The sequence below is a fragment of the Arthrobacter sp. SD76 genome, assembly GCF_049726125.1.
In the GTDB taxonomy this organism is placed as follows: Bacteria; Actinomycetota; Actinomycetes; order Actinomycetales; family Micrococcaceae; genus Arthrobacter; species Arthrobacter nitrophenolicus.
Genome location: NZ_JBNBLR010000001.1, coordinates 2,694,229 through 2,751,899, shown reverse-complemented (window position 1 = coordinate 2,751,899; position 57,671 = coordinate 2,694,229). Strand labels below are relative to the sequence as shown.

Sequence of the window (57,671 nt, the reverse complement as noted above, 5' to 3'; positions counted from 1 at the left end):
CCCGAGAACGAACAGATGGAGTTGGCGTGTTCGGGGCCCCTCTCGGACTGCCCCGCGGCAGTGGCAGGAGCGGCAACTGATCCGACGAGGGCCAGCGTGCAGACGGCAGCCCCAAGCAAGGATTTCTTGTGCATTGCTTACCTCATTCTGTAGGAGTTCCGCGAAACCGGGACGGGCCCGTGCGGGGACTCTATCCAGCGGCGACAGCCGGTGGAATGAGATCAGCAAATCCGTGTGGAAACCCGCAGCCTGGCACCGCGGCGGTGTACCTTACTCAGGCGGCTGAGACCGCCTGAAAATGTTTTTCGATCAGCCCCTTGATGTCCTCGTGGCAGCCGCCGCAGCCGGTTCCGGCGCGGGTTGCCTTGGAGACTTCAGCCACGGTGGAGCAGCCCTCCGTGACGGCGTCCTGGATGGCAGTGCCGCTGACACCCGCGCACCGGCAGACGGTGCCTGCAGGATCGGCCGTTCCGGCTCCGGGCAACTGGTCCGGGCCGTCCAGGCGCAGCAGCAGCGACCGGTCCGCCGGCAGTTCGGCCGAACGCTCAAACAGTCCCACGAGTTCGGCGGCGGTCCGGGGCATGCCCACCGCCACCAGCCCTTCCAGGACACCGCCCCGGGTGGTCATCTTCACGTAGCGGCCGTGTTCCGGATCCGCCCACTGGGCCACCTGGAGCCGGGGACGCCCGTTCACGGCGCCAGCGTTCAAGGCTTCGTCATCCCAGGGATCGGCGCTGTTGTCGCCGGCCACGGCCATGTTCAGGCCGCGGGCCTTCAAAACAATCACGCCGGCCTGTTCCGCCGGCAGTTCCGGGAGGACCTCTGCGTCGTCGAGGGCGCCGGAGGCGAGCAGGGTCAGGTACTCCGCCAGCCATTCGGCCTGGCGCCAGCCGGGACCCACCAGGCCGGACGGACCCTTGGCGTTGCGGCAGGCCGAGCAGTCCGGGTCCGGGCAGCGCACCTCCGCGCAGTCGCCGATGGCGAAGATGTGCGGCTCATGGTGGGCGCGGAGCCGGTGGTCCACGAGGATGCCTGCAGCGGTGGACAGCCCGCAGCCTTCGGCCAGTTCGGTGCGGGGACGGACGCCGCATGAGATGACCAGGAGGTCGCCGTCGATCGCCGAACCGTCATCGAGCAGCAACGCCGAGAAACCGCCGTCGGGCGCGTTGTGTTCAACACCGGTGGATCGCGCGTTTCCGGCCATCCGGACGCCGCAGCGGCGCAGCCCTGCAGCCAGCACGGCGCCGCCGCCGCGGTCGATGTTGCGTCCCAGCGGGTGCGGGCCGTTGTGGACCACCGTCACTGTGGCGCCTTCCTCGGCCGCGGCGAGGGCTGTTTCCAGGCCCAGGACACCGCCGCCCAGGACCACCACGCGCTTGCCGCCGTCCACCGCCCGCCGGAGCACGTCGGCGTCGCGAAGGTCGCGCAGGGCCGTCACGCCTGCCGGCAGGACCGGGGAGGTGGGGTCCGGGTTGACGCCCGTCAGGTTGGGGATGACCGGACGCGAACCGGTGGCGAACACCAGCCGGTCATAGTGGACGGAGTCGCCACCGGACAGGAGGACCTGCTGCCGGGCGCGGTCCACGCGCCGGACCCGGACGCCCAGGCGGACGTCAACGCCCTCGGCCACCAGGGCGGCGGCGTCGGAGAGGGCGAGGGCGTCGGCCGTGGTGCGGCCAACTCCGAGGTCCGCCACCAGGACGCGGTTGTAGGCGGCTTCAGCTTCCTCGCCCACCACGGTCAGTCCCGCGTGTCCGGCACGTACGGCGGGGAGGAGTTCGTCAACCAGCCGGGCAGCCACCGGGCCGAATCCAACAATGACAACCTGCTCGCTCATGAGGCCTCCGTCGTTTGAAGCATTTTGCTGGACAGGGGTGCAGCCACGGCCCGCACCCAAACCTTGTTGAATTTGAACTCAGGCATTCCGGATGTCGGGTCCGTGGCGGCCTCTGTCAGCCGGTTTGCGCTGCCCAGGCCGGGGAAGTGGAACGGCAGGAAGACAGTGTCCGGCCGGATGTCGGTGCTGAGCTCGGCCTTGCACACCACCTCGCCGCGCTCGTTCGCCACGGACACCAAAGAGCCGGCCATGATGCCCATGGCCTCGGCGGCCGCGGGGTGGACCTGGACCATCGCCTCGGGCTGGGATGCCAGCAGTTCGGTGACACGGCGTGTCTGCGCACCCGACTGGTAGTGCTCCAGGAGCCGGCCGGTGATGAGGGTCATGGTTTTCGCTGCCGGGTCAGGGCTGGCGGCAGGCGTACGACGGCGGCGGGGGACCACGGCGGTCATCACGGCTTTGCCGTCCGGGTGGGCGAAGCGGTCCCGGAACAGCCGGGGCGTGCCCGTGCTGCCGGCAGGGTAGGGCCAGTAGGCGGCTTCCCCGCGGTCCAGCATCGCGTAATCGATGCCTGAGTAGTCGGCCAGGCCACCGGCGGAGGCGAGGCGCAGTTCCTCGAAGACGGTTTCGGGGTCCTCGCTGTATGTGGACGGGGCGTCCAGCCGCTCCGCGAGCCGCGCCATGATCCACAGTTCGCTGCGGGCACCGGCGGGCGGGGCCAGGGCCCGGCGGCGGCGAAGGACCCGTCCTTCGAGGTTCGTGAGGGTGCCTTCCTCCTCGGCCCACTGGAGCACCGGGAGGATGAGATCGGCCTCTGCGGCGGTCTCCGACATGAAGAAATCGCAGACCACCAGGAAGTCCAGGCTCCGCAGGCCGGCGGTCACAGCGTTCGCGTCAGGGGAGGCCACCACCACGTTGGAGGCATGGATGAACAGGCACCGGACGCCGTCGGGCTGTCCCAGCGACTTCAGCAGCTGGACCGCGGGCAGGCCGGGACCGGGAATGGTTTCCTCCGGAACACCCCAGACGCGGGCCATGTGGGCGCGGGCGGCGGGGTCGGTGATCTTGCGGTAGCCGGGCAGCTGGTCGGCCTTCTGGCCGTGCTCGCGGCCGCCCTGGCCGTTCCCCTGGCCGGTGAGCGTGCCATAGCCGCTGCGTGCGGACCCGGGCAGGCCCAGCAGGAGGCTGAGGTTGATGGCCGCGGTGGCGGTGTCGGTACCGTCCGTGTGCTGTTCCACGCCGCGGCCGGTGAGGATGTAGCTGCCGCCCTGGCGGGCGCCGGCGGCAAGCCTGCGGGCGGTTTCCCGGATGAGGTCGGCGGGGACGCCGGTGAGGGACTGGACGCGTTCGGGCCAGAAGGAGTTGACGCTGCGGACCACGGCGCTGTAGCCCGCAGTGCGTTCCTCGACGAAGGCCGTGTCCACCAGGCCTTCGTGGATGACCACGTGGGAGATGCCCAGCAGGAGGGTGAGGTCGGTGCCCGGCAGGGGCTGGAGGTGGAGGCCCCCGCCGTCGGCCGTGAAGGCGGCCGTGGCGGAGCGGCGCGGATCCACCACAATCAGCCCGCCGGCGTCGCGCGCTCCCTTGAGGTGCTGGACGAAGGGCGGCATGGTTTCGGCCACGTTGGAACCGAGCATGAGGATGGTGCTGGCGGTGTCCAGGGCCTCCAGCGGGAAGGGCAGCCCGCGGTCCACGCCGAAGGCGCGCATTCCGGCGGCCGCCGCGGAGGACATGCAGAAGCGGCCGTTGTAGTCGATGCGCGAGGTGCGCAGGGCCAGCCGGGCAAATTTGCCCAGCATGTAGGCCTTTTCGTTGGTGAGCCCGCCGCCGCCGAACACGCCGACGGCGTCGGCACCGTAGCGTGCGCGCGCGTCCCGGACGGCGGAGGCGGCCAGGTCCAGGGCGTGGTCCCAGCTGATGGGCCGGTGCACGCCGTCGGGACCTTTGAGGAGGGGCTCGGTGATCCGGCCCGGGTGGTTCAGGAGGGTTGCGGAGGTCCAGCCCTTGCGGCACAGGCCTCCCCGGTTGGTGGGGAAATCGCGTCCGCTGACCTCAAGGGCGGCAGGTGCCGCGGCTGCCGGGGCGGAGGAGTGCAGGGTGGGCAGGAGCGGCACGGGGACTGGCCCCGGCTGGGGAGCCGGGGCCAGTTCCGCTGGAGACGTGAGCGTCATGGCGCACTGCAGGGCGCAGTAAGGGCAGTGCGTGTCGGCGCTGTTGGTCATGTTAGACGTGTCCCATCGCATTTCGGTTGGCGTTGCGGATGTAGCAGAACCAGCAGACGGCGAGCATCAGGGCGTAGGCCGCGACGAAGCCGTAGAAGGCCGGGGTGTAGGAGCCGCTGGCCGAGTTCGATGCGTTCAGCACCTGCGGGATGACGAAACCGCCGTAGGCGCCGATGGCGGAAATCAGGCCCAGTGCCGAGGAGGCCAGGCGCTGGGTGGCCACCGAGCTTGCCCCGGATTTCGCTGCCCGGCTGGAAGTGGCGAAGATGACCGGGATCATGCGGTAGGTGGCGCCGTTTCCGAAGCCGCTGGCGGTGAAGAGCATCAGGAAGAGGACCAGGAAGAGCCAGAAGTTCTTCAGCGGCAGGGTCCAGATCATGGTCAGGGTGATGACGCCCATGGCGGCGAAGGCGGTCACGGTCATCCGGGCTCCACCCATGCGGTCTGCCATGCGTCCGCCGTAGGGGCGGGCCAGGGAGCCCACCAGGGGCCGAGGAACGCGAGCGAGAGGGCGACGGTACCGACGGCGATCGAGGAGAACTCCGGGAAGTAGTCCTTGATGAGCTTGGGGAACACGCCGGCGAAGCCGATGAAGGAGCCGAAGGTGCCGATGTACAGCAGCGCCATGATCCACAGGTGCGGTTCCTTGAGCGCCGCGACGGAGCCGGCCACGTCACCCTTGGCACTGGTGAGGTTGTCCATGTACTTCCAGGCGCCGAAGGCGGCGAGCAGGATCAGCGGGACCCACATCCAGCCCGCAATGGGCAGGTTGACGGTGCCCGCGGCCAGGAGGGTGATGGCGATCGGAACGGCGAGCTGCGCGACGGCGGCACCGACGTTTCCGCCCGCGGCGTTCAGTCCCAGCGCCCAGCCCTTTTCGCGGGCCGGGTAGAAGAAGGTGATGTTCGCCATGGAGCTGGCGAAGTTGCCGCCGCCGAAACCGGCCAGGGCGGCGATCAGCAGCATGACACCGAACGGCGTTTCCGGATTGGAGACACACAGGGCCAGGCCGATGGAGGGGATCAGGAGCAGCAGGGCCGAGACGATGGTCCAGTTGCGGCCGCCGAAGCGGGGGACCATGAAGGTGTAGGGGATGCGGAGCGTGGCGCCAACCAGGCTGGGCATCGAGATGAGCCAGAAGATTTCCGACGTGGAGAAGGTGAATCCGGCGGCGGGGAGCTGGACCACCACGATGGACCACAGCTGCCAGACGACAAAACCGAGGAATTCGGCGAAGATGGACCAGTTCAGGTTGCGGCGGGCGATGGAGCGGCCTGCGGTTTCCCACTGCTCCTTGTTTTCGGCATCCCAGTTGGCAATCCAGCGGCCGGGACGGAATTCAAGGGCGGGGGCGTCAGTGGTGCGGGTAGTGCCGGGCTGTGCGCTGGCGGATGCGGCTGCTGGCCCTTGTGCATCGTCAAGGTCCAGGGAATTGCCGGTGCCGGCATCTGCGGTGCGGTCGACAGTCACGGGTTACCTCCTTCGGGGGGATGTTGTCCTTCCAAGGTAGGGACGGCGCGTTTCACAGACCGACGCCGGATGTTAACGCGTTGTGACATTTGCCTATCGGGCCGTTGCGGCCACCGTTAGGACTTCCCGGAGATCCACCCAATGAGACGGACGACACGGGTCCGTATCGTGGACCTTTCGTCCATTGACTGGACCGCGGGAACTAAGATTGAACTCTAACTATTTCGAGCCGGGGGCTGTCTGCGTCCGGCGGGTTCTCACGAAAGCGTTTACCTTTTATGTCTTCCACCGATACGTCCACGCTGCCGGGCGCACCCCAGCCGGTGAACTCCCGCGGCCGCGTGATCGTCGCCAGCCTGATCGGCACCACGGTTGAGTTCTATGACTTCTATGTCTACGCCACCGCCGCGGTCCTCGTGTTCCCGCAGCTGTTCTTCCCCAGCCAGAACGAGACCACCCAGCTCCTGAGCTCCTTCGCCGTCTTCGGCGTCGCATTCATCGCCCGGCCGCTGGGCTCGATTGTCTTCGGCCACTTCGGCGACAAGTTCGGCCGCAAGGGCACCCTGGTTGCCTCGCTGCTCACCATGGGCATCGCCACCTTCCTGATCGGCTGCCTGCCCACGGCGCTGGTGCCCGGCTGGGCATTCTGGGCTCCCGCCCTGCTGGTGGTCATGCGGTTTGCGCAGGGCCTGGCCCTGGGCGGCGAATGGAGCGGCGCGGCCCTCCTGGCCACCGAGAACGCACCGGCGAACAAGCGTGCAATCTACGGAACCTTCCCCCAGCTGGGGGCGCCCATCGGCTTCATCATCGCGAACGTGATCTTCCTGGTGTTCAGCTACGCATTGTCCCCGGCTGACTTCATGGCCTGGGGCTGGCGGGTGCCGTTCCTGCTCAGCGCCATCATGGTGATCATCGGGCTGTACGTCCGCCTGAAGCTGATCGAAACCCCCGCCTTCACCAAGGTGATCGAATCCAACGAGGTGGCAAAGCTTCCCCTGGGCCGCGTGTTCAAGTCCAGCTGGCGCCAGCTGATCCTGGGAACGTTCATCATGCTCGCCACCTACGTGCTCTTCTACCTGATGACCACGTTCACCCTGACCTACGGCACCCGTCCGGCCAGCCTGGAGGCTGCCCGCGCCGCCGCGGAGAAGGCCGGCAAGCCGATGACCGAAGCCGCGGCCGCCGCCTTTGTCCCCGGCCTGGGCTACACCCGCAACGACTTCCTCTGGATGCTGATCGCCGGCGTCGTGTTCTTCGGCATCTTCACGCTCGTCTCCGGACCGCTGGCTGAGAAGTACGGCCGCCGCAAGATGCTGCTGGCGGTTACGGGCGGGATCTTCGTGTTCGGCCTTCTGTTCGTCCCGCTCTTCAGCGGCGGGTTCGTCGGCACCATGGCGCTGCTGGTCATCGGGTTCTCCCTGATGGGCCTCACGTTCGGTCCCATGGGTGCGCTGCTGCCCGAATTGTTCCCCACCAACGTCCGGTACACCGGGTCCGCGGTCAGCTACAACTTCTCCAGCATCCTCGGCGCAGCGGTGGCCCCCTTCATCGCCGTCGCGCTGTGGGAAGCCGCGGACGGCAGCCCCGTCCTGGTGGGCGTCTACCTGACCGCCATGGCCGTGCTCACGCTCGTCGCCCTGTTCGTGAGCAAGGAAACCCGCGACGTGGACTACGAGAACAACGTGGCCTAACAGCCGCAGGTTGCGAAAATGCCCGGCGTGGTCCTCGGACCCGCCGGGCATTTTCGTGTTTAGGCCGCGTAGCGGGCCACGAAGTTCCGCAGGATCTTCATGGGTTCCGTAACGGTGTACTGCCGGGCCTTGTCCATCAGCTCCTCTGCCGATTCCGGCGGGAAGTAGCCGGCATGCCGGTAGATGTCGATCCGGGTGATGAGCCCCTCCACGTCCAGCTCCGGATGGAACTGGGTGGCGTACAGGTTCTTGCGGATGCGGAACATGTGGACCGGGCACGCGGCGGAACGCGCGAGCAGCACGGCGTGCGGCGGCAGGACGGTGCAGGCTTCCTTGTGCCCCGTGAACGCCGGAAAGCTCTGCGGCATGCCCTCGAGCAGCGGGTCCGCCAGCCCGGCTTCGGTCAGTTCAATCTCTACCCCGCCCAGCGGTTCGCCATAGGTCCTGTCGATGACCGCGCCCTGGTGCCTGCCCAGGGTCCCGACGCCGTAGCACGCACCCAGGAAGGGGAAGTCCCGCGCCACCAGCTCATCCAGCAGCCCGGAAAGCTCACGTTCCACCCGGTGCTGCACGGCAGTCTTCTCCGCCGGCGGGTCACTGGACGTGAACGGGCTGCCGCCCACGATCACGCCGGAGTAGCGGGAGAGGTCAAGGCTGGGCATGGGCGCAGCCTCCAGCCGGATCCGGTGGAGTTCCTGCGGTTCCAGGCCGCCGTACCGGAGGTAGGCGGCGTACTCGTCCTCCGCCGCGGCATCTTCGGACCTGGACGCGAGCAGCAGGAATGGCAGCATCTGCTAAGTGTGCCTTGCTGCGCGCCCGCTGTCAGCCGCTGGCCGGCTGGCTCAGGGAGCGGCGCGACTGCGGCCTGGCAGCCGGGTCGGCGTGCCGGTGCACCAGCTTCCAGTAGCCTTCCTCGCGGCGGAAAACGCTGGTCACCCGGAGCGCGAACTCCTCGGTCGCGCCGGCGCCGTCCAGGCGGGCACGGAAGTGTTCGGTTTCCACCAGGAATGCCGTGTTGCTGGCCTTGTAGGACGTGATGGTGTCGAAACCGAGCATTTCGCCGTCCTGGAACTGCCGTGCGGCCTGGTCGAGCCGTGCCTCCACCTGCGCCCAGCCCCTGGCGATGCCGCCAAAGGGATTGGCCAGGGTGACGTCGTCGAGCCGCGAGTACAGCTCCTTGATGGGTTCCGGGTTGCCCCGGGTGATCTCGGGAACCGCGGCGTGGTAGCGGTCCACTTCTTCCTGAAAGCTGGGTGCGAGCATGGTTGCCTCCGGCGGCTAGTCTTCGATGATGGCGATGACGGCCCCGGCACTGACCGTTTCGCCGGCTGCTGCCGTGAGGCCCGTGATGGTGCCGGAGCGGTGCGCGGTCAGCGGCTGTTCCATCTTCATGGCCTCCAGGACCACCACCAGGTCGCCCTCCACCACGATGTCGCCGTCGGTCACCGCCACCTTCACGATGGTGCCCTGCATGGGGGAGGCGAGGGCGTTGCCGGTCGCGGCGGCCGGGCCGCCGGAGCGGGACCGCTTCTTGGACTTGGCGGGCTTGGATGCCACCGCCGCTCCTGCGCCTGCCGACGCCAGCGACGCGGGCAGCACAACTTCGAGGCGCTTGCCGCCCACCTCGACCACCACCCGCTGGCGGTCCTCCGCGGCTTCGCCCTCGGCGGTGCCGTCAGGGGTCCAGGCCGGGAGGTTGTTGGTGAATTCCGTCTCGATCCAGCGGGTGTGGACCTTGAACGGTCCCTCTGCCGGGGCGAATGCGGGATCGGAAACCACTGCCAGGTCGAACGGGATGACGGTGGGGATGCCCTCCACCACCATCTCCTCCAGGGCCCGGCGGGCGCGCTGCAGGGCCTGCGGCCGGCTGGCGCCGGTGACAATCAGCTTGGACAGCATGGAGTCGAAGTTGCCGCTGATCACGTCACCCTGTTCGATGCCGGAATCGATGCGGACGCCGGGGCCGGTAGGGTTCTTCAAAACGCGCACGGTGCCCGGGGCGGGCATGAAGTTGCGGCCCGGGTCTTCGCCGGTGATGCGGAACTCGAACGAGTGGCCGCGGACCTCGGGGTCGCCGTAGCCGAGCTCCTCGCCGCGGGCCAGCCGGAACTGCTCGCGGACCAGGTCGATGCCGGTGACCTCTTCGGAGACGCAGTGCTCCACCTGGAGCCGGGTGTTCACTTCGAGGAAGGAGATGGTGCCGTCCTGGCCGACCAGGAACTCACAGGTTCCGGCGCCAAGGTAGCCGGCTTCCTTGAGGATCGCCTTGGAGGATTCGTAGAGCCGGCGGTTCTGGTCCTCCGTCAGGAACGGGGCAGGCGCTTCCTCCACGAGTTTCTGGTTGCGGCGCTGCAGCGAGCAGTCGCGGGTGGAAACCACCACCACGTTGCCGTGGGCGTCGGCAAGGCACTGGGTCTCAACGTGGCGGGGCGCGTCGAGGAAGCGCTCAATGAAGCACTCGCCACGGCCGAAGGCGGCAGTGGCTTCGCGGACCGCTGACTCGTAGAGTTCGGGGATCTCCTCGCGGGTACGAGCCACCTTGATGCCGCGGCCGCCGCCGCCGAAGGCCGCCTTGATGGCCACGGGAAGTCCGTGCCGGTCCACGAAGGCCAGGATCTCTTCGGCGGATTCCACGGGATCGGCGGTGCCGGGAACCAGGGGAGCGCCAACCTTTTCGGCGATGTGCCGGGCCTGGACCTTGTCGCCGAGGGCGGAGATGGCCTCCGGGGACGGCCCGATCCAGGTGATGCCCGCTTCGATCACGCGCGCGGCGAACTGGGCGTTTTCGGCCAGGAAACCGTAGCCGGGGTGGATGGCGTCCGCGCCGGACTGCCGGGCGGCGTCAATGATCTTGTCCATCACCAGGTAGGACTCGGCCGCGGTGTTGCCGCCCAGGGCATAGGCCTCGTCAGCGAGGCGGACGTGCAGGGCATCGCGGTCCGGGTCGGCATACACGGCCACGGAGGCGATGCCTTCATCGCGGGCGGCGCGGATGATGCGGACGGCGATTTCTCCGCGGTTTGCGATCAGCACCTTTGTGAGGGTCGACTGCGTGGTTCCTGCGGACTGCTCCAAATTTGCTGACAAGGCGTCTCCTTCTTTCCTTCAGGAACCCTAGCGCGCTTTTGGAGGTTTCGCCGATATTACTTGCGGAATCCGCGTGTAAACCGGGACGGCTTTGTAGGGAAGCTACAAGATGCTTCGAATTGGTGCTGGTTTATGGCGCGGGCCAGAGATCGGTGATGCGGACGTTCGCGGAGGCGAGCAGGCCCCGGAGCGTGGATACGGACAGCCCGACGACGGCGTGCGGGTCCCCGTCCACCTTGCGGATGAACGCCCCGCCCAGGCCGTCAATGGTGAACGAACCCGCGCAGTGCAGGGGCTCGCCGGTGGCGATGTATGCCTCGATCTCCTCAGGATCCATCTCCATGAAGGCGACTGCCGCGGAGGCAACCGCCCCCAGCGTGGCACCCGAGCCGGGCTCCCCGCCGTCGTCGTCCCCGTCCGTGTCCCGGCAGTCCACCAGCCAGTGCCCGGTATGCAGGACCCCCGCGTTGCCGCTCATCCGGAGCATCCGCTCGCGCGCGATGTCCGCCGTGTATGGCTTGCCGTGTGCCTCGCCGTCAAACTCGAAGACCGAGTCGCAGCCGAGGACCAAGGCCCCCTCGGCTTCGGGCAGCGCCGCCACGGCTTCGGCCTTGGCCCGGGCCAGCAGCAAGGCCGTATCGTGCGGGTCGGTGACGCCGTAGCGGGCCTGGACGGCGGCCTCGTCCACGTCGGAGACCAGGACGGAATGCTGGATGCCGGCCTCGGCCAGGAGCTTGGTGCGGGCGGGGACTGGGAGGCGAGAATCAGGCGGACCACGGATAAAGCCTAGTGGACCGGCTCGGCCGCTTTGGCGTGCTTGGGGTGGCCGCTGCCCGGCTTCACCAGTTTGGCCCCCTCAACGTCCACGTCCGGCAGGATCCGGTCCAGCCAGCGGGGCAGCCACCAGGACTTTTCGCCCAGCAGGTACATGACCGCCGGGACGATGGTCATGCGGACCACGAAGGCGTCGAGGAGTACACCGAAGGCCATGGCAAAGCCGAGCGGCCGCACCATGGTGAGGTGGCTGAAAATGAAGCCGGCGAACACGCTCACCATGATGATCGCGGCGGCCGTGACCACCGCTGCGGCGTGCCGGAATCCCACCCGCACTGCCTCCTTCGCCGATGAGCCGTGCATGTAGGCCTCGCGCATGCCGGATGCGATGAACACCTGGTAGTCCATCGCCAGGCCGAACAGGACACCGATCAGGATGATGGGCAGGAAGCTCAGGACCGCCCCGGGGTTGGCCACGTCGAACACGCTTCCCAGCCACCCCCACTGGTACACGGCCACCACTGCGCCGAAGGCCGCGGCGAGGGAGAGCAGGAACCCGCCGGTGGCGAGCAGCGGCACCACGATGGAGCGGAACACGAGCAGCAGCAGGATCAGAGACAGTCCGACGACGATTGCCAGGTAGGGCGGCAGGGCCTCGCCGAGCTTGGTGGAGACGTCGATGTTGCCGGCGGTCTGGCCGGTCAGGCCCATGGCCACGTCGTACTCCGCCTGGATTTCATCGTTCAGGCCGCGCAGTTCGGAAACCACCTTGACGGTGCTTGCGCTGGCCGGGCCTTCCTCGGGGATGACCTGGAAGACGGCCGTCCGGCGGTCCTCGCTGAGCGCGACGGGCACCGCGGCCACCACGTTCTCGACCTCGCGCAGTTTGTCCGCGACGTCGTACTGCAGGGCCTGCGCCTGGGCCTCGTCAAGGTTGGCGGGGAACTCGCCCACGGCCACGATGGGGCCGGTGACGCCTTCGCCGAAGCTCCGGGCCGTTAGGTCGTAGGCCTGGTAGGCCTCGGACTCCACGGGCTCCGAACCGCCGTCGGGCAGGGCAAGCTGCAGCTGCGCAGCGGGCAGGGCAAGGGTTCCCAGCAGGAGCACGCCGGCGAGCAGTGCCAGCACCGGATGCCGGGTGACCATGCCGCCCCAGCCGTGCGTGCTGCGTTCACGGTCGGCCGCCTCGTCCGCTGCTTCGTGCCCGGGCTCGGCGTTATGGGCCTCTGCCTGGGCCCAGGCCCGCCGGGAAATGATCCGGCGGCCAATCAGGGACAGCATGGCCGGGGTGAGGGTGATGGCCACGAGGACCGCTACGGCTACCGTGCCGGCAGCTGCGAGGCCCATCACTGTGAGGAACGGCAGCCCGGGAACCACCAGGGCTGCGAGGGCGATGATGACCGTAAGCCCGGCAAACACCACGGCGTTGCCGGACGTGCCCGTGGCGCGTGCCACCGACTCCTCGGGGTCCATCCCGGCCAGGAGCTGGGTACGGTGCCGGTTCACGATGAACAGCGAGTAGTCGATGCCCACGGCCAGGCCAAGCATGAGGGCCAGCATGGGCGAGATGGAGCTCATGTCGAAGAGGCCGGACAGCGCGAAGGTGGTGCCGACGCCGACGCCAACGCCCACCACCGCCATGAGCAGGGGCAGGCCGGCCGCCACCAGCGTGCCGAGCATGATGATCAGCACCAGGGCCGCCACGGCGATGCCGATGATCTCGGCGGCGCCGAAGAGTTCGGAGATATCCTCGGTGATTTCCTTGCTGGCCAGTGCGGTGACGCCGGCGGAGGACGTCTCGTGGGCGATGTCCTGCACCTGCTGCCGGGTTTCGGGGCTCAGCCCGTTGATGGAGGTGTTGAACTGCACCTGCGCGACGGCGGCCCGGCCGTCCCCGGACACGAACCGGATGGCGGACGATGCCTCGGCCTGGCGCTTGCCCAGTTCCAGCTTCGCCTTGTTTGCATCAAGCTCCTGCTGGCCGGCCTGCAGCCGGGCCTCGCCCGCCGCCAGCTCCGCTTTCTGCTGCCCCAGCTGGGCTTCCACCAGGGCTGCGGGGGCGCCAGCCGCGGCCAACTGCTGCTCGGCCGCCGCGAGCTGTGCCTTGCCGGCCTCGAGTGTGGCGCGGGAGGCGTCCAGCTGCGCCTGCCCGGCGGCGAGCTGCTGCTCGCCGTCGGAAATGGCCTGTCCTGCCTGGTCCACCTGGGCCTGTGTGGCGAAGGGGTCCACGGTCCCGCGGACGTCCGGCAGGGTCTCGAGCTTCTGCAGCACGCCGGTGACGGCGGCCCGGCCCTCGTCCGTGAAGCCGCCCTCCGGGGCTTCAAAGACAATGGTGGCGGAGCCGCCGGAGGCCGAGGGCAGGTCCTCTTTCAGCTTGTCCGCGATCCGCTGGGTTTCCGTGCCGGGGATCTGGAAGTTGTTGGAAAGGGTGCCGTGGAAGGCCGCGGCCGAACCGCCGACAGCCACCAGGGCGGCCAGCCACAATGCGATGACCAGCCAGCGCCGGCGGTAGGAGAACTTGCCAAGGCGGTAGAGGAACAGTGCCATGAGGGAACCGATCTGATCAGGAGGAACGGGAGTCTGACGGGGAAGCGTTGAAGCCGGCGCCCAGCAGGGCCATGGCGTCGATGAGCAGCTGGCGCAGCTCGGCGAGGGACGCGGGGGAGAGGTCCGGGCCGCGGCGGCTGAACCAGACCTCCAAAGCGGCCTTGCCGCAGGAGATGACGGAGCCCGCAAGAGCGTGGATGTACAGGTCATCCTGCCCGCCGCGCCGGCCACCCACCCGCTCGCGGGTGATGGCGAAGACCTGCGCCCTGCAGTGGTCCCAGGCCTCAAGCTCGGTGTGCGACATGAGTGGGCTCTGCTGGGTCAGCGTGAACAGCTCGGCAAGGGGTGCGATGGCCTTCGGATCCGCGAGGGCCATCAGGGCCGCCTGGGCTGAATCCAGGACAGGTTCGTCCGCGGGCCGCAGCCTCAGCTGCTGGATGGCGTTGTCCAGGAAGGCGTGCGTGATGGCGGCGAGGGCGGCGTCCGTGCTGCTGAAGTAGTTGAAGAACGTGCGTCGCGAGATTCCGGCGGCCTCGGCGATGTCTTCGGCGGTGAAATTGCCCGGGCCGTTGGCGCGCAGGAGGCCAAGCGCGGCGTCGGTGATCGCCTGGCGCGTGGCGGCCTTGTTAAGCTCCCGCCGGGACGGAGGTGCGCCCGGATCAGCGGTTATCGGAATGGCAGCAGACATGTTCTTACACTACGTGCAAGTTTGCACTCCGGGCAACTTACTTTCACAGCTGAATGAAAGGTTGCCGACAGCCTGCACAGAACCTGCTTTCCGATGCTTGGTATGCCTGAATGAGGCGAACACAGCAGCCGTCCCACGACGGCGGATCCAGGAGACAAGAAATGTCACGCACGAAGAAAATGACCCTAGGCTTGTCAGCCACGGCGCTGGCTCTTGGCGCCGGCATCGGAGTGGCCGGCATGGCCTCCGCAACAACCACGCCCGCGCCCAGCCCCAGCGTGAGTTCCAGCGCCACTCCGGACGGCAGCACCGGCGGCGGCATGGGCAAGCACGGCGGCCGGGGCGGTGAGCGCGGCGTCGCGCAGGCTTCCGCCCTGGCCGAGAAGCTTGGCGTGGAGGAGGCCAGGGTGACGGAGGCGCTTCAGGCCTTCCGCGAAGCCAACAAGCCTTCCACGCCGCCGGCGGACGGGGAGAAGCCTGACGCTGCCGCCCGGGACGCGGCCCTGGCCACATCCCTGGCGGAAGCACTGGGCATCGAAGAGTCCAAGGTGACCGCCGCGCTGGAGGAGCTGCGCAGCGAGAAGCAGGCGGAGAGGGCCGCGGCGCTGAAGTCGCGGCTGGACCAGGCCGTGGCGGACGGCAAGCTGACCCAGGCCGAAGCCGACGCCGTCACCAAAGCCGTGGAAAGCGGTGTGATCGGCGGCGGCAGGCACTGACCGGGAGCCCGGCAGGGCATGACGGGAACGGCATAGCAAAAAGGAAGTCCCCGGGATTCTTCTTCCCGGGGACTTCCTTTGATCACACCCGGCGCTTAGGCCTTGGCATCCTGCAGCTCGCGCGGAGCGGTGTCCGTGCTGGTTCCGTCAGACGGGGTGCCGGCGGACGGAGCGGCGGCGTCGCTGTCATCCACGAACGGGGTGCCGTTGCGCGGCGCGTTGTACAGCGCCTCGTCCAGGATGCCCTGGCGCTTGGCCACGATGGTGGGGACCAGCGCCTGGCCTGCAACGTTCACCGCGGTGCGGCCCATGTCCAGGATGGGGTCGATGGCCAGCAGGAGGCCGACGCCGGCGAGCGGCAGTCCCAGCGTGGAAAGGGTCAGCGTCAGCATCACCACGGCGCCGGTGGTTCCGGCAGTGGCCGCCGAGCCCAGGACGGAAACCAGGGCGATCAGCAGGTACTGGCTGAAGTCGAGCTGGATGCCAAAGAACTGTGCCACGAAGATGGCGGCGATGGCCGGGTAAATGGCGGCGCAGCCGTCCATCTTGGTGGTGGCGCCCAGCGGCACGGCGAAGGAGGCGTAGCCGCGGGGGACGCCCAGGCTGCGCTCGGTGACCCGCTGCGTGAGCGGCAGGGTCCCTACGGAGGAACGGGACACGAAGGCGAGCTGGACTGCCGGCCAGACACCCGAGAAATACTGCTTGATGGAGAGCCCGTGGGTGCGGACCAGGACGGGGTACACCACGAAGAGCACCAGGGCCAGGCCAAGGTAGATGGCGGCCGTGAATTTGCCCAGCGAGCCGATGGTGTCCCAGCCGTAGACGGCGACGGCGTTGCCGATGAGCCCGACGGTGCCAAGGGGAGCGATGCGGATGATCCACCACAGCACCTTCTGGATCACGGCCAGGGCGGAGGCGTTCAGGGCCAGGAAGGGTTCTGCCGCCTTGCCCACCTTGAGCGCGGCCACGCCGACGGCGATCGCGATCACCAGGATCTGCAGGACGTTGAAGCTGACGGACGTGGTGACGGCGCCGGATTCAGCCACCGTGGAGGTGGCCCCCAGGCCCAGGAAGTTCTTGGGGAACAGCCCGATGAGGAAGGACCACCAGTCACCCGACTTGCCGGAGTACTTCGCCTCCTCGGTGATCCCGGTGTTGGCGCCCGGCTGCAGGAGCACGCCCAGGCCGATGCCGATCAGCACGGCAATCAGCGAGGTGATGGCGAACCAGAGCAGGGTGTTCCACGCGAGCTTCGCGGCGTTGGACACCTGGCGCAGGTTGGAGATGGAGCTGACGACTGCGGTGAAGATCAGTGGAACGACGGCGGTCTGCAGCAGGGAGACATAGCTTGAGCCAATGGTCTGCAGCGTGGCGCCCAGGCCGTTGGGAGCGGCCTTGGTGCTGCCGGTGTACTTGGCCAGCAGGCCGAGTCCGAGGCCGACGATGAGGGCGGCGATGATCTGGAAGCCGAATGAACCAGCCCACTTGGGGAGCTGGAAGCCGGTCTTTCCTGCGGTATCTGAGGGGCGGGTCGATGTGCTCACCCGAATACGCTAGGTCCACCGCAAATACCACGTCGAAAGCATGTTGAGAAATATTACGCGCCATCTTTTGCTTGCGTGTCTCATCTTCCGCGCAAAATCAGGGGTTTAGAGGCGTATTGTTACTTATTCCCGGCCGGGATGTGGCATATATCTCCTCCAGCACCGGATTCCGACAAGCTCAATCACCGGTGAGCAGGGCGCGCCTCAGGGTGTCCAGTCCCACGGAACCGACATTCAGGGCACGGGTGTGGAAGTCCTTAAGGTTGAATCCCGGGCGGGCCTCCAGCTCGGCGCGGATCTGCTCCCAGAGCCGCTGCCCCACCTTGTAGGAGGGGGCCTGGCCCGGCCAGCCAAGGTACCGGGCGAACTCGAAGTCGAGTTGTCCCTCGCTGATGGCCAGGTTCTGCTTCAGGAAGTCGTACCCCTTCTCCGGTGTCCAGGTCCCCGACCCCCAGCGTGCCGGCATGGCCAGTTCCAGGTGGACGCCGATGTCGAACACCACGCGTGCCGCGCGCATCCGCTGCATGTCCAGCATCCCCATGTGGTCGCCGGGATCGTTGAGGTAGCCCAGTTCCTGCATCAGCCGTTCCGCGTAGAGTGCCCACCCTTCGCCATGGCCGGATGTCCAGCAGATGTTGCGCCGCCATTTGTTCAGCAGTTCACGCCGGTAGGTGGCAGTGGCGACCTGGAGGTGGTGGCCCGGAACGCCCTCGTGGTAGACGGTGGTGGTTTCAGCCCAGGTGGTGAAGGAGTCCTCGCCGGCCGGCACCGACCACCACATCCGGCCGGGCCTGCTGAAGTCATCGGAAGGGCCGGTGTAGTAGATGCCGCCCTCGTCCGTGGGCGCGATCAGGCACTCCAGCTTCTTCATGACGTCCGGAATGTCGAAGTGCACGCCGGCGAGTTCGGCTACCGCCTTGTCCGAGAGCTCCTGCATCCATTCCCGCAGCGCCTCAGTGCCTTTGAGCCGGCGGGCAGGGTCGCTGTTGAGGATCTCCTTCGCCTCGGCAATGCCCGCACCCGGCTTGATGGCGGCGGCCACTTCTTCCTGCTCGGCGATGATGCGGTCCAGTTCCTGCACACCCCAGGCATACGTTTCGTCCAGGTCCACGACGGCGCCGAGGAAGGCCCTGGAGGCGAGGGCGTAGCGGGCCCGGCCCACGGCGTCTTTTTCCGGGGCGGCAGGAAGCAGTTCATCGCGGAGGAATTCGGCGAGCCGGATGTAGGCGCCGCGGGCGGCCGCCGACCCGGCGTCGAGCTTTTGCTGCACTTCCGCTCCGAGCGGGCCGGCTGCCGTGGAGGCGCGGGCGGCAAGCTTGGCGAAGAAGCCGTCGGCGGCTGCGTACCTGGTGGCCTGGTCGATGACGATCTTGATCTGGCGGGCGGCGGCGACCCGGCCGGCGTCGCGGGCGGAGCGCAGGGATTCGATGTAGCCCTCGATGGCGCCGGGCACGTTGTGCGCGCGGCCGGCAATGTTCGCCCAGTCCTGTTCCGTCGCCGTGGGCATCAGGTCGAAAATGGACCGGATGTCCTGGGCGGGCGAGGCGATGTTGTTAAGGTCGGCGTAGTCCCAGCCGGACGCGTGGATCAGCAGCTGCAGGCCGAGCCGCTCCTGCATCGCGTCCAGCGTAACGGTGTCCACCTCATCCTGGGGCTCCAGGCCTTCCAGGTCGGACAGGGCCTTCCGGGCTGCCTCCGCGAATCCCGCGATCCCTGCGGGCGAGAAGTCCTGAATTCCGTCTCATGCCCCGGTACGCCCAGGGTGGTGGCCAGCGACGGGTTCAGGCTGACGAGCGTGTCGGTGTAGGCATCCGCCACGGCATCAATGCGGGTCTGCGGACGGGCGGCAGGAGCGGTCTCGGTAGTCACCTCCCGAGACTAACGGGGGTCCGGGGCTTAGCAAAGCACCGGGTTGGCAGTGCCGCGTGCCGGTCAGCCCCGGCTGCGTTTCCAGGCGCCGGGCCCCGGCGTCGGAGCGAGCCGCAGCTGCTGCCGCCGCACCCAGTGCCGGACCGAGGGCGTGCGCGCCGGAGCAGGTGCCGATCCCCCGAGAGCGAGGACGACGGCGGTCAGCGCCGCCAGTTCCTCGGCGTCCGGCTGGCCCTTGACCACCGAAAACAGGGGCGCGGCGGGCGGTTCAGGGGTTTCGACAGGCTCAACCACCGGGTTCTCGCTGTTCACAGCGGGATGTTTCCGTGCTTCTTGGCGGGGAGGCTGGCGCGTTTGTCACGCAGCGCGCGGAGCCCCTTGATAATCTGCACCCGCGTATCGGAGGGTGCGATGACGGCGTCGACGTAGCCGAGCTCGGCCGCCTGGTACGGGTTGAGGAGTTCCTCCTCGTACTGCCGGATGACCTCGGCCCGGCGCGCCTCCACGTCGCCGCCCGCCTCCGCGACCGCGGCGAGGTCGCGGCGGTAAAGGATGTTGACGGCGCCCTGGGCGCCCATCACGCCGATCTGGGCGGTGGGCCAGGCAAGGTTCAGGTCGGCGCCGAGCTTCTTGGAGCCCATCACGATGTAGGCGCCGCCGTAGGCCTTGCGGGTGATGACGGTGAGCTTGGGAACGGTGGCCTCGGCGTAGGCGTAGAGCAGCTTGGCGCCGCGCCGGATGATGCCCTGGAATTCCTGGTCCTTGCCGGGGAGGAAGCCCGGGACGTCCACGAGGGTGATGATCGGGATGTTGAAGGCGTCGCAGTGGCGGACAAAGCGGGCCGCTTTCTCCGAGGCCGCGATGTCCAGCGTTCCGGCGAACTGCAGCGGCTGGTTGGCAACGATGCCCACCGTGTGGCCTTCAACCCGGCCGTAGCCGATCATGACGTTCGGTGCGTAGAGTGCCTGCATTTCCAGGAAGTGGCCGTCGTCCACGATCTGTTCGATCACGGTGCGCATGTCGTAGGGCTGGTTGGCGGAGTCCGGGACCAGCGTGTCCAGGGCGAGGTCGTCGTCGTCGATCTCCAGCTCCTGCTGGTGGTCCGCCACCGGGGCCTCGGAGAGGTTGTTGGAGGGCAGGAAGTCCAGCAGCTCACGGACGAACTCGATCGCATCGCTTTCGTCCGAGGCCAGGTAGGTGGAGGTGCCGGTGGTGGCGTTGTGCTGGCGGGCGCCGCCCAGGGTCTCCATGTCCACGTCTTCGCCCGTGACCGTCTTGATGACGTCGGGGCCGGTGATGAACATGTGCGAGGTCTTGTCCACCATCACCACGTAGTCCGTGAGGGCGGGGGAGTAGGCCGCGCCGCCGGCGGAGGGCCCCATGATCATCGAGATCTGCGGGACAACGCCCGAGGCGTGGACGTTGTTGCGGAAGATATCCGCGAACATGGCCAGCGAGGCGACGCCTTCCTGGATGCGGCGCCGCCGCCGTCCAGGATGCCCACCACGGGGCAGCCGTTCCGCAGGGCGAACTCCTGCACCTTGACGATCTTTTCGCCGTTGACCTGGCTCAGGGAGCCGCCGTAGACGGAGAAATCCTGGCTGTAGACGGCCACGAGGCGGCCGTCCACGGTGCCGTAGCCCGACACCAGGCCGTCGCCCAGGGGCTTCTTCTTCTCCATGCCGAAGGCCGTGGAGCGGTGCACGGCCAGCGCGTCGAACTCCACGAACGAGTCCTCGTCCAGCAGGAGGCCGATGCGTTCGCGGGCCGTGTTCTTGCCGCGTGCGTGTTGCTTCTCGATGGCTTCGGGGCCGGAGGGCTGTTCGGCACGGGCCTGGCGGTCGCGGAAATCGGCTATCTTTCCCGCTGTCGTGGTCAGATCGTGGCTCATCAGGTATCTCCGGCTCTGTTGCAGATTTTGTTTCGTGGCGCTCTGGTCTCTGGCGGGCTGCGCCGGGGCGGAGCTTAAGTCGCTTCCACACAAAGGACGAACCCTGCAGGCAAGTCTAGTGACGCTTTGTGCGCCCGAAGCTGTAGGGAACCTACAATTTTCTGCCGTGCCTCCAGCCGCACCACTATGTTACTCACCGGTAACTTGACTGGGTTACAGTAGGCAGATGACTTCGAGCAATGACGCTGCGCATGCCATCTCAAGCCCCTATCGCGCTTCGGGTTCGCTTCACGGACAGACGGTCCTCATCTCCGGCGGAAGCCGCGGCATTGGCCTCGCCATCGCCGTCCGCGCCGCCCGGGACGGCGCCGATATAGTCCTGATGGCGAAGACCGGGGAACCGCACCCCAAGCTCGCCGGCACGGTCCACACGGCTGCCCGGGAGCTGGAGGAGGCAGGCGGTCAGGCCCTGCCCCTAGTGGGGGACGTGCGCCGCGACGAGGATGTTGCCCGTGCGGTTGCGGCCGCCGTCGAACGGTTTGGCGGCATCGACGTCGTCATCAACAACGCCTCCGCCATCGACCTTTCGCGGACTGATGACGTGGACATGAAAAAGTACGACCTCATGCAGGACATCAACGTCCGCGGCACGTTCCTGCTCTCCAAGCTGGCGCTGCCGGCGCTGCGTGCGTCTGGGCAGGGCCAGATCCTCACCCTTTCGCCGCCCCTGAACATGAACCCTTCCTGGGCAGGTAAACACCTGGCCTACACCATGGCCAAGTACGGCATGAGCCTTACCACCCTGGGGCTTGCCGAAGAGCTGAAGGGCGACGGGATCCGGGTGAATTCGCTCTGGCCCTGCACACTCATAGACACAGCCGCCATCCGGAACATGCCCCACGGCGACGTGATGGTCCAGGCAGCCCGGGGACCGGCCATCATGGCGGACGCCGCCCACGCCGTCCTCACCGGCGGCAACCTGGTCACCGGTGGCTCGCCGAGCGGCAACTTCTACACGGATGAGGAGGTCCTGGCGGCCGCGGGGGTCAGCGATTTCAGCCCCTACAGCCTCGGCGCGCCCGAGGACCAGCTGGTTCCGGATATCTTCCTCTAGCCGCCGGGCTGGTCCAGTGGACGTGGCGCGTGCCGCGGACGGTTTGCACCGCGCTGCTCCCGGGCGCGTTTGGCTCGCTAGGATTTAGGCATGGATGACGCGCATAACCCGGGCACCCCCCTCAACCGCTGGGACCTGGATGACCAGCGCTTCCTGTCCGCCACCGGGATTCCCCGGATGGAGGTGGTTGACTCCACGGGTTCCACCAACGCGGACCTCCTCCGGGCAGTCACCGTGGAACCCCAGGCCTGGCCGGACATGTCGGTCCTGACAGCGGAATACCAGACAGCGGCCAGGGGACGCCTGGACAGGCATTGGGAGGCGCCGCCGCTGAGTTCCATCTCCGCGTCGGTGGTCCTGCGGCCCGTCAATGCCGACGGCAGGCCGCTTCCCACGCACAGCTATTCCTGGCTCTCGCTCATCGCCGCGCTTGCCCTGCGGGAGACCCTGCTGGAAACCGCCGGCCTTCCCGCCGAACTCAAGTGGCCCAACGACGTCCTGGTCCGGGGCCGCAAGATCGCGGGCATCCTGGCCCAGCTTGGTCCCATGGGGGACGGGTCGGTGCCGCCGGTCATCCTCGGTACGGGCCTGAACGTCACACTGCGCGAGGGCGAGCTGCCGGTTCCCACTGCCACCTCCGTTGCCCTGGAGGGTGCCCGCACCACGGACCGGACCCTGCTCCTGAAAAGCTACCTGTCGCATTTCGCTGTGCTGTACCGCAGTTTCTGCAATGCCGACGGCGATCCGGCGGCGGGAATGGCCGGCGGGCCGTCCCTGCACAAGCGCGTGGAAGCCGTGATGGCCACCCTGGGCAAGCAGGTCAGGGCGCAGCTGCCCGGAGACCACGAAATCATCGGGCATGCCTCGCGGCTGGACGACTACGGCTCGCTGCTGGTGGTGGACAAGGACTCCCGGGAGCACGTGGTGACCGCCGGGGACGTGGTGCACCTGCGCCCCTGGACGTCCCCTGGCGACGCCGGCCAAGGCGGCTATGCGTAAAGACCTCGCACCGGGCGAGCAGGTGATCGTCACCACACGCCCGCAGCCGAGGAAGCTGGCAGGAGCCGCGCTCGCCTTCGTTGTGTCACCAGCGCTTGCCGCGTTTGCCTCCGCCTGGATTATCCGGGGCGAGGCCCGCCGTTATGTGCCGTTCCTCACTCCCCAGTGGACTCCCTGGCTCGTGGCTGCCTGCGCCGGTGCCGTGGCCTGGGTGTGGCTGGGCTATTGCCTGCCCCGCCTGCTGCGCTGGCACGGCACGCGCTACACCCTGACCAGCCGCAGGATGGTGGCAAGGTACGGCCGGATCAAACGGCGCGACCAGCAGGTGGACCTGGCCTGGATCCGCAACCTGACCGTCCACGAAACGGTGCTGCAACGCCTCCTGCGCTCCGGGAATATATCCTTGGAAACCGGGTACCAGGGCGTGGTCATATTCAGGACGTGCCGGAGGTTGCCCGGTTCAGGGAATTCATCCTCGATGCCATCGGGGAATTGCCGGACGAAGGTGATGCCCAGCCGGGCGGCGCAACGCACTACCCCGCCGAAGCTTTGCCGTGGGACATGAGAGAAGGTGGACGGGATGACCGATGAGGACCAGCAGGAACGCGTCGAACCCATAACGCTGCCGCCCGCCACGGACCCGAACCCGGCCACCGGCACCATGTCCGCGGAGCGACTGGCCATGAAGGCGCTCGAAGCCCGGCTGCTGGGCGGGGAACGCAAGCTCCGCCGCCGTGAAGTGGCTGCCGGGGCAGGACTGTCCCTGCTGTCCGCGCGCAAGCTGTGGCGCGCCCTCGGCTTTCCGAACTTCGGCGACGAGGACGTCGCCTTCACCGAACGTGACCAGGCCGCCCTGTCCACCGTCGTGGACCTGGTCCGCGCCGGCAAGCTCACCGAGGAAGCCGCCATTTCCGTCACCCGGGCCATCGGCCAGATGACGGACCGGATGGTGGTGTGGCAGATCGAGGCGCTCGTGGAGGACATGGTCCACGAGCAGGGCGTCACTGACGCCGTAGCCCGGAAACGGCTGGTCAACGAACTTCCCGCCCTGGTGGACGCGCTTGAGGAAGTGCTGGTCTACTCCTGGCGGCGCCAGCTCAACGCCGGCGTCCAGCGGCTCGCCGTGCGCGCCGAGGCCGGCCTGCAGGCCAGCGAAGAGGGCCGGGAGGGCGACGAGGATGACGCGCCGCTGCCGCTGGCCCGTGCCGTTGGCTTCGCCGACCTCGTCTCCTACACCAGCCTGTCCCGCCGGATGAACGAGAAGACCCTGGCGCGCCTGGTCCAGCGGTTTGAGAACAAGTGCGCCGAGATCATCTCCGTGGGCGGCGGCCGGCTGGTGAAGACGGTGGGGGACGAAGTCCTGTACATCGCCGAAACACCTGCCGCCGGCGCAGAAATCTCGCTGGCCCTCGCCCAGGCCTTCACGGAGGATGAGATCCTTCCCGAGGCCCGGGTAGCCATGGTCTGGGGCCGGATCCTGTCCCGGCTCGGCGACATCTACGGGCCCACCGTCAACCTCGCCGCACGCCTGACAACCCTCGCAGATCCCGGCACCGTGCTCGTGGACTCCATGACCGCTTCCGCCCTTGAGCACGACGAGCGTTTCGTGCTGGTTCCCCAGCCGCCGGAGAACGTCCGCGGCTTTGGCGAGATCAGGCCCGTGCGGCTGACCCGCGGGCTGGGCAAGGGACTCGTCCTGGACTAGATTCCGGGACGGATTCTTTTATCACTTTGTTGGTTTAACCGCTATATTGGTGGTGCCCGGGCGCGTTGCGACAGCCGGGCGAAAGAAGCAGCAGGTCAATCGTGGGGGAGGGCTCCCCATCGCGGCCCTGCCCGCGCTTGGGTAGGCTAGCGCGGGAACGGAGAGCCCAATACCGGCTTTCCATGTGCCTGGCCTGGGGCCACCGCAACAATCTGAGGGAATTTACGCTGTGACAAGTCTGCTGGGGAAACTTGGGCTCAAACGGCGCCACAAGAAGATCGTCAACGGTACCGCTTTTGGTGCCGCCGTGGCCGTCGTGGTGACCGGTGCCGTGCTCTATCCGGGGTTCAAGACCACCGAGGTGGAGTTGAACGACGGCGGCGTCTGGGTGGTGTCGAAGTCCAAGAACGCGGTGGGGCGGTTGAATTATCCGTCGCGGGTCTTGGACGGTGCGGTGACGCCGGCGTCGACGACGTTCGACATTCTCCAGGATGCCGGGGATGTGTTTGTTGATGATGAGACGGGTTCGACGCTTAACCAGGTCTCGCCGGCGAACATGCGCCTGGGCGGGACAAGCAGTTGCCGGGGGCTGCGGATGTGGTTTTGGTTCCGAGGTCATTTCCGTGACGGATGCGGCGTCGGGCAAGGTGTGGGCGGTATCGCCGTCCACGATCAACGGATTTGATGAGGAAGCGTCCGAGCCTGTGCTGGTGGGTTCGGAGGGCACGGTGTCCGCGGTGGGTGCCGATGACCGGATCTATTCTGCGGACCCGGAGGCCGGCACGGTGACGGTCACCGGAGTGGACGCGAACGGGGCTGTCACGTCGTCCGAGTCCGAGACCTGGGATGCCCTGAAGGGCGCGGGGGACCTGCAGATCACGGTGGTGGGGGACCGGCCGGTGCTGTTGGATGCGGCGGCGGGGAGCCTGTTCCTGCCGGGCGGTAAGCGGCTGCAGCTGGACAACGCACGGGATGCGAAGCTGCAGCAGACGGGCCCGGGCAGTGATTTTGTTGCCGTTGCCACCCAGAAGGCCTTGTTGAAGCAGCCGCTGGACGGCGGCACCGCGAAGACGGTGACGTTCGACGGCGAGGGCGTGCCGGCTGCCCCGTCCAGTTGGGCGGGTGCTTGCATGCGGCGTGGTCGGGCGCGAACAAGTACGTGCGCGACTGCCTCAACGACGGTGATGACAAGAACGTGGACGTGCCCAAGGCCAGTGCGTCGCCGTCGTACGTGTTCCGGGTGAACCGGGACCTGGTGGTCCTCAACGACGTGAACTCCGGCAACGTGTGGCTGGTCAACCAGAACATGCAGCTGGTCAACAACTGGGACGACGTCGTCCCGCCCAAGAACGAGTCCGACGAACAGGACCAGGAGTCCGCGGACAACAACACCATCAACGTCCTGCCGGACCGCACCAAGCCGAACCGTCCGCCGGAAACCAAGCCCGACGCCGTCGGCGTGCGTCCCGGACGCACCACCATCCTCAGCGTCCTGGACAACGATTCGGACCCCGACGGCGACGTGCTTACCGCGGCCCTGTCCGACTCCGGCCCGCAGGCGGGCACCCTCGAAAACATCTACGGCGGCACCGCATTCCAGATCTCGGTGCCTGCTGACGCCAGGCCCGGCACTGAGACGTTCAACTACAACGCCTCCGATGGGCGCGGCCTCTCTGCCGGCGGCCAGGTCACCCTCAACGTGGTGGGCGCAGACGAGAACAAGCCGCCGCAGTTCAAGCGCGGCGACGACACCACCATGCTGGTTGAACAGGGCAAGACCGTCAGCCAGAACATCCTCACGGACTGGATCGACCCGGACGGCGACGACCTGGTCCTCCTGGACGCCAGGGCAGACAACGACCAGGACCAGGTCAAAGTCCGCCGCGACGGCCTCCTGACGTTCCAGGACTCGGGCGCCACAGCCGGCAAGAAGACGGTGGAGGTCACCATCTGGGACGGCCGGGCAACGGTGACCGGCAAGGTCATCATCAACGTCCAGCCGCCGGGCGCGCTGGCCCCCGTGGTCAACGCAGACCACGTCACGGCAGTCGTCGGCCAGGACCTGGTGGTTTCCCCGTTGAAGAACGACGTCGACCCCAACGGCGGTGCCCTCCGGCTCGCCCAGGTCGAGGCAAACGGTCCCGCGGATCTGGGACCCGTCACCGATGGCGGCACCCTCACCTTCCGCAGCACCACGCCGGGGCCCGTCTACCTGACCTACATCGCCAGCAACGGGCCGCAAAGCAGCCAGGGGCTGATCCGCGTGGACGTGGAATCCGGGGACGAGGCAGGCAACCCGGTGGCAGTCCACGACGTGGCCCTGATGCCCACGGGCGGCAGCGTCCTGCTGGACCCGCTCGCCAACGACTCCGACCCCTCCGGCGGCGTCCTGGTGCTGCAGTCCGTCAAGCTGCCGGAAAACTCCACAGCATCGGTCAGCGTGATCAACCACAGCGTCCTGCGGATCACGGACATCCTCGGCACCAAGGACCCCATCCTCTTCGAATACACCATGTCCAACGGCAGGAAGTCCGCCACGGGCAGCGTGTCCGTGGTCCCCGTCCCGGCCCCGGCCGTCGTGGAGGCTCCGCAGCCCAAACCGGACGAGGTCAATGTCCGCGTCAACGATGTGGTGACCATCCCGGTGCTGGACAACGACACCCACCCGCAAGGCCAGGAACTCACCGTTGACCCGGTCCTGCCGCAGGGCGTCGATCCCGTGGACGGCAAGAGCTTCGTCTCCGAAAATACCCTGCGCTTCATTGCCGGCAGCCAGCCCAAGACGGTGCGCGCCATCTACAACGCCGTGGACCCGCAGGGCCAGAAAAGCGCTGCCGCGGTGACCATCCACATCCTTCCGCTGGAAGGCGCCGAGAACACCCGGCCCCAGCCGCGCAACCTCACCGCCCGCGTGGTGGCATCCGGTACCGTGCGCATCCCCGTCCCCCTGGACGGCATCGATCCCGACGGCGATTCCGTCCAGCTCACGGGCATCGACAGCACGCCGGCCATGGGCACCGCCACGGTGGGCAGCAACTTCATTGATTTCACGGCGGCCGGTGACGGCGCCGGAACCGACACCTTCCGCTACAAGGTGGTGGACCGCCAGGGAGCTGTCAACACCGGAACGGTCACGGTGGGCATCGCACCCCGCGGCGAGGTGAACCAGAAACCCACCCCCGTCGACGACGAGGTGCGCGTCCGCCCCGGCCGGCAGATCGCCGTCGACGCCACCGGCAACGACACCGACCCCGACGGCGACCTGATCCGGATCCTCACGGACGGCATGGAGGCGGACCCGGCCCTGCAGGCCAGCGTCAGCAAAGCGAGCGGCCGGATCCTGCTCATGGCCCCGGGCGAGGCCGGCACGGTCAACGTCCGCTACACCATCGCCGACGACAGGGACGCCTCCGCCCAGGCAACCATCCGCGTGGTGGTGGACCCCGAAGTGCCGCTCAAGGCCCCCATCGCCCGCGATGACCGGGTAACCTCGGCCCAGACCATGGGGAAGACCGCCGTCGACGTCCCCGTCCTCAAAAACGACGAAGACCCCGACGGCGTGGGCGAGAACCTGAAGATCAGCACCGAGGCAACCACGGCGAGGCCAGGTGCCGACGGCAACATGATCGTGGACCTCACCGAGCAGCCGCAGCTTATCCCCTACACAGTCGAGGACGTGGACGGACAGCAGTCCACCGCGGTCATCTGGGTTCCCGGCCTCGGCCAGCAGGTGCCCACCCTGGCCAAGGACGAAGTCCTGGAGGTCATCGCCGGCCAGTCCGTGGACGTGGACCTGGACGAATGGGTGAAGGTCCGTGAGGGCCGCTCACCCCGCCTGACCCAGGCCGACAGGATCAAGCTGATCGGCTCCGACGGCAGCAACCCCATGACCGGCGACGGCGACGGACTGAAGTACACGGCCGGCACCGATTACGTGGACCTGGTTCGCTGACCTTCGAAGTCACGGACGGCACCGGACCGGACGACCCGGCGGGCCTGAAGTCCACCCTCAGCATCCGCACCAAGGTGCTGCCTGACCCCAACCGCAACAACCCGCCGGAGCTCCTGGGCGCTTCCCTGGATGTTCCCAAGGGCGACTCAGCCAGCACCGACCTGGGCAAGCTGACCTCGGATCCTGACCAGGACGACGTCGAGAAGATGAAGTATGAGCTGGTGGGCGGAGCTCCCGCGGGCTTCAACGCCAGCATCGAGGGCCGGACATTGAAGGTGTCCGCAACCGATTCCAGCGGCACTGGCACCAGCGGCGCCCTGCAGGTCAAGGCAAGGGACCCCCGCGGACTGGAGGCAACTGCCACGTACCAGCTCGCGGTCACGGCCTCCAACCGGCCCAAGCCGGTGGCCAACGACGACCTGGAGCCGAACGCGGCGGCGGGCAAGCCGGTCACGGTCAATGTGCTGGCGAACGACGCCAACCCGTTCCCGGAAACGCCGCTGAAGATCATCGCCGCCGGCACCGAAACCGGCAGCGGCAACGTGGACGTCAACGGTGATTCCGTGGTGGTGACCCCCGCCCCGGGCTTCACCGGCACCATGGTGGTCTCCTACACGGTGGCGGACAAGACGGGGATACGTCCCGGCAGGCTACTGCACGGGTCCGGCTCACGGTGAAGGACAAGCCCCAGGCCCCCGCAACGCCACAGGCACAAAGCGTGGGGGACCAGACCGCGCTCCTGACCTGGACGGCACCTGCAGACCGGGGCTCGGCTATCACCAAGTACACGGTGTACGGCGAGGGCGGCTTCCAGCAGGACTGCCCCGCCAACACCTGCACGCTCAACGGCCTGACCAACAACACGAAGTACCACTTCCAGGTCACGGCCACCAACGAGTTTGGCGAGTCGGACCGTTCACCGGCCTCCGCGGAGGTCCGCCCGGACGTCAAGCCGGATACTCCGCTCGCGCCGCAGCTGAAGTTCGGCGACAAGGAGCTGTCCATCAACTGGACGGCGCCTGCCAGCAAGGGCTCGCCGGTCAAATCATATGACCTGGAGATTTCACCGCCGCCCGCCGGCCAGAACGCCCAGGTCCAGAACCTGACCGCCGTGAGCTACGTCTGGAAGGGCCTGCAGAACGGGGTTTCCTACAAAGTCCGGGTCCTGGCCCGCAACGACGCCAAGGAACCATCAGAATGGAGCCCCTATTCGGCAGCCGAGGTGCCGGCGGGGGTGCCGGCCACCCCCCGCGGCACCCACCGCCGTGCAGGTCCAGCCGGTGGGCAGCCAAAGCCAGATGAGGGTTTCCTGGACGGCGCCCAACAACAACGGCGACGCAGTCTCCGCGTACACCCTGACCACGCTCCGCGGCGGTGCCGTGGTGGCCACCCAGCAGGTGGCGGACACCATGCAGAACGTCACGGTGGACAACTCGGAGACCAACTACACCTTCACGGTCTCCGCCACGAACAAGGCCGGCACCAGCGGAACCAGCGCGCCGTCGCCGGCTGTGCGGGCTGCGGGTAAACCCGGCCAGGTTAATAGCGGAACCGTGAAGGCCACGGGTACCAGCGGACAGCTGGAAGTAACCTTCACTCCTCTGACGGATGCCCAGCGCAACGGTTCAACCCCGGCCGAAATCACCTACTCCTACAACGCCGACGGCAGGAGCGGGCCAATCAATGCCGGGGGAGGAACCATCGGCGGCCTGACCAACGGCAGGGACATCACGGTCACCATCATCGCCACGTCCACCAAGAACAGCATGTCCGGCGACGCCAAGGCCATTGGCGCCGGCAACCCCTACGGACCGGCGAACGCCCCCAATATCGACGGACGCACGTCAGCCAAGGGCGACGGCGAGGTCCACTGGACCTGGAACGACCCCAATACCAACGGCCGTCCGCTGAGCCACTATGAGGTCAGCTACGAGGGTGGCGGCTGGATCAACGTGGGCAAGGTGAACCGCTACGACCGTTCTGCGGGCGGCTGGGACCAGGCCCGCCAGCTCCGCGTGCGCGCAGTGACCATTGTGAACGGTGCCATTGGTGGGCCTGTGACCTCCAGGTCCGGCGCCGACCCCACCCCGCCGCCGCCAACCTCGTGGAACATCACGGCCACCCCTGTCCGCAGCTGCACCGAACCCCGCAAGGGAACGGACAGCTACGTGGCGGGCAACCCGTCCCAGTGCACCGGTGAAGGCAAATGGCTTGATGCCGGTGCCGCCTCCACGACCGACCGCTACCAGGTCTGGTACAAGACGTCGAACAACCCCAGCGGCATCTGGTACCACCTGACCTCCGGCATGGCGGCCGGCAACTGGATCCGCTGCGATACCTCCAGCCTCGGCTGCAACCCGCCTGCCGGAATGCCCAACCGCTAGTCCGGCGCCGCCACCACAGCAGCGGGGCCGGACCGGCCCCGCAAAAGACCTTGAATCCAGGAAGAGGAAGAGCCACCCATGACCATGACCACCGAGCAGGCCGCCTGGTTTGCCGACACGTTCGAAAAACTCGTTGCCAACGTGGGCCAGGCCGTCCTCGGCAAGGAGCACGTCATCAGGCTGACGTTCACCGCGATGCTCGCCGAGGGACACGTCCTGTTCGAGGACGCCCCCGGCACGGGCAAGACCTCCCTGGCGCGCGCCCTCGCCGCCACCGTGCAGGGCTCGAACAACCGCATCCAGTTCACCCCCGACCTGCTGCCCTCGGACGTCACCGGCGTGACCATCTACGACCAGAAGACGCAGAAATTCGAGTTCCACAAGGGCCCGATCTTCAACAACATCGTCCTCGCCGACGAAATCAACCGCGCCTCGCCCAAAACCCAGTCCGCGCTCCTGGAGGTCATGGAGGAATCCCGGGTCACCGTGGACGGCGTCACCTACTCGGCCGGGCGGCCGTTCATGGTGATGGCGACGCAAAACCCCATTGAGCAGGCGGGAACCTACCGCCTCCCCGAGGCCCAGCTGGACCGCTTCCTGATCAAAACCTCCATCGGCTACCCGGACCACGCGTCCACCGTGCGGCTGCTGGCCGGGTCCAACGTCAAGGACCGGTCCAAGGAACTGCCGGCAGTGATCACCACCCAGGCCGTCGCCGACATGGCCGACCTCGCCGCCACCGCGCATGTGGACACGGCCGTCCTGGAATACATCTCCCGGCTCTGCGAGGAAACCCGCAGCGCGCCCGAAACCCGGCTGGGCGTCTCGGTGCGCGGAGCGCTCGCCATGGTGCGTGCAGCCAAGGTCTGGGCCGCATCCCAGGGCAGGAACTTCGTCCTTCCGGACGACATCAAGGAACTGGCCCCGGTGGTGTGGACCCACCGCTTCGTCATGGACCCGGAGGCGGAGTTCTCCGGCGCCACGGCCGAGGCGGTCCTCACCCGGATCCTCGCAGACGTCGCCGCGCCGCAGCAGCGCACCAACGCCTGACCGGCGCCGGCCCGTCCCGCAGCACCCTTAAACAGCGCAACATAACGAAGGCACACATATGTCCAGCGGCACCCCGTTGATCCGGCTCGCGGAGCGTCTGAAGCAACCCTTCGCCAGGAACGCCCGCCTCCACCCCTCCGCCGTCTGGGCTGAGGCCAGCAGCACGGCCGCATTGGCCCTTGCCCCGGCCTGGCGGACGGCACGCGGCGTCTGGCTGAAATACGCCTGGCCGGTCCTCTCGGTGGTCAGCATCCTGGGCTGGTCCGTGCTGGCCGCCGCTGTCCTGCTGTGGGTGACCGGGCAGGCCTTCGGCTGGCAGGAGGCCAAGGCGGCGGCCATCGCGGCGTTCGTCATGTTCGTGGTTGCCGTCGGCTTCATCCTTGGCCGCTCGTCCTACGGGGTTGTGCTGGACCTCGCGCGCACCCGCGTGGCAGTAGGGGACAGCGCCGTGGGCAGCATCGCGGTGTCCAACACCTCCGCCCGCCCCCTGCTGCCGGCTGCTCTGGAACTGCCCGTGGGCAATGCCACCGCCGTGTTCCACCTGCCCCGGATGAAGCCCGGGCAGGTCCATGAGGACCTGTTCACCATCCCCACCGCCCGACGCGCCGTGATCGTCGTCGGGCCCGTGCGGTCGGTCCGGGCGGACCCCTGCACCTGCTGCGCCGCCAGGTCCTGTGGACAGAACCGGAGGACCTCTTCGTCCATCCGCGCACGGTTGCCCTGGCCGGTTCCGCCGCAGGCTTCATCCGCGACCTCGAGGGCATGCCCACCACCGACCTGTCCAGCGCGGATGTGTCCTTCCATGCCCTGCGCGACTACGTGCCCGGGGATGACCGGCGGCACATCCACTGGAAGACCACGGCCCGTACCAACAAGCTCATGGTGCGCCAGTTCGAAGAGACCAGGCGGGCCCACCTCGCCATCTCGCTGTCCATCAACACGGACGAATACGCCTCCGAAACCGAGTTCGAAATGGCTATCTCCGCGGCCGCCTCCATCGGCCGCCAGGCCATCCGGGAACAGCGGGAGCTGGACATCATCACCCAAAAAGGCCCCCTCCGCTGCGAAACGGGCCGCAACATGCTGGACGACATGACCAGGATCGTGGGCGCACCCATGCGCCGCACCGCCGTCGACCTCGCCAGGACCCTCGCCGACACCGTGCCCAATGCCTCCGTGACGTTCTTCGTGGTGGGCAGCAACGTGACCGCCACGCAGCTCCGCTCCGCCGCCGTATCCGTTCCGCCCGGCGTGCGCAGCCTCGCCGTCCGGGTGGAAGCAGGCGCCGCTCCCAGCAGGGCCAACATCGCGGACCTGACCGTGCTGACGCTTGGCGACCTGGCCGACCTTGCCATCGTGCTGAGAAAGGCGGCAGCATGAGCTCCGCACCGGGCAGGACCTCTCCAACCCACGGGCCCCGCAGGACATCCCGCCGCGCGGCGGCGCCCACCCGGCAGGAGTCCGCCTTCGCCGACGGCCAGCCCCGCTGGCATTTCGTGCTCGACGCCGGCGCCCTCACCGTCCTGCTCGGGCTGGGCCTGCTCGGTTTCGGGCTCAGCTTCGGCGGCGACCCCTACTACCTGCTGTCGGGCTTTGGCGGCATCGTCCTGGGCCTGGCCATCGGCGCTGCCAACGCACACCTGCGGCTCGGGCTGCTGATCACCACGGCCCTGGCCCTTGGGGCGTACCTCATCTTCGGTACGCTGCTGGCCGTCCCCGACTCCGCCATCGCCGGATTCGTTCCCACCCTGGATTCGCTGCGGATCCTGCTGTTGGGCATCGTTTTCGCCTGGAAAGACATGCTCACGGTCGGCGTTCCGGTGGGAACTGCCGGCGGGGTGCTCATCGTCCCCTTCCTCAGTTCGCTGATCACCGCCCTCGTGGCTGCGGTCCTGACCTGGCGGGCGCGGAGCCCCTACTTCCCGCTCCTGCCCGTCCTGGTCCTCTTCGTCACCGGCATCGCGTTCAGCACCAACGCCGCCTTCCTCACCCTCGAGCGCGGCATCGGCCTCACGGTCTTCGGCATCGCCTGGGCAACCTTCCGGCGGGACGCCCTGCGGCGGAACAGCACCCGCAGGGTTGCGGTCAACAACCCGCAGGCCGATTCCTCCGCCACCCGTCGCGCCAGGATCCGCCGGCTGGGCATGGCCTCTGGCGTCATCGCCGTCAGCGTCGCCGTCACCGCCCTGTCCGCGCCGCTGGTATCCGCCGGCAATGAACGGAAAGTGCTCCGCAACGTTGTGGTGCCGCCGTTCGACCCCAAGGACTACATCACGCCGCTGGCAAGCTTCCGGACCTACGTCAAGGACAAGAAGGACGACACGCTCTTCGTGGTCAAGGGCCTGCCGCGCGACGGCAGGGTGCGTCTGGGTGCCCTGGACGCCTTCAACGGCACCAACTACACCATGGATCCCAACGGCTCCGGCAACTTCAGCAAGGTGGGCGACACCGAGTCCATCAACACCCTTGCGGACACCTCCGGCACCGTTCCCACCAGGGACTACGCGATCGACATCACCATCGAGGACTACCAGGGCTTCTTTGTCCCCGGCGGCCGGAAAACCACCGGCCTGAGCTTCGACGAGGGCGCCTCGGCGGCCGCGTCCGGACTGTACTTCAACTCCGGCACGGACACCGCAGTCACCACCAACGGCCTGACCCGGGGCGATTCCTACAGTGTCCAGGTGTCCGACCCCGTCAAACTGGAACACGGGCAGCTGACGCAGTACGACTTCGCCAAAATGTCCATGCCCGACGCCCTCGAGGTCCCCCCGGTGGTCGCGTCCCAGGCGAACGACCTGTCCGCGGACGCGCCCACGGCCATCGACCGGGTCCGCCAGATCGAAGCCCACTTCCAGAAGACCGGTGCCTTCAGCAACGGCCTGGTCAGCGAAGGGCAGCTGCCCAGCGTCTCGGGCCACGGTTCGGCCCGGATCCGGAACCTGCTGACCGCCAAGCAGATGCTCGGCGACGATGAGCAGTACGCCGTTGCCATGTCCCTGATGCTCCGCCACCTGGGCATTCCGTCCCGCGTGGTGATGGGCTTCTACCCGGATCCCACCAGCCCGGAAAACGGCGCCGGCGAAGTCAAGATCACCGGCAAGAACGTCCACGCCTGGGTGGAAGTGGCCTTTGAACGCGTGGGCTGGGTCAGCTTCGATCCCACTCCGCCCAAGGACAACGTTCCCATTCCGCCGGACCCGGAGAACAAGTCCAAGCCCAAGCCGCAGGTCCTGCAGCCGCCACCCCCGCCGCAGGAGCCGGCCGACCTGCCGCCGGACTCCTCGCCCGACGCCCTGGACGCCGACCAGAAGAAGAACAACCCGTGGCTGTTCTGGGGCGCCCTCCTGGGAGCGCTTGGCGTTGCCCTGATTCCGCTGTCCATCCTGGCGCTGCCGCTGCTGCTGATCGCCCTGCTGAAATCACGACGGCGGAAAGCGCGCTTCCGCGACGGCCACCCCGCCCAGCGGGTGGGCGGAGGATGGAGCGAGGTGGTGAGCCTTGCCACCGACATGGGCGCCGCCGTCGATACCCGCTCCACCCGCCGCGAGAGCGCGGCCGTGCTCGCCGAGGCGTTCCCGGCGAGCAAGGGGACCACTGCCATGCTCGCACGGCGCGCGGACGCCTCGATCTTCGGTGCGGGCCAGCCCACGGAGGAAGAAGTCCGGGAATGACTGGACCATCGTGGACGGCTCGCTGAAGGAAATGACTGCCACCGTTGGATTCTGGCGCCGGCAGCAGGCGCGGTTCTCGCCGCGGTCGCTCCTCGCTGACGCCCGGACTGTCCTGAGCCTGCGCGGCACCCGGCTGGCACTGCCCGCCCTGAAGCTGCCGGCGCGCCGCCCGTCCGCCGCCGGCAACGGACCGGACCAGCCTGACACCGCAGCACCCCCAACAGGCCCGTCCCCGACAGACATCCCTCCAACACAAGGACCCAAGCAGCAGTGACCTCCGATCCCGTGCGTTGCCCGCGCTGCCAGCAAACAGTCCGCACCGGGGCGGCGTTCTGCACCGCCTGCGGGGCGCCCCTTCCCAACCGTGCGGCGCGCAGCCTCCACAACCAGGACCATGGAGGGGCCAACGGTTCCAGCGGGGCCATCGACCCAGGACCGGGCTGCCCGCCGCGCATGTGCCGGCGATTCCCGGTACTATCCCGGTAGTACAAACGCCCCCGGCACAACAGGCCGCGGGCATCGCGGGCACGGGGCTGGGGAGCGCCGGCGGTTCCACCGGGCAGGTGGGGGCCGCTCCAGGGGGAGGAACGGGAATGGCAACAAACCTTCAGCTGGTTCCTGCCACGGCGGGCAAGCGGCTTGGCGCCGCCGTCATCGACTGGCTCCCGCCGCTGGTCGTCCTGGTGGTGACGTTCGCCGTCGGTTTCGCCGGCATCACCCGTACCCGCAGCGGCGGCTTCATCACCTACGACACGGCGTCGCTGGTGTTGTTCGGCGGCATCGGGCTGGCGCTGACCCTGGCCTACCTGCTGGTCGTCATGGGCCTGGAGGCCCGGACCGGGAAAACGCCGGGAAACCTGCTGATGGGCATCCGCAGCGCTGATAACGACGGCTACGCACCCGGTGCGGGTGCTGTCTTCCTGCGCGGCCTCATCACTGGGGCGGGCATCCTCCTGGCGGTCCTCGCGGCCATCCTGGTGGTGGTCTTCCAATGGTTCGGCGCTGCCCTCTTCATCCTCGGGCCGCTGCTGCTTGCGGGCGCCGGCTGGGCCGTGACAGTGGTGGTCTCGAACAGCTGGGACAAGAACGGCGGGCTGCGGGGCTGGCATGACGCCGCGGCCAAGACACTTGCCTTTGACGTGAAGGCAGGCCGCGACCCCATCACCACGGGCGGCATCCAGGGCCCCTACAGTTTCGCGCCGCTGGACCTGCCGCCCGTGCAGCCGGTGCTTTCCCCGGTTGCGGGTGCCGCGACCCCCAAGATCATCAGTGCGCAGGCGCCGCTGCAGGCCCAGCGCGATTCCGGTCCGGGACTGCCTCCGCAGACGCTGCCGGCACAGGCTCCGCCTCCGCAAACTGTGGCTCCACAAACTCCGACGCCGGCCCAGGCTCCGCCTTTCCAGACGCTGCCCTCGCAGACCATGCCGTACACCACCCCGGCATCCTTCGCGCCGCCCGCCCAGGGCCAGGTGCCGCCCTCCCTCGACGACGACGTCGAACGCACCCAGGTGCGCCCCGGCGCCTCCGGCCCCGCGCCCGTGGCGGTCCTTCGGATCCGGCTCGACGACGGCCGTGACTTCCAGCTGGACCGCAGCGTCCTGGTGGGCCGCAACCCCGTGGGCCAGGCGGGGGAACAGCACGCCCAGCTGCTCGCCGTCGACGACCCCGGCCGCTCCATTTCCAAGACACACCTGCACCTGCTCACGGACGGAGCCGGGATCTGGGTGACGGACCGGAATTCAACGAACGGCAGCGCCGTGACCACCCCCGACGGACACCGCACGGCACTGGTGCCGGGCGTCCCCAGCTTTGTTACCCCCGGCTCCAGCGTCCATTTTGGAGACCGAACCTTTTACCTAGGACAGGCATGAACCAACAGCCCGCCAGCGATTCCTCAACCATGCAACCGGGACAGGGCCTTGCCCTAACCGTCGGTTACGGGACGGACCGGGGACTCCGCAGGGAGCTGAACGAGGATTCCTACATCGCCTCCGACCCCGTTTTCGCCGTGGCGGACGGAATGGGCGGCCATGAAGCCGGCGAGATCGCCAGCGGCATCTGCGTGCGTGCCCTGGCCGCCATGCCCCAGCTGACCACCGGCGAGCGGACGGCCACTGCCGCGGTCCTCCAGCAATACCTGGTCCACGCCGACCTCTCCATCCGCGAAGCCACCGGCGCCCGTGCCGGCACCACCCTGACAGGTGCCGTCATCGTGGAGCAGATGGGCGTGCCGTACTGGCTGGTGATGAACATCGGGGACTCACGCACATACAGGCTGAGCCAGGGCCGCTTCGAGCAGATCAGCGTCGACCACTCTGAGGTCCAGGAACTGGTGGACGCGGGGGAGATCACGCCCCAGCAGGCCACTGTCCACCCGCGCCGCCACGTGGTCACCCGCGCCCTGGGCACAGGCGACGAGACCGAGGCCGACTACTGGCTCCTTCCTGTCGAGGAGGGGGACCGGGTCCTCGTCTGCTCTGACGGGCTCACCTCCGAACTGGGCGACGAACACATCTTCCGTATCCTCAGCACCGTGGGCCAGCCCCAGGATGCTGTTGATGCCCTCATCCAGGCAGCCCTGCGCAACGGCGGCCGGGACAACGTCACGGTGATCGTGGTGGACGCCCGGAACGTCCTGAACGACGCCGGCGCCGCCACCACCGCGCCCCGGCACGACACCGCGGCAGAGGACGAAGTGACACTCCCGCGGGACCAGGCACCCCGGACGGACACCGCGCCGGCCCCGAATACCGCGCCTGCCACAAACACCGGTGAAGGACAGGACGCGAATGAAGGAGGGGAACGCCACGATGGCCGGCACTAGCTACATCCCGGGTTCCTGGTTCGGCGTTGTCCGTTCCGGCACCGCTGTCCTCCTGGGCCCGGACACCCCGCCTGCCCTCGCCGGTGCCCTCTGGAACCTGCTGGCGGACGGTCCCGAGGTCCACGAAGTGCTCCACGCCGTCACCAGCAGCTCGGGCGGGTCGCTGGCCAGCATCCCCTCGTTCGGGATCCTGGACTTCAACGGGTCCCTGCGGGTTTTCCTCCGCGGCGGGCTGGACCTTACCGTCAGCCAGCCGCAGGGGCCGGTGGAACTCGACGGGCGCGATGTCACCACCTGGACCGAGCGCCGCTTCGCGCTGCCGGGACCGGGCACCCTCACCATTCCCGGTGCCGGGGCCGCCGGCCTGCCTGAACTCCCGCTGCGCGAAGGTGTGGTCCTGCTGCAGTCGCTGAGCCTGGGGCTGGGGGCGGACCAGCCGGCCCTCGCCACCGGGACCTCCGCGGCGGCCCTTGTGGTGGACCCGGACGGCAACGCGGATGTGCGGCAGATTATCGAGGATGTTCCCGCGCCCGCCGCCGCCGAACCGGTTGTCGAAGAATCTGCCGCCAGTGAGCCGGTTGTTGAAGAACCTGCCGCCACTGAGCCGGTAGCCGCCGAGCCGGTTGTCACTGACGAACCCGCCCCGGCCGCCGTCGACCCTGAGCAGGCTGACCCTGAACCGGCTGACACTGGGTCCATCAACCCTGAACCCATCAACCTTGACCCCGTCGACCCTGAGCCCGTCAATCTTGACCACGTCGATCCTGACCCCGTCGATCCCGATGTGACAATCCTTCCGGACCAGGGGGTGTCCTCGGAAACGGTCCTTGGCGTGATTGACGATGAGTCGGACCCCCTGGAAGGGCCCGACTCCGGCCAGGAACCAGCGGGAATACCGGCGTCCGCGCCTGCCACCGACCACACCAGTTCCTACGACCATCTGTGGGAGCGCACCGTGGTGCGGAACATCGAGGATGCCGCCGTGCGGGAGGACCCGGAGGAGGAACACGCCGGGAACGGACCCGCCCCTGCCCCTGCTCTGGAGCCGGCCGCCGGCCGTCCTTCCTTGGAAACCGCCGGGACTGACCCTGCGGAGCCTGCTCCACCCCAGCCTGCAACTGTCCAGCCCGCCCCTGTTCCTCCCGTCCCGGTTATTCCTGTCCAGGTTCCTCCCGTCCCGGTTCATCCTGTCCCAGGCGGCGTCCTGATCGACTCCGTACCGTGGCGGACCCCGGAGGCCGGTTCTGCTGCGGCGCCGACGCCGGAGCCCGTTTTCGGGGCAGTCCCGCCATCGCCCGCACCTGCACCGGCCGGGGATGCCCCGCAAGCCGCCGGGGCCGGCTTCGACGGCGACCACGACGGCCAGACAGTCATGAAGAGCAGCCTCGCCGGCACGGCGTCCAGGCCTGCGCCGGCCATGCCGGTGGAGGAGGCCGAGGGTAAGGAGCCGGACGGTCCCATGGTGCTGGCCCGGGTGTGCGGCCACGGCCACGCGAATCCGCCCACCCGCGCCCGGTGCTCGGCCTGCGGTGCGGTGCTGCTGCCGGATGCCGTGCAGGTGGCGCGTCCCCGGCTGGGCCGGGTCCGGATGTCCACGGGCGAACTGCTGGACCTGGACCAGTCCCTGGTGATCGGCCGCCAGCCGTCGGTGTCCCGGGTGCAGGGCGGCGTCATGCCCCGCCTGGTGCAGGTGGCAAGCCCCGGCGGCGACATCTCCCGTTCCCACGTGGAGGTCCGCCTGGAGGGCTGGCACGTCATGCTCTGCGACCTGAAGGCGACCAACGGCACCGTCCTGGTCCGGGAGGGCCAGCCGCCGCGGCGCCTTGCCCAGAACGAGATGGCCATCCTGCTGGACGGCGACATCGCCGAGCTCGGCGACAACATCTCGTTGCGTTTTGAGGAGATTCCTTGAGTTCCAAACGGCCTGTAGCGCCGCCGCCCCGCATCCCGGGGTTCACGTACATCAGCCTGCTCGGCTCCGGCGGGTTTTCCGACGTCTACCTCTACGAGCAGGACCGGCCCCGCCGGAAGGTCGCCGTCAAGGTGCTCGTCTCGGACCTGAAGACCGAAGGCGCGCGCCGCCGCTTCGAGTCCGAGGCCAACCTGATGGCCCAGCTGTCCTCGCACCCCTACATCGTCACCATCTTCGAGGCGGAAGTGACCGATGACGGGCACTCCTACCTGGCCATGGAGTATTGCTCCCGGCCCAGCCTGGACGTCCGCTACCGCCGGCAGCGGTTCAGCGTGGACGAGGTCCTGGCCGTCGGCATCCAGGTGGCATCCGCCGTCGAGACAGCCCACCGCGCCGGCATCGCGCACCGCGACATCAAGCCCGCCAATATCCTGGTGACGGACTACAACCGGCCCGCGCTCACCGACTTCGGCATCTGGGCACCCTGGCCGGGGATTCCGACGACGATTCGGGCATGTCCATCCCGTGGTCCCCGCCGGAGCAGTTCAGGGACGGCAGCGTGGACGGGGTGATGGTGGACGTCTGGGCCCTGGGCGCCACGCTGTACACGCTCCTGGCCGGCCGGTCGCCCTTCGTGCTGCCCGGGGCGGACAACTCCCAGCGGGAACTGATCAACAGGATCAGCAACACACCCCTGCCCCGCCTTGGCCGGGCCGATGTTCCGGAATCGCTGGAGCTTGCCCTCGCCACGGCCATGGCCAAGTCGCCACAGTCCCGCTACTCGTCCGCACACGCGTTCGCCCTGGCCCTGCAGCGCATCCAGGCCGAGCTGAACCTGTCCGTGACTCCCTTCGAGGTACTCGAGGAGCCGCACCACGAGGACAGCCACCCGGACGAAGGCGTCGAGGAGACGCGGGTCCGCAGCATCGCCGCCATCGACCCGGAACGGACGGGCAGCGCGCCCACCTTCCCGGCACGCACCCGGCCCCAGCCCGCTTCCGCCGGACCGGCCCCCCGATTCTGCCGCCACCGCTGCCCGGCAGCAGTTTTCCACCGACGCCGGGACTCGCTCCGGTGCCGGGACAGGCACCGCCGCAGCGCCCGACGGCGGCCCGCAGGACTGGGCGCAGGCCACGGTCCTGCGCGGCAACCAGGGCCACACCGGCCCGGCAGCCCCGCCCGCCCATGCTGCGGAGGCCGGCTACACGGGTGCAGCCGACGCCACTATCCAGCGGGGGACCACGCCGCCGCCCGAAGCGGACGACCCTACAGCGGCACAGGCTCCCGACCACGGCAGGCGCAACCTCTGGCTGGCCATTTCCGGCGGCACCCTGCTTGCCCTGGCCGCCGTCGTGGGCCTGGTGGTGGCCAACGCCGCCCCGGAAACGCCCCGGGCGGCCGAGACCCAGCAGGCCAGCAAGCCGCCGGCGGACGCCCTGGACAACGGCACCGTGCCGGATGTCGCGGGCCTCAAGGGAGTTGTGGACGCCGAAGGGAAAGCAACGTTCACCTGGGAGAACCCGCAGCCCAAGGACGGCGACACGTACAAGTGGCGTGTCTACGCGGTGGGGGAGAGCAGCGAGTACCAGGCCACCACGGGGACCACTGTCCAGGTGGCGCTCAACCCTGCCGTGCCCACCTGCCTCCAGGTGATGATCGTCCGCAGCGACGGGGCATTCTCCCCGCTGGAGGATGACTCCATCGCCTGCATCAACAAATGACCCGGCACAACGGACCGGCGATCCTGTTCACGCGGGGACTGCCCGGAAGGAGACACGGAACATGGGGGATCTAGCAATAGATTTCTGTGGGGAATGGTACGAACCGTCGGACGAGGACGTTTTCAACATCGGCCGCGAAGGCGATTTGGAAGTCGACGATAACCCGTACCTGCACCGGCAGTTCCTGCAGGTGGCCCGCTACGACGGCATCTGGTGGCTGAGCAACGTGGGCAGCATGCTGTCCGCCACGGTCGCGGATGCCTCCGGCGGCATGCAGGCTTGGCTTTCGCCCGGGCCAGGATCCCGCTGGTGTTCAGCCATACCAACATCATCTTCACAGCCGGACCCACCACCTACGAGTTCGCCGTGCACCTGAAGACCCCGTCCTTCCGCCAGGAGGCGCGCGAGGGCGGCGTCAGCGGCGACACCACCATCGGGCCGGTGGTGTTCACCGATTCCCAGAAGGCCCTCATCGTGGCGCTCGCCGAACCCATGCTCCGCCGGGAAGGCACGGGCTTCAGCGCCATCCCGTCGTCGGCCGCGGCAGCCAAGACCCTGGGCTGGGCACTGACGCGTTTCAACCGGAAGCTGGACAACGTGTGCGACAAACTTGACCGCGTGGGCGTGGCGGGGCTGCGCGGCGGCGGCGGCAAGCTCGCCACCAACCGCCGCGCCCGGCTGGTGGAGCATGCCGTGACCTCGCACCTCGTGACGCCTGACGACCTCTACCTCCTGGAGAAGATGAGGGGCGTGGACGAAGGATGAGGATCCGGCTGACCCTCCGCCGCGAGCCGGCCGAGGCCAAGGACCTTGCCGTCACCGTGGACGGCCTCGCCACCGTGGCGGACATCGCCGCCGTGCTGTGGGCCGCGGACCCGGAGCGCAAGGGCATCCCCCGCGCCGGACAACCTGTCCCTGCGCATCGACGAGGCATTCGTGGGCGCCGGGATCAGCGGCAATGTCCTGACCCGCACGGACAACCTCCTCGAATCCGGCCTGCGCCCCGGCTCCGTCGTTTCGCTGGCCCAGGTCAGCGAACAGTTCCACGAACCCGGAACCAGCCGCGGCCCCGCCGCGGCGACCCTGCGCGTGCTGTCAGGGCCCGACGTCGGACGGGAATTCCCGCTGCCCACCGGCACCAGCTACATCGGCAGGGACCGGGACGTGGACATCCGGCTCACGGACCCCCTGACCTCCAAACGCCACGCCCGCATCACCGTGGGCGAGGGCGTGGAGATCGTTGACACCAACTCCGCCAACGGGCTCCTGATGGACGGGCTCCCCGTCACCCGCGCAACCCTGAACTCCTCGGACACCGTCACCCTGGGCGACACCACCGTGACGGTGGTTCCGCTGGGCCACAACCATGCGGCAGCGCCGACGTCGCCCATGGTGGACTTCAACCGCTCACCGCGCGTGGTGCCCCGGTTCGAGGAACCCAAGCGGGTGGTGCCGGCCGGGCCGAAACGCCCGGAGGACCAGCCCTTCCCGTACATCATGCTGATCGCCCCGCTGATGATGGGCGCGGTCATCTTCGCCGTGACGCGCAACGCCCTCTCAGTGGTGTTCATGCTGATGATGCCGCTGTTCATCGTGGGCCACTACGTCGACCAGAAGATGCGCAACCGGCGCCTCCGCAAGGACGGGCTCAAGCATTTCCGGGCCTCGATGGCGGCATTCCGTGAGGACATCACCGAGCTGCAGAAGGTGGAACGCGCCGTCCGGATGCAGGAGGCGCCCTCGGTCAGCGACACCGTGGACGCCATCTACAAACTGGGCCCGCTGCTGTGGACCCACCGCCCGGAGCATGCCTCGTTCCTGGGACTGAGGTTCGGCATGGGGACGGCGCCCTCGCGCCTGCAGCTGGAGGAGCCGTCCAACAACGACACCGAGGTCGAGTACACGCGGGAGATCCAGGACTGCCTGAAGCAGTTCCGGGACATCGAGGGCGTCCCGGTGGTGTCCCAGCTGCGTACCTCCGGGTCCCTGGGCATCGCCGGCGCCCGCGGCCTGGTGGACGATGTTGCCCGCGGCATGGTGCTCCAGCTGGTGGGCCTCCATTCGCCGGCGGAAGTCATCCTGACCGCAATCACCTCCGCCCAGTCGCGGGAACGCTGGAACTGGCTCCAGTGGCTGCCCCACGTTGGTTCCGGCCACAGTCCGCTCTCCGGCGACCACCTGGCCGCAGGGTCCGCGGGAGGGTCCTCGCTCCTGGCCCGCCTTGAGGACCTGCTCGACGCGCGGGAAGCCGCCGCCAGGCGCTCCGGCCCGGACCTGCGGCCGGAGGTGGATCCGGCCAAACACGAGGTGGACGCGCCGGTGCTGCCGTCCGTGCTGGTGATCGTCGAGGACGACGCGCCCGTGGACCGGGGCCGCCTCACCCGGCTCGCCGAGCGCGGACCGGACTCCGGCGTCCACGTGCTCTGGGTGGCCACGGACATCCAGGCCCTTCCGGCGGCCTGCCGCGACTTCATGGTGGTGGACGGCGACCACGGCACCACCACCGGGCAGGTCCGCCTCGGCCGGCACACCTACCCTGTCAGCTGCGAAAGCGTGGACGCCGAACTCGCCGGGCAGCTGGCCAGGATGCTCGCTCCTGTCGTGGATGTGGGCAAGCCCGTCAACGACGACTCCGACCTTCCGAGGGCCGTCTCCTACGCCACCCTGATCGGCAAGGACTTCCTGGACAACCCGCAGGCCGTCGCCGAACGCTGGACCGAGAACAACTCCGTCCACGCCACCGCCGTGGCCAACCGCAAGGACAACGGCACGCTCCGCGCCCTGGTGGGTTCCAAGGGCGTCGAGCCGCTCTACCTGGACCTGAAGAACGAGGGCCCGCACGCCCTGGTGGGCGGCACCACCGGCGCCGGCAAGTCCGAGTTCCTGCAGTCCTGGGTCATGGGCATGGCGGCCGCCTACAGCCCGGACCGCGTCAGCTTCCTGTTCGTGGACTACAAGGGCGGTGCCGCCTTCGCGGACTGCATCAACCTTCCGCACACGGTGGGGCTGGTCACGGACCTCTCGCCGCACCTGGTGCGCCGCGCCCTGACGTCCCTCCGCGCCGAACTGCACTACCGGGAGCAGCTGCTCAACCGGAAAAAGGCGAAGGACCTGCTCGCGCTGCAGCGCGAGGCAGACCCCGAGGCTCCGCCGTACCTCATCATCATCGTCGACGAATTCGCGGCGCTCGCCAATGACGTTCCCGAGTTCGTGGACGGCGTGGTGGACGTTGCCGCGCGCGGACGGTCCCTCGGCCTGCACCTCATCCTGGCCACCCAGCGGCCCGCCGGCGTGATCAAGGACAGCCTGCGGGCCAACACCAACCTCCGCGTGGCCCTGCGCATGGCCGACGAGGACGACGCCACGGACATCCTAGGTGTCCCCGACGCCGCCTACTTCGACCCCGGGATCCCGGCCGCGGGGCAGCGAAGACCGGACCGGGTAGGATACAGGGTTTCCAGACCGGCTACGCGGGCGGCTGGACCACCGACAAGCCTCAGCGGCCCCAGATCGACATCGTCGAAATGGCGTTCGGGTCCGGACCCAGCTGGGAACCGCCTGCCCCGGAAAAGCCGGTGGTGGCCGAACCCGCGGGGCCGAACGACATCGCCCGGATGACCGCGAACATTGTCCGGGCCGCCGGCACCCTGGGCATCCGGCCGCCGCGGAAGCCGTGGCTGGACGAACTGGCCAAAACCTACGACTTCTCCAGGCTGCCCAACCCGCGCACCGATGAACGCCTGCTGCTCGGCGTGGCCGACGACCCCGCCCGGCAGGACCAGCCCACGGTCTTCTACGAGCCGGACAAGGACGGCAACATGGCCATCTACGGGACGGGCGGTTCCGGAAAGTCGGCCGCCCTCCGCGGGATCGCCATCGCCGCCGCGGTGACGCCGCGGGGCGGGCCCGTCCACGTGTACGGCATCGACTGCGGCTCGTCCGGGCTGAGCATGCTGGAAGAACTGCCCCATGTGGGCGAAGTCATCGACGGCGACGACGTGGAACGCGTGGGCAGGCTGCTGCGCCTTTTGCGCGACATCGCGGAGCAGCGCTCTGCCCGTTTCGCCGAAGTCCGGGCCTCCACCATCGTGGAGTACCGCAGGCTGGCCAACCGGCCCGACGAAAAGCGGATCTTCGTCCTGGTGGATGGCATGTCCGCCTTCCGGGAAGCCTACGAACACAGCAAACTGTCCGGGCTGTGGGACATTTTCCTGCAGTTGGCCACCGACGGCCGTACCCTGGGCATCCACCTGGTGGTTACCGGAGACCGGCCCAACTCGGTGCCGGCGTCCCTGCTTGCCTCCATCCAGCGCCGCCTGGTCCTGCGCCTGTCCTCCGAGGACGACTACATCTCCATGGACGTGCCGCGCGACGTCCTCAATGCCGGCTCGCCCCGGGCCGCGGACTGCTGGACGGGCTGGAGGTCCAGCTGGCCGTGCTCGGCGGGAACTCCAACCTTGCCCTGCAGGCGCGCGAGGTGCACAAGCTCAGCGAGGCAATGCTGCGCCAGGGCCTGGACACCGCACCCGGCATCGAACGGCTCCCCGAACAGGTGGACCTGGACGTCCTGCCGGCCGGCAGTCCCGACATGCCCGTCATCGGCGTCGACGACGAAACCCTGGAGCCGGCGGCGGTTATGGCCCGCGGGCCGCTGCTGCTGGCAGGTCCTCCCGGCGCCGGCCGGACCGTGGCGTTGGTCACCCTGGCCTACGCCCTCCGCCGGTCCAATCCGGATACCGAGCTGATCTACCTCGGATCGCGGCGTTCCGCCGTCGCATCGCTGCCCCTGTGGAACCGGTCCGTCGTGGGGCCCGACGACCTGGCCGAAGTGGTGGAGGAGCTGGTGGAGCATTCCTCCGGCAACCCGGGCAGGCTGGCCATCTTCATCGAGGGGCTGACCGAATTCACGGACACGCTCGCCGAATCAGGCGTCGCCCAGCTGGTCACAGCCTCCATCAAGGCTGACCAATGGGTGGTGGGCGAATCCGAAACGTCCACCTGGTCCTCTGCCTGGCAACTCGCCCAGCCGTTCAAATCCGGCCGGCGGGGCCTGCTCCTCAACCCGGGCGACATCGAGGGCGACAGCCTCCTGAACACCTCCCTGGGCCGGGTCAGCCCGGAATTCATCCCCGGCAGGGGCTACGTGGTGGGACGTGGAAAAGCCCGCAAAATCAGGTGGCGCTGCCGCCGGAAAACCGCGACTAGCACGCCTTACGCAGGAGGGCCGCACATTCGATGGATTTGCGGCCCTCCGGCGTGTTGTAGAAGACTGCTGGGAGACCAGAAAGCCGCAGACGGGGACTGCGCGCACCGAAAGGTATCCATGACCCCGTCCACTCCGCTGATCCGCGCCGCCTCGGCAACAGCCACCGCAGCCGTCCTGGCACTCTCGATAACGCTGCCCACAGGGGGCGCCGCACTGGCAGAATCCCCCGAACCGACAGGCTCGGAAACCTCCACCACTGCCCCCGGCTGCGGACAGGAATGTGCGCAGGAACCCACAGAAACCTGGACCCGGAAGCGCGCCCCACCCGGACGGCCAAGCCCGGGGACGATCCCACGGAAACGGCCGCACCCGATCCCGCGGCGCCCGCCGCGCCCCGGACCGCAGCCCCCTCCACGCCGGCCGCGAACCCTGCGGCCCCCACTGCCTCCGTGGAACTGATGCCGGCCGAGCCGGCTGCCGAACCAACGGAAACCGGGGCGTCAGCCACTCCGTCCGCCACGGCCCCCTCAAGCGGTACGCCGTCGTCGTCCTCAAACTGGAACACGCCCGTCACCCGGTCCGCGAAAGCCACCCAGGCAGCCGCTGTCACCCGGCAGGGCGCGGAGTCCGACGGTGCCAACCTCCCGGCCGTCGCCGCCGGAGTGCTCCTGGTGGGCGCCGGCGGGGGAGCGTTCGCCTGGTGGGGCAGGAACCGCGTCCGCGCGCACTGACACCTGCCGGGCAGCAGGCGGGCGGCCGCCCGGGCACAGTCCAGGGCAGGGCGCGGATTTGCGGCCCCGGGTCCGGCTGTAGAAGACTGCCGGGGACACCAGAAAAGCCGCGGTGGGGACTGCGCGCATCGAAAGGTAGCAATGACCCCGACTTTCCCGGCCCTCCGCGTTGTGTCCACCACCGCAGCGGCATTAGTCCTGGCCATGGCCTTCCTCTTCCCGGCAGGACCGGCAGGTGCCGATTCCCCCGAACCATCGCCTGCCACCACACCGGGAACGGACGCCCCGGCCGAAGACTGCGGCCTTGTGTGCCTGCCCGTCCTGGGCGGCGGCAGGCCGGAGCCCACCGGCGCTGAACGCCCCACCCAGGCTCCGGCCGAGGCCCCTGCGCAGCCGGGAAATCCCGCTGCGGAAGCACCCGCCGGGCCCCAACAACCCGCTGCATCCCCGGCCACCGCGGCGCAGGCCGCCGTGTCCTCCGAGACGGATGCAACCGAAGACGCGGCACCGGAGGGAGCAGTCACAGAAACTGCCGCCGCGGTCACCGGCTCCGCGGCGCCGGCCGTGGCGTCCGGAGCGCCGGACTGGAATACGCCCATCACCCGGTCCGCCACCGCAACCCGGGCAGCCGGCATAACCCCGGCCGCCGGACCCGGCGCCGGAGGTCCCGAGCTGCTTCCCATCGCAGCCGGTACCTTGCTGATGGGAGCAGGCGGTGCGGCCTTCATCTGGTGGGGCAGGACCCGCCTCCGGGCGCACTAACCGGCGTCCTGTCACACGTGTAAGGCAAGATAGGTCTGTGAGCACAGGACCAGGCCCCGCAGAAAAGACAGCCCCCAGGAACAGCAGCCCCGGCAGCCCGGACGCCATCCCTTCGGACTCCCTCCGCGAGGAATACGAGAACCTGGCGGACCTCGTCCGGAAGTACCGGTTCGCCTATTACCAGGAGGATGCGCCCCTGGTATCGGACGCCGAGTTTGATACCCTCTTCCGCCGCCTCGAGGAGATTGAGGCGCTCCACCCCGAACTGGTCGCCAACGATTCACCCACCCAGGAAGTGGGCGGCGAGGTGTCCGCCGCTTTCGCGGCAGTCGAGCACCTGCAGCGCATGTACAGCCTGGAAGACGTCTTTTCCATCGATGAGCTCGAAGCCTGGCTGAACAGGGCGGAGGCAAGTATCGAAAAGCTTGGCGACGGCGCGGCCAGGGCCGCCTGGCTCACCGAACTCAAGATCGACGGCCTGGCCGTCAACCTGCTGTACCGGGACGGGAAACTGGTCCGGGCAGCCACCCGCGGCGACGGAACAACCGGCGAAGACATCACCCACAACGTGCTCACCATCAAGGAAATCCCGCAGCAGCTTGAGGGCGGGGGCTTCCCGGCAGAGATGGAAGTCCGCGGCGAGGTGTTCATCCCGTCCAAGGAGTTCGCGGAATTCAACGAGGCACTGATCGAGGCGGGCAAGGCGCCGCTGGCCAACCCGCGCAACGCCGCCGCCGGGTCGCTCCGCCAGAAGGACCCGGCCGAAACCGCCAAGCGCCCGCTGAAGATGTTCGTCCACGGCATCGGCGCCCGCGAGGGGCTTGAAGCCCGCAGCCAGTCCGAAACGTATGACCTGCTCAAGGGCTGGGGCCTGCCCGTCAGCCCCTACTTCGAGGTGCTGGAAAGCCGCGCGGACGTCCTGGCGTTCATCGAAAAGTACGGCGCCCAGCGCCACAAACTGCTCCACGAGATCGACGGCATCGTCATCAAGGTGGACCACTTCGCCACCCAGCGGGCCCTCGGCTACACCACCCGCGTGCCGCGCTGGGCCGTGGCCTACAAGTACCCGCCGGAAGAAGTGCACACCAAGCTCCTGGACATCCAGGTCAACGTCGGCCGCACGGGCCGGGTGACCCCCTTCGGCATGATGGAGCCGGTTAAGGTTGCCGGCTCCACCGTGGAGATGGCCACCCTGCACAACCAGGACGTGGTCAAGGCCAAGGGCGTGAAGATCGGCGACATCGTCGTCCTCCGCAAGGCCGGGGACGTCATCCCGGAAATCGTGGGCCCGGTCTTGGCCCTGCGAGACCAGCAGGACCCACCGGTGCGGGACTTCGTGATGCCCACCGAATGCCCCTCCTGCGGCACGCCCCTGGCCCCGGCCAAGGAGGGCGACGTGGACATCCGCTGCCCCAACGCGAAATCCTGCCCTTCCCAGCTCCGTGAGCGGGTGTTCCACCTCGCCGGCCGCGGCGCGTTCGATATCGAGGCGCTTGGCTGGGAGGCCGCCATAGCGCTGACACAGCCGGCCGAGCCGGAGGTTCCACCGCTCACCTCCGAGGCAGGCCTGTTCGACCTGGCCCCTGAGGACCTCGCTCCGGTGAAGATCCGCCGCGAGAAACGCTCCAAGGGCGTGGGCACCGGCGAATACGAACTGGTGCCGTACTTCTACAGCAAGGGCACGGCCAAGTCGCCGTCCAAGCCCACGGCCACCACGGAAAAGCTGTTCAAGGAACTGGAAAAGGCAAAGGCCCAGCCGCTCTGGCGCGTCCTGGTGGCGCTGTCCATCCGGCACGTGGGGCCGCGGGCTTCACGGGCGCTCGCGCAGGCCTTCGGCACCATGGACGGCATCCGGGCAGCCTCCGAGGAGGACCTTGCCCACGTGGACGGCGTCGGGCCCACCATCGCCGCGGCGCTCAAGGAATGGTTCGCGGAGGACTGGCACCGGGAGATCGTGGACCGCTGGGCTGCGGCAGGAGTCCGGATGGCGGACGAACGCGACGAATCCACCCCGCGCACCCTCGAGGGCCTCACTGTGGTGGTCACCGGGTCCCTGCCCAATTTCAGCCGGGACGAGGCCAAGGAAGCCATCCTGGTCCGGGGCGGAAAGGCCGCAGGCTCGGTTTCGAAGAATACCAGCTACCTGGTGGCCGGCGAAAGCGCCGGCACCAAGCTGGACAAGGCCGAACAGCTCGGGATTCCGGTGCTTGACGAGGACGGCTTCCGGCAACTGCTGGAAGGCGGCCCTGACGCGTTGGCCGGTGATGGTGCGGGGGCGCCGGCAGGGACGGAAACCGACGAGGACACCGTGGAGGCAACGGCATGACCACCCCTGCAGAACTTCTGGTTGTGGCAAAGGCCGCCGCCGCGGCCGGAGCCGAGGTGCTTGCCGCCAGGAACGGGGACACCCTGGCTCCCAGCAACAAGGGCGCCGCGGGGGACTGGGTCACCGCGTTCGACGTCGCTGCCGAGAACGCCGTCCGCGGGGTCATCCAAGCGTCCCGCCCGAACGACAGCATCACCGGCGAGGAACACGGAACCACCCGGCCCGAGGCGCCCAGCGGCTACCGCTGGTCCATCGATCCACTGGACGGCACCACCAACTTCATCCGCAACATCGTCTACTACGCCACGTCGGTGGCGGTTGCCGATGCCGACGGCGCGTGGCTGGCCGGCGTGGTCAACGCCCCGGCGCTGGGCCGCACCTACTACGCCTCCCGCGGCCAGGGCGCCTGGCTGGAGGAGGGCGGCAGGGTCACCCGGCTGGAGGGGCCGGTCCCCGGCCGGAAGGGGCAGATCCTGGCCACCGGCTTCAGCTACGATCCTGCGGTCCGCGCGGACCAGGCCACCGCGCTGGCAGGCCTCATGGACGGGTTCGCGGACGTTCGGCGATTGGGTTCGGCCGCCCTGGACCTGTGCATGGTGGCCGACGGCACCCATGACGCCTACGGCGAGCGCGGGCTCAACGAGCACGATTTCTCCGCCGGTGCGCTCATCGCGGAAGAAGCCGGCTGCTGGGTGCGGCGGCCGCGGCTGGCCAGTCCGCTCGACGGCGGTCCCTCGGATGCCGAACGGCTGGACGCCTGGACCTGCGCCGCCGGCCTGGAGCTGTCCGGCAAGTTCCCGCTCTAGGCGGACCCGGGCAGGCGGCCCGGCAGGTTCCCGCTCTAGGCGGACCGGGCAGGCGGCCCGGCAGCCCGGCTTCCGCCGGTAGTGATAGTTGGTAGTGATAGTTCAGTCACGGAAAGCGCCCTTTCGGGCCGGGGAAGCGGCAGCCGCCACTACCATTGACGGGTGCTACCGCAGATCACCATCCGTGCCGCCGTCGAGGCCGATTACGACGCCGTTGCCCGCATTACGCGCGATTCCTACCTCGCAGCGGGCTACTTCGACGACGCCGAACACCCGTACATGCGCAAGATCAGGATGTTGCGCTGCGCGCCGGGCAGGCCACCATCTGGGTGGCGGAGCGGAACAGCGAGGTGGTGGGATCGGTGACGCTGGCCACCGCCGGCGAACCGTACGCGGACATCGCGCTGCCGGATGAGCTCGAGTTCCGCATGCTGGTGGTGGACCCCGCCGTGCAGCGCAGCGGAGCCGGGAAGGCCATGGTGGATGCCATCATCAACCACGCCCGGTCCCTGCCCGGGATTACCGGCGTCGCCCTCACCACGGGGGAGACATGGGAGAGCGCGCACGGACTGTACCGCAAAGCCGGGTTCCGCCGGGTGCCGGAGCGTGACTGGTTCGTCCCCGGAACCGACACAAAGCTGCTGGTTTACCGGCTGGACCTGTAGCAGCCCTACAGTGGTGCCGACCCCATTCCGGCATTTGAAAGGCCCCACCATGCGCAAAACCTTCGGCACCGGTTCCGTCTGGGAACAGACGCTCGGCTACTCCCGCGCCGTCCAGGTGGACAACACCCTGTACATCTCGGCCACCGCTGCCAGCGGCGAGGACGGCATCGTGGGCGATGACTTCTACACGCAGACCCAGTTCATCCTGCAGAAGCTCGGCAAGGTCCTGGCCGACGCCGGGTTCAGCTTTGAGGACGTCGTCCAGTCCAAGCTCTACCTGACGGACATCAGCAAGTGGGAAGAGGCAGGCCGCGCCCACGGCGAAGTGTTCGGCGAGATCCGCCCCACCCTGTCCCTGGTGCATGTGCTGCCGTTCCTGGACCCCAAGATGCTCGTCGAAATCGAGCTCGTGGCCCAGAAGAGCGCCAGCTAGGAAAAATCTAGGGCGCGGCGGGCAGGCCGTAGCGGTGCTCCGGCCTGCCCGTGCTCCCGTACCGAAGCTGGATATCGACGGCGCCGTCGTCGGCCAGCGATGACAGGTAGCGTTGCGCGGTGGCCCGGGAAACGCCCACCCGGCTGGCCACTTCGGCTGCCGAATACTGCTCGCCGGGAACCAGGGACTCCAGTACGGCCGCCTCAGTGGCTGAGCGCGGTTTCGCCGACGGCGTCACGTCCCCGGGGATCAGTGACCTCTTGGCGCGTTCCACCGCGTCCTGGTCCAGTGCCCCCGGGGCGGAGAGCAGCCGGCGGTACCGGGCGTAGGACCGCAGCTGCTGCGACAGGGCGTCAGCAGTGAACGGCTTCAGCAGGTATCCCAGCGCGCCGCGGCGGAAGGCCGTCCGGACGGACAGGGCATCCGAGGCGGCGCTGAGCATGACGGTATCGACGTCGAGCTGCTGCAGCAGGTCCAGGCCGGAGGCGTCCGGCAGGTAGACATCCAGCAGCACCAGGTCGGGCCGCAGGCTGTGGATGGCCTGCAGCGCCAGGGACGCCGTGCCCACCGGCGCCAACGCCAGGAACCCGGCCACCGAGTCCACGTACGCGGCGTGGAGCTTGGCCACATGGAAGTCGTCGTCCACGATCAGGACCCGGAAATCCTCAGCCATCGTTGTTGTCTCCCTTCATCTCCGCGCTTCGCGGCGCTGTATCGCTGCGCGCTGTCCCCAAAGTTCCTGGTGTCCCTGAAACTTCCCTGTGTCCCCAAAGTTCCTGGTGTCCCTGAAACTTCCCTGTGTCCCCAAAGTTCCTGGTGTCCCCAAAGTTCCCGATGCCTCCGCGCTTCCCGCGGTGGTACGCGGCAGGGTGGCCATGAAGACCGCCCCCGGCCCGCCCTGCCTGCCCCGGTCCAGCACCCTGACGTCCCCGCCGCGGCGCCGGGCCAGCTGGCGCGCCAGGGCCAGCCCAAACCCCTGTCCGCCGCTGCCGTTCCGGGCCAGCGGCCCGGACGCCGTGCTGAAGCCTTCCGCGAAGATCGCCTCCGCGTCCGTCCCTTCCGCCAGCCCGTCGCCAGAGTCCGCGACCACGATGTGGAGGGTGCCGCCGTCGCCGCCCGGCTCGTCCAGCACCTCCACCTCCACCCAGCGTTCCGTTGCGGCGCCGGCCACCGCCGCGTTCACCGCGTTGTCGATCAGGTTGCCCAGCACGGTGGTGACGTCCTGCGCCTCCGTGACGTGCCCGCGGACCAGGGTTTCGGGGCCGATCCGCAGGGCCACGCCCCGTTCCTCGGCCTCCACGCCCTTGGCACCCACGAACGCCTGGAGGTAGGGGTCCTGCAGGAGCTCGGCCTGCTCCACCGGGAAAGTGAGGGGGCCGGTGGCGGCAAGCTGCGCCAGGTACTCGCGCGCCTGCCGGTGCTGGCCGATGCTCATGAACCCGGCCAGCGTGTGCAGCTGGTTGGCGAACTCGTGGCGCTGCGCGCGCAGCGCCGTCGACATGGTGCCCACGGCGTCCAGCTGGCGGGTGAGTTCCTGCAGTTCGGTGCGGTCGCGGAGCATCACCACCCAGCCAAGGTCCTCCCGCCGGTGCAGGGCCTTGCGGGCATTGGCCACCAGCACCCGCCCGCCCGCCACGACTTCCAGGGCGTCGCTGCCTGCGGTGCCGGGCCTGGTCAGGGACTTCACCTGGTCCGGGACGGGGCGTCCTCCCAGCGCCCGCCGGTCAGGTCGGGCAGGTCGAGGAGGCGCTGCGCGGCGGCGTTGAACACGCTGATCCGGCCGTCGGCACTCACGCCGATGACGCCGTCGTCCACGCCCTGCAGCACCGCCACCTGGTCGTGGACCAGCGTGCTGATCTCCTCCGGTTCCAGGCCCAGCGTCAGCCGCTGCAGCCGGCGGCGCAGCAGGAAGGAGCCCAGCACGCCGGCCAGCAGGGCACCCGCCGCCGTCCCGGCCACGGGGCCGATGTCCCGGGCCACGCTCTGCCCTACCGTCTCCATCGAGTACCCCACGCTGACTTCGCCCACGACGGCGGAGCTGCCCGGCGCGTACACGGGCACCTTGGCTCCGGCGGACGGGCCCAGCGTCCCCGTGTTCCGGGTGGTGACCTCGCGTCCGGCCAGGGCTTCCGAGGGGTCGGTGCTGACCTTCCCGCCGAGCCGCTCCGGTTCGGGATGCGCCAGCCGCAGGCCCGTCTCATCGGTGATCACCACGAACAAGGCTCCGGTCCTGGTCCGCGCGGCCTCGGCCGCCTGCATCAGGGGCCCGGCCGCGAGTTCGGCAGGCGGGGGAGTGCCCTCCCGCGCACTGATGGCCTGCACGTCGGCCCGGACCGAGGGGTCCGAGGCGACGGTCCGGGCAAGGGTCAGCGCCTGGTTCTCGGCCTCGCTGCCCACCCTGTCATAGGTCAGCCACGCATGGACGGCGGCGCTGAGCAGGACCACCAGCAGCACCACGGCCACCTGCAGCAGCAGCGTCTGGGTGGAGAACCGCAGCGGCGGGCGGGGCGCGGAACGCTGCATGATCCTCCTTGATGACGGGCTGTCGGTGCCCTCAGGGGCTACCGGAACCAGTGGCGGCAGCCTGTGAGCAGAATGAGCAAAATGCTCCCAATAAGCAGTATGCCAATCAATTGAGCCAAAGGCACTGCCGTGACGGCGGCCACCCTACAGTCTGTAGCACGCATCACAACGCTGTGGTGCCGTTCACAAGAAGGAGCCGGCTGTGCTGGTAATACTTGGATTCGCCATGATCGCGGTATTCATGGTGCTGATCATGACGAAAAAGTTGACGCCAGTGCTGGCGCTGATCATCGTCCCCACCGTTTTCGGTCTTTTCGCCGGTGCCGGGCTGGGCATCGGGGACATGGTCCTGGATTCCATGAAGTCCATGACCTCCACCGCGGCGCTGCTGATGTTCGCCATCATCTACTTCGGCCTGATGATCGACGTCGGACTGTTCGACCCGCTGGTGAAGTTCATCCTCCGCAAGCTGGGCAACGATCCCGCCAAGGTTGTGCTGGGCACCGCCCTGCTGGCAGCCGCCGTGTCCCTGGACGGCGACGGCTCCACCACGTTCATCCTCACCACCGCAGCCATGCTGCCCATCTACCTGCGTCTCAAGATGAGCCCGGTGGTCCTCACCTGCGTGGCCGGCCTCGCCAACGGCACCATGAACATCGTTCCCTGGGGCGGCCCCACCGCCCGTGCCGCCACCGCACTGGAAATCGACGTCAACGACGTCTTCGTCCCCATGCTTCCGTCACTGATCGCCGGCGTTGCCGTGGTCCTCGCCTTTGCCTGGCTCCTCGGCCTGCAGGAGCGCAACCGGCTCCGCGCCACCCAGCCTGAAATCTGGGGCGTCCCGGATACTGCCGAGAAGTTCGACGGCGGCGCTTCCGCCGGCTCCGCGGGCGGCGGTTCCGGAACCGGCCGCGGACGCACCGGCGGCACCCCCGGCGTCACCGCGCCTGGCGGAGCAGCCCCCGCCACTGGCGGCCTTTCCCCGGAAGGTTCATCCGTGGCAGTGCTGGACCGGCCCGAAGACCTGGTGGACGACAGCGACACGGCCATGGCCGACACCGCCCTGGACCCCAACCGCAGCACCCTGCGCCCCAAGCTGTTCTGGTTCAACCTGGCCCTCACGGTCGCCGTCATGGGCATGCTCATCGCCGACCTCGTCCCGCTGCCCTACGTCTTCATGGTGGGCTCCGCCATCGCCCTGCTGGTGAACTTCCCCAAGGTCAAGGACCAGGGCACCCAGCTGGTGGCCCACGCCCCGTCCATCGTCGCCGTCGTCAGCATGGTCATGGCCGCCTCCGTCCTCACCGGCGTGCTGACCGGCACCGGCATGGTGGAAGCCATGTCCGCCTGGCTGGTGCAGATCATCCCGTCCAGCATGGGACCGTTCATGGCCGTCATCACCGGCGTCCTCAGCATCCCCATGACGTTCTTCATGAGCAATGACGCCTTCTACTTCGGCGTGCTGCCGGTCCTCAGCGAGACCGCCGCGCACTACGGCATCAGCGCCGCCGAAATGGCCCGCGCCTCCATCACCGGCCAGCCGTTCCACATGCAGAGCCCGCTGGTTCCGGCCATCCTGCTGCTGGTGTCCCTGGCCAAGGTGGACCTGGGCGACCACCACAAGAAGGTGCTGTGGCGCAGCGCCGTGGTGTCCCTGGTCATGCTGGGAATTGGCATGCTGACCGGAGCCATCGGTATCGGTTAGTCTGTAGCTGCCGCGGTGCTGTTCCTTGTGGGCTGTACCCCGGCATGAAGGTGCCCGTCTGACGCCCGCTGGGGGTCGTCAGACGGGCATCATCGTTTCCCCACTAGAATGGATCGGAAACCAATCCGAACTTTGCAGGGGAGATCCATGGCTGCGATCAACCGTGACGACGTTGCGCATCTCGCGCGGCTCGCTCACATCGAGATGAGTGCTCATGAGCTGGACAGGATGGCCGGAGAACTCGCCGTCATCGTTGATGCGATCAAGTCGGTCAGTGAAGCCGCCGGAGACGACGTGCCGGCCACGTCCCACCCCATCCCGCTGAGCAACGTTTTCCGCGAGGACGTTGTGGGCCACACCTTCACGGCGGAACAGGCACTCTCCGGTGCCCCGGATTCCGACGACAACCGTTTCAAGGTTCCGGCAATCCTGATGAGGACTAAACAATGACTGAACAGAACACCAGCGCCGCCACCCTGATCCGGCTCTCCGCCGCCCAGCTGGCCGAGAAGCTGCGCGCCCGCGAAGTTACGGCCGTCGACGTCGTCCAGGCGCACCTGGACCGGATCGCCGAAGTGGACGGCGGCGAACGCGGCGTCAACGCGTACCTGCACATCAACGCCGAGGAAGCGCTCGCCGTCGCAGCCGAAGTGGATGCCATCCGCGCCGCCGGCGGCCCGGAGGCCGAGGCCCTCCACTACCTGGCCGGCGTGCCCATCGCGGTCAAGGACCTCATCGTCACCATCGGCCAGCCCACCACGGCGGGCTCCAAGATCCTCGAGGGCTGGCACAGCCCGGTACGATGCCACCGTCGTGGAGCGCCTGCGCGCCGCGAAAATGCCC

Annotated in this window: 30 protein-coding genes and 13 pseudogenes (2 of these 43 only partly in view); 27 read left to right on the top strand and 16 right to left on the bottom strand. The window is 68.4% G+C overall.

Annotated elements, in window-relative coordinates:
- From ACPEE0_RS13365 to ACPEE0_RS13350, 4 genes and pseudogenes are all read right to left on the bottom strand, one after another.
- Nucleotides 1-134 carry the 5' end (the start) of a hypothetical protein gene (locus ACPEE0_RS13365; RefSeq protein WP_009356282.1) on the bottom strand. 181 nt of this gene lie to the left of the window's left edge, so the window shows 134 of its 315 coding nt (coding positions 1-134); its start codon is at nt 132-134; its stop codon lies off the left edge, out of view.
- A 140-nt stretch (nt 135-274) separates the two neighbouring features.
- Nucleotides 275-1,837, bottom strand: coding sequence for an FAD-dependent oxidoreductase (locus tag ACPEE0_RS13360; protein ID WP_009356283.1), 1,563 nt, complete (start codon nt 1,835-1,837; stop codon nt 275-277).
- Nucleotides 1,834-4,059 carry a molybdopterin oxidoreductase family protein gene (locus ACPEE0_RS13355; protein ID WP_354175472.1) on the bottom strand — a complete coding sequence of 742 codons (2,226 nt, stop codon included), beginning with the start codon at nt 4,057-4,059 and terminating at the stop codon, nt 1,834-1,836. The genes ACPEE0_RS13360 and ACPEE0_RS13355 overlap by 4 nt, the downstream gene beginning before the upstream one ends.
- 1 nt (nt 4,060) lies before the next feature.
- Nucleotides 4,061-5,529, bottom strand: a pseudogene (locus ACPEE0_RS13350) (MFS transporter).
- A gap of 278 nt (nt 5,530-5,807) precedes the next feature.
- On the opposite strand from ACPEE0_RS13350, the gene ACPEE0_RS13345 reads away from it, so the two are divergent.
- Nucleotides 5,808-7,220: an MFS transporter gene (locus ACPEE0_RS13345; RefSeq protein WP_407709281.1), complete on the top strand. Its 1,413-nt coding sequence runs from the start codon at nt 5,808-5,810 to the stop codon at nt 7,218-7,220.
- Between the two features lie 59 nt (nt 7,221-7,279).
- Here the strand turns inward: ACPEE0_RS13345 and ACPEE0_RS13340 are convergent, their stop codons facing one another.
- The 6 genes and pseudogenes from ACPEE0_RS13340 to ACPEE0_RS13315 all read right to left on the bottom strand — a co-directional run bounded on the left by ACPEE0_RS13340 (nt 7,280) and on the right by ACPEE0_RS13315 (nt 14,316).
- Nucleotides 7,280-8,011 (bottom strand): glutamine amidotransferase, encoded by a 732-nt coding sequence (locus ACPEE0_RS13340; RefSeq protein ID WP_424574630.1) that lies wholly within the window; start codon nt 8,009-8,011, stop codon nt 7,280-7,282.
- Nucleotides 8,012-8,042: 31 nt separating this feature from the next.
- Nucleotides 8,043-8,483 (bottom strand): YybH family protein, encoded by a 441-nt coding sequence (locus ACPEE0_RS13335; protein WP_424574629.1) that lies wholly within the window; start codon nt 8,481-8,483, stop codon nt 8,043-8,045.
- A gap of 15 nt (nt 8,484-8,498) precedes the next feature.
- Nucleotides 8,499-10,307, bottom strand: coding sequence for an acetyl/propionyl/methylcrotonyl-CoA carboxylase subunit alpha (locus ACPEE0_RS13330; RefSeq protein ID WP_133350112.1), 1,809 nt, complete (start codon nt 10,305-10,307; stop codon nt 8,499-8,501).
- 130 nt (nt 10,308-10,437) lie between these two features.
- Nucleotides 10,438-11,084, bottom strand: a pseudogene (locus tag ACPEE0_RS13325) (Maf family protein).
- Nucleotides 11,085-11,093: 9 nt separating this feature from the next.
- Nucleotides 11,094-13,628 carry an MMPL family transporter gene (locus ACPEE0_RS13320; RefSeq protein ID WP_424574628.1) on the bottom strand — a complete coding sequence of 845 codons (2,535 nt, stop codon included), beginning with the start codon at nt 13,626-13,628 and terminating at the stop codon, nt 11,094-11,096.
- A 16-nt stretch (nt 13,629-13,644) separates the two neighbouring features.
- Nucleotides 13,645-14,316, bottom strand: a complete 672-nt coding sequence (locus tag ACPEE0_RS13315) for a TetR/AcrR family transcriptional regulator (protein WP_354175477.1) — start codon at nt 14,314-14,316, stop codon at nt 13,645-13,647.
- A gap of 161 nt (nt 14,317-14,477) precedes the next feature.
- On the opposite strand from ACPEE0_RS13315, the gene ACPEE0_RS13310 reads away from it, so the two are divergent.
- Entirely contained in the window at nt 14,478-15,032 is a 555-nt protein-coding gene (locus ACPEE0_RS13310; RefSeq protein ID WP_035751576.1) for a hypothetical protein, read from the top strand.
- Nucleotides 15,033-15,127: 95 nt separating this feature from the next.
- On the opposite strand, the gene ACPEE0_RS13305 is transcribed toward ACPEE0_RS13310, so the two are convergent.
- The 4 genes and pseudogenes from ACPEE0_RS13305 to ACPEE0_RS13290 all read right to left on the bottom strand — a co-directional run bounded on the left by ACPEE0_RS13305 (nt 15,128) and on the right by ACPEE0_RS13290 (nt 20,336).
- A complete protein-coding gene (locus tag ACPEE0_RS13305; RefSeq protein ID WP_354175479.1) occupies nt 15,128-16,576 on the bottom strand; it encodes a dicarboxylate/amino acid:cation symporter in 1,449 nt (482 codons plus the stop codon).
- 178 nt (nt 16,577-16,754) lie between these two features.
- Nucleotides 16,755-18,445: pseudogene (locus ACPEE0_RS13300) on the bottom strand (DUF885 domain-containing protein).
- A gap of 63 nt (nt 18,446-18,508) precedes the next feature.
- Nucleotides 18,509-18,757, bottom strand: coding sequence for an acyl-CoA carboxylase subunit epsilon (locus ACPEE0_RS13295; RefSeq protein WP_424574627.1), 249 nt, complete (start codon nt 18,755-18,757; stop codon nt 18,509-18,511).
- Nucleotides 18,754-20,336 (bottom strand): annotated as a pseudogene (locus ACPEE0_RS13290) (acyl-CoA carboxylase subunit beta). The gene ACPEE0_RS13295 and the pseudogene ACPEE0_RS13290 overlap by 4 nt, the downstream one beginning before the upstream one ends.
- 226 nt (nt 20,337-20,562) lie before the next feature.
- On the opposite strand from ACPEE0_RS13290, the gene ACPEE0_RS13285 reads away from it, so the two are divergent.
- The 22 genes and pseudogenes from ACPEE0_RS13285 to ACPEE0_RS13180 all read left to right on the top strand — a co-directional run bounded on the left by ACPEE0_RS13285 (nt 20,563) and on the right by ACPEE0_RS13180 (nt 52,600).
- Nucleotides 20,563-21,450: an SDR family oxidoreductase gene (locus ACPEE0_RS13285; protein ID WP_424574626.1), complete on the top strand. Its 888-nt coding sequence runs from the start codon at nt 20,563-20,565 to the stop codon at nt 21,448-21,450.
- 90 nt (nt 21,451-21,540) lie between these two features.
- Nucleotides 21,541-22,449 (top strand): biotin--[acetyl-CoA-carboxylase] ligase, encoded by a 909-nt coding sequence (locus tag ACPEE0_RS13280; RefSeq protein WP_424574625.1) that lies wholly within the window; start codon nt 21,541-21,543, stop codon nt 22,447-22,449.
- Nucleotides 22,442-23,040 (top strand): annotated as a pseudogene (locus ACPEE0_RS13275) (PH domain-containing protein). The gene ACPEE0_RS13280 and the pseudogene ACPEE0_RS13275 overlap by 8 nt, the downstream one beginning before the upstream one ends.
- Entirely contained in the window at nt 23,030-24,154 is a 1,125-nt protein-coding gene (locus ACPEE0_RS13270; protein WP_133350094.1) for an adenylate/guanylate cyclase domain-containing protein, read from the top strand. Before ACPEE0_RS13275 ends, ACPEE0_RS13270 begins: the two are co-directional and overlap by 11 nt.
- A gap of 229 nt (nt 24,155-24,383) precedes the next feature.
- Nucleotides 24,384-30,490, top strand: a pseudogene (locus ACPEE0_RS13265) (Ig-like domain-containing protein).
- Nucleotides 30,491-30,568: 78 nt separating this feature from the next.
- Nucleotides 30,569-31,540 (top strand): AAA family ATPase, encoded by a 972-nt coding sequence (locus ACPEE0_RS13260; RefSeq protein WP_009356297.1) that lies wholly within the window; start codon nt 30,569-30,571, stop codon nt 31,538-31,540.
- 58 nt (nt 31,541-31,598) lie between these two features.
- Nucleotides 31,599-32,920: pseudogene (locus tag ACPEE0_RS13255) on the top strand (DUF58 domain-containing protein).
- Nucleotides 32,917-35,488, top strand: a pseudogene (locus ACPEE0_RS13250) (transglutaminase domain-containing protein). The pseudogenes ACPEE0_RS13255 and ACPEE0_RS13250 overlap by 4 nt, the downstream one beginning before the upstream one ends.
- Entirely contained in the window at nt 35,485-35,700 is a 216-nt protein-coding gene (locus ACPEE0_RS13245) for a zinc-ribbon domain-containing protein (protein WP_424574624.1), read from the top strand. The pseudogene ACPEE0_RS13250 and the gene ACPEE0_RS13245 overlap by 4 nt, the downstream one beginning before the upstream one ends.
- 107 nt (nt 35,701-35,807) lie before the next feature.
- Entirely contained in the window at nt 35,808-37,085 is a 1,278-nt protein-coding gene (locus ACPEE0_RS13240; protein WP_424574623.1) for an RDD family protein, read from the top strand.
- A complete protein-coding gene (locus ACPEE0_RS13235; RefSeq protein WP_424574622.1) occupies nt 37,082-38,038 on the top strand; it encodes a PP2C family protein-serine/threonine phosphatase in 957 nt (318 codons plus the stop codon). The genes ACPEE0_RS13240 and ACPEE0_RS13235 overlap by 4 nt, the downstream gene beginning before the upstream one ends.
- On the top strand, nt 38,025-39,950 hold the full coding sequence (locus ACPEE0_RS13230; RefSeq protein WP_424574621.1) for an FHA domain-containing protein: 1,926 nt from the start codon (nt 38,025-38,027) through the stop codon (nt 39,948-39,950). The genes ACPEE0_RS13235 and ACPEE0_RS13230 overlap by 14 nt, the downstream gene beginning before the upstream one ends.
- A complete protein-coding gene (locus ACPEE0_RS13225) occupies nt 39,947-40,522 on the top strand; it encodes a serine/threonine-protein kinase (protein WP_424574620.1) in 576 nt (191 codons plus the stop codon). The genes ACPEE0_RS13230 and ACPEE0_RS13225 overlap by 4 nt, the downstream gene beginning before the upstream one ends.
- Nucleotides 40,523-41,302: 780 nt before the next feature.
- Entirely contained in the window at nt 41,303-41,671 is a 369-nt protein-coding gene (locus tag ACPEE0_RS13220) for a hypothetical protein (RefSeq protein WP_424574619.1), read from the top strand.
- Nucleotides 41,672-41,732: 61 nt separating this feature from the next.
- Nucleotides 41,733-42,436, top strand: a pseudogene (locus ACPEE0_RS13215) (hypothetical protein).
- Nucleotides 42,433-46,876, top strand: a pseudogene (locus ACPEE0_RS13210) (FtsK/SpoIIIE domain-containing protein). Before ACPEE0_RS13215 ends, ACPEE0_RS13210 begins: the two co-directional pseudogenes overlap by 4 nt.
- Before the next feature lie 279 nt (nt 46,877-47,155).
- Complete coding sequence (locus ACPEE0_RS13205) at nt 47,156-47,608, top strand: hypothetical protein (protein ID WP_424574618.1); 453 nt, start codon at nt 47,156-47,158, stop codon at nt 47,606-47,608.
- A gap of 141 nt (nt 47,609-47,749) precedes the next feature.
- Entirely contained in the window at nt 47,750-48,370 is a 621-nt protein-coding gene (locus ACPEE0_RS13200; protein ID WP_424574617.1) for a hypothetical protein, read from the top strand.
- Nucleotides 48,371-48,407: 37 nt separating this feature from the next.
- Complete coding sequence (gene ligA / locus ACPEE0_RS13195) at nt 48,408-50,696, top strand: NAD-dependent DNA ligase LigA (RefSeq protein ID WP_424574616.1); 2,289 nt, start codon at nt 48,408-48,410, stop codon at nt 50,694-50,696.
- Nucleotides 50,693-51,502, top strand: a complete 810-nt coding sequence (locus ACPEE0_RS13190) for an inositol monophosphatase family protein (RefSeq protein WP_424574615.1) — start codon at nt 50,693-50,695, stop codon at nt 51,500-51,502. The genes ligA and ACPEE0_RS13190 overlap by 4 nt, the downstream gene beginning before the upstream one ends.
- Before the next feature lie 162 nt (nt 51,503-51,664).
- Nucleotides 51,665-52,167: pseudogene (locus ACPEE0_RS13185) on the top strand (GNAT family N-acetyltransferase).
- 49 nt (nt 52,168-52,216) lie between these two features.
- Nucleotides 52,217-52,600, top strand: coding sequence for a RidA family protein (locus ACPEE0_RS13180; RefSeq protein ID WP_009359464.1), 384 nt, complete (start codon nt 52,217-52,219; stop codon nt 52,598-52,600).
- A 7-nt stretch (nt 52,601-52,607) separates the two neighbouring features.
- Here the strand turns inward: ACPEE0_RS13180 and ACPEE0_RS13175 are convergent, their stop codons facing one another.
- On the bottom strand, nt 52,608-53,273 hold the full coding sequence (locus ACPEE0_RS13175) for a response regulator (RefSeq protein WP_009359465.1): 666 nt from the start codon (nt 53,271-53,273) through the stop codon (nt 52,608-52,610).
- Between the two features lie 15 nt (nt 53,274-53,288).
- Nucleotides 53,289-55,123: pseudogene (locus ACPEE0_RS13170) on the bottom strand (ATP-binding protein).
- Nucleotides 55,124-55,325: 202 nt separating this feature from the next.
- On the opposite strand from ACPEE0_RS13170, the gene ACPEE0_RS13165 reads away from it, so the two are divergent.
- The 3 genes and pseudogenes from ACPEE0_RS13165 to gatA form a co-directional block, all read left to right on the top strand.
- Nucleotides 55,326-56,828: a CitMHS family transporter gene (locus ACPEE0_RS13165; protein WP_407709302.1), complete on the top strand. Its 1,503-nt coding sequence runs from the start codon at nt 55,326-55,328 to the stop codon at nt 56,826-56,828.
- A 147-nt stretch (nt 56,829-56,975) separates the two neighbouring features.
- Nucleotides 56,976-57,278 (top strand): Asp-tRNA(Asn)/Glu-tRNA(Gln) amidotransferase subunit GatC, encoded by a 303-nt coding sequence (gatC, locus tag ACPEE0_RS13160; RefSeq protein WP_424574614.1) that lies wholly within the window; start codon nt 56,976-56,978, stop codon nt 57,276-57,278.
- Nucleotides 57,275-57,671, top strand: a pseudogene (gatA, locus tag ACPEE0_RS13155) (Asp-tRNA(Asn)/Glu-tRNA(Gln) amidotransferase subunit GatA); it runs 1,179 nt beyond the window's last position. The gene gatC and the pseudogene gatA overlap by 4 nt, the downstream one beginning before the upstream one ends.

What these genes read in the sequence shown, in the direction of transcription:
- ACPEE0_RS13360 (WP_009356283.1), bottom strand. Translation starts at nt 1,837, where the DNA reads ATGAGCGAGCAGGTTGTCATTGTTGGATTCGGCCCGGTGGCTGCCCGG.
- ACPEE0_RS13355 (WP_354175472.1), bottom strand. Translation starts at nt 4,059, where the DNA reads ATGACCAACAGCGCCGACACGCACTGCCCTTACTGCGCCCTGCAGTGC.
- ACPEE0_RS13345 (WP_407709281.1), top strand. Translation starts at nt 5,808, where the DNA reads ATGTCTTCCACCGATACGTCCACGCTGCCGGGCGCACCCCAGCCGGTG.
- ACPEE0_RS13340 (WP_424574630.1), bottom strand. Translation starts at nt 8,011, where the DNA reads ATGCTGCCATTCCTGCTGCTCGCGTCCAGGTCCGAAGATGCCGCGGCG.
- ACPEE0_RS13335 (WP_424574629.1), bottom strand. Translation starts at nt 8,483, where the DNA reads ATGCTCGCACCCAGCTTTCAGGAAGAAGTGGACCGCTACCACGCCGCG.
- ACPEE0_RS13320 (WP_424574628.1), bottom strand. Translation starts at nt 13,628, where the DNA reads ATGGCACTGTTCCTCTACCGCCTTGGCAAGTTCTCCTACCGCCGGCGC.
- ACPEE0_RS13315 (WP_354175477.1), bottom strand. Translation starts at nt 14,316, where the DNA reads ATGTCTGCTGCCATTCCGATAACCGCTGATCCGGGCGCACCTCCGTCC.
- ACPEE0_RS13310 (WP_035751576.1), top strand. Translation starts at nt 14,478, where the DNA reads ATGTCACGCACGAAGAAAATGACCCTAGGCTTGTCAGCCACGGCGCTG.
- ACPEE0_RS13285 (WP_424574626.1), top strand. Translation starts at nt 20,563, where the DNA reads ATGACTTCGAGCAATGACGCTGCGCATGCCATCTCAAGCCCCTATCGC.
- ACPEE0_RS13280 (WP_424574625.1), top strand. Translation starts at nt 21,541, where the DNA reads ATGGATGACGCGCATAACCCGGGCACCCCCCTCAACCGCTGGGACCTG.
- ACPEE0_RS13270 (WP_133350094.1), top strand. Translation starts at nt 23,030, where the DNA reads ATGACCGATGAGGACCAGCAGGAACGCGTCGAACCCATAACGCTGCCG.
- ACPEE0_RS13260 (WP_009356297.1), top strand. Translation starts at nt 30,569, where the DNA reads ATGACCATGACCACCGAGCAGGCCGCCTGGTTTGCCGACACGTTCGAA.
- ACPEE0_RS13240 (WP_424574623.1), top strand. Translation starts at nt 35,808, where the DNA reads ATGGCAACAAACCTTCAGCTGGTTCCTGCCACGGCGGGCAAGCGGCTT.
- ACPEE0_RS13235 (WP_424574622.1), top strand. Translation starts at nt 37,082, where the DNA reads ATGAACCAACAGCCCGCCAGCGATTCCTCAACCATGCAACCGGGACAG.
- ACPEE0_RS13230 (WP_424574621.1), top strand. Translation starts at nt 38,025, where the DNA reads ATGGCCGGCACTAGCTACATCCCGGGTTCCTGGTTCGGCGTTGTCCGT.
- ACPEE0_RS13205 (WP_424574618.1), top strand. Translation starts at nt 47,156, where the DNA reads ATGTGCGCAGGAACCCACAGAAACCTGGACCCGGAAGCGCGCCCCACC.
- ACPEE0_RS13200 (WP_424574617.1), top strand. Translation starts at nt 47,750, where the DNA reads ATGACCCCGACTTTCCCGGCCCTCCGCGTTGTGTCCACCACCGCAGCG.
- ACPEE0_RS13190 (WP_424574615.1), top strand. Translation starts at nt 50,693, where the DNA reads ATGACCACCCCTGCAGAACTTCTGGTTGTGGCAAAGGCCGCCGCCGCG.
- ACPEE0_RS13180 (WP_009359464.1), top strand. Translation starts at nt 52,217, where the DNA reads ATGCGCAAAACCTTCGGCACCGGTTCCGTCTGGGAACAGACGCTCGGC.
- ACPEE0_RS13175 (WP_009359465.1), bottom strand. Translation starts at nt 53,273, where the DNA reads ATGGCTGAGGATTTCCGGGTCCTGATCGTGGACGACGACTTCCATGTG.
- gatC (WP_424574614.1), top strand. Translation starts at nt 56,976, where the DNA reads ATGGCTGCGATCAACCGTGACGACGTTGCGCATCTCGCGCGGCTCGCT.